Source organism: Rhizocola hellebori (assembly GCF_016862955.1).
Taxonomy (GTDB): Bacteria; Actinomycetota; Actinomycetes; order Mycobacteriales; family Micromonosporaceae; genus Rhizocola; species Rhizocola hellebori.
In genome coordinates this window covers 1-55,947 of record NZ_BONY01000025.1, presented here as the reverse complement: position 1 = coordinate 55,947, position 55,947 = coordinate 1, and the positions used below count along the sequence as shown (strand labels likewise).

At 66.8% G+C, this 55,947-nt stretch carries 51 protein-coding genes (1 of these 51 only partly in view); 31 read left to right on the top strand and 20 right to left on the bottom strand.

Going from position 1 to position 55,947, the window contains the following annotated elements; all coding sequences use genetic code 11:
- Together Rhe02_RS21215 and Rhe02_RS21210 are read right to left on the bottom strand one after the other, a co-directional pair.
- Nucleotides 1–906, bottom strand: the 5' portion of a protein-coding gene (locus tag Rhe02_RS21215; RefSeq protein ID WP_203910039.1) for an acyl-CoA dehydrogenase family protein. Its footprint begins 135 nt before the window's first position; 906 of the gene's 1,041 nt are visible here — the first part of the coding sequence; it begins with the start codon at nucleotides 904–906; its stop codon lies beyond the left edge, outside the window.
- A 10-nt stretch (nucleotides 907–916) separates the two neighbouring features.
- On the bottom strand, nucleotides 917–2,080 hold the full coding sequence (locus Rhe02_RS21210; protein WP_203910038.1) for an acyl-CoA dehydrogenase family protein: 1,164 nt from the start codon (nucleotides 2,078–2,080) through the stop codon (nucleotides 917–919).
- 43 nt (nucleotides 2,081–2,123) lie between these two features.
- Here Rhe02_RS21210 and Rhe02_RS21205 point away from each other — a divergent pair, with 43 nt between their 5' ends.
- Together Rhe02_RS21205 and Rhe02_RS21200 are read left to right on the top strand one after the other, a co-directional pair.
- Nucleotides 2,124–3,242 (top strand): acetyl-CoA C-acetyltransferase, encoded by a 1,119-nt coding sequence (locus tag Rhe02_RS21205; RefSeq protein WP_203910037.1) that lies wholly within the window; start codon nucleotides 2,124–2,126, stop codon nucleotides 3,240–3,242.
- Nucleotides 3,242–4,297 carry an NAD(P)H-dependent flavin oxidoreductase gene (locus Rhe02_RS21200; protein WP_203910036.1) on the top strand — a complete coding sequence of 352 codons (1,056 nt, stop codon included), beginning with the start codon at nucleotides 3,242–3,244 and terminating at the stop codon, nucleotides 4,295–4,297. Before Rhe02_RS21205 ends, Rhe02_RS21200 begins: the two co-directional genes overlap by 1 nt.
- Here the strand turns inward: Rhe02_RS21200 and Rhe02_RS21195 are convergent.
- From Rhe02_RS21195 to Rhe02_RS21185, 3 genes are read right to left on the bottom strand one after another with little or no spacing between them, the layout of a single operon-like run.
- Entirely contained in the window at nucleotides 4,242–4,937 is a 696-nt protein-coding gene (locus Rhe02_RS21195; RefSeq protein WP_203910035.1) for a CoA-transferase subunit beta, read from the bottom strand. The two genes, Rhe02_RS21200 and Rhe02_RS21195, sit on opposite strands and share 56 nt — an antisense overlap.
- Entirely contained in the window at nucleotides 4,934–5,755 is an 822-nt protein-coding gene (locus Rhe02_RS21190) for a CoA transferase subunit A (RefSeq protein WP_203910034.1), read from the bottom strand. The genes Rhe02_RS21195 and Rhe02_RS21190 overlap by 4 nt, the downstream gene beginning before the upstream one ends.
- On the bottom strand, nucleotides 5,755–6,489 hold the full coding sequence (locus tag Rhe02_RS21185) for an enoyl-CoA hydratase family protein (protein WP_203910033.1): 735 nt from the start codon (nucleotides 6,487–6,489) through the stop codon (nucleotides 5,755–5,757). The genes Rhe02_RS21190 and Rhe02_RS21185 overlap by 1 nt, the downstream gene beginning before the upstream one ends.
- 44 nt (nucleotides 6,490–6,533) lie before the next feature.
- Here Rhe02_RS21185 and Rhe02_RS21180 point away from each other — a divergent pair, with 44 nt between their 5' ends.
- Together Rhe02_RS21180 and Rhe02_RS21175 are read left to right on the top strand one after the other, a co-directional pair.
- Complete coding sequence (locus Rhe02_RS21180) at nucleotides 6,534–7,295, top strand: SDR family oxidoreductase (RefSeq protein ID WP_203910032.1); 762 nt, start codon at nucleotides 6,534–6,536, stop codon at nucleotides 7,293–7,295.
- Nucleotides 7,296–7,321: 26 nt separating this feature from the next.
- Complete coding sequence (locus Rhe02_RS21175) at nucleotides 7,322–8,821, top strand: aldehyde dehydrogenase family protein (protein WP_203910031.1); 1,500 nt, start codon at nucleotides 7,322–7,324, stop codon at nucleotides 8,819–8,821.
- Here Rhe02_RS21175 and Rhe02_RS21170 read toward each other — a convergent pair.
- From Rhe02_RS21170 to Rhe02_RS21160, 3 genes are read right to left on the bottom strand one after another with little or no spacing between them, the layout of a single operon-like run.
- Nucleotides 8,814–9,266, bottom strand: a complete 453-nt coding sequence (locus tag Rhe02_RS21170; protein ID WP_203910030.1) for a pyridoxamine 5'-phosphate oxidase family protein — start codon at nucleotides 9,264–9,266, stop codon at nucleotides 8,814–8,816. The two genes, Rhe02_RS21175 and Rhe02_RS21170, sit on opposite strands and share 8 nt — an antisense overlap.
- On the bottom strand, nucleotides 9,259–10,164 hold the full coding sequence (locus Rhe02_RS21165) for an SDR family NAD(P)-dependent oxidoreductase (RefSeq protein WP_203910029.1): 906 nt from the start codon (nucleotides 10,162–10,164) through the stop codon (nucleotides 9,259–9,261). The genes Rhe02_RS21170 and Rhe02_RS21165 overlap by 8 nt, the downstream gene beginning before the upstream one ends.
- A gap of 1 nt (nucleotide 10,165) precedes the next feature.
- Entirely contained in the window at nucleotides 10,166–10,927 is a 762-nt protein-coding gene (locus Rhe02_RS21160) for a glucose 1-dehydrogenase (RefSeq protein WP_203910028.1), read from the bottom strand.
- Nucleotides 10,928–11,000: 73 nt separating this feature from the next.
- Between Rhe02_RS21160 and Rhe02_RS21155 the strand changes: the two genes are divergently transcribed.
- Nucleotides 11,001–11,531, top strand: coding sequence for an NUDIX hydrolase (locus tag Rhe02_RS21155; RefSeq protein ID WP_239123953.1), 531 nt, complete (start codon nucleotides 11,001–11,003; stop codon nucleotides 11,529–11,531).
- Here the strand turns inward: Rhe02_RS21155 and Rhe02_RS21150 are convergent.
- Nucleotides 11,515–12,099: a TetR/AcrR family transcriptional regulator gene (locus Rhe02_RS21150; protein ID WP_203910026.1), complete on the bottom strand. Its 585-nt coding sequence runs from the start codon at nucleotides 12,097–12,099 to the stop codon at nucleotides 11,515–11,517. The two genes, Rhe02_RS21155 and Rhe02_RS21150, sit on opposite strands and share 17 nt — an antisense overlap.
- A gap of 71 nt (nucleotides 12,100–12,170) precedes the next feature.
- On the opposite strand from Rhe02_RS21150, the gene Rhe02_RS21145 reads away from it, so the two are divergent.
- A complete protein-coding gene (locus tag Rhe02_RS21145; RefSeq protein WP_203910025.1) occupies nucleotides 12,171–13,253 on the top strand; it encodes a Zn-dependent alcohol dehydrogenase in 1,083 nt (360 codons plus the stop codon).
- Here the strand turns inward: Rhe02_RS21145 and Rhe02_RS21140 are convergent.
- Complete coding sequence (locus Rhe02_RS21140) at nucleotides 13,244–14,050, bottom strand: Fpg/Nei family DNA glycosylase (RefSeq protein WP_203910024.1); 807 nt, start codon at nucleotides 14,048–14,050, stop codon at nucleotides 13,244–13,246. The two genes, Rhe02_RS21145 and Rhe02_RS21140, sit on opposite strands and share 10 nt — an antisense overlap.
- 25 nt (nucleotides 14,051–14,075) lie before the next feature.
- Here Rhe02_RS21140 and Rhe02_RS21135 point away from each other — a divergent pair, with 25 nt between their 5' ends.
- Complete coding sequence (locus Rhe02_RS21135) at nucleotides 14,076–15,113, top strand: 1-phosphofructokinase family hexose kinase (protein ID WP_373320666.1); 1,038 nt, start codon at nucleotides 14,076–14,078, stop codon at nucleotides 15,111–15,113.
- Complete coding sequence (surE, locus tag Rhe02_RS21130; RefSeq protein ID WP_203910023.1) at nucleotides 15,110–15,856, top strand: 5'/3'-nucleotidase SurE; 747 nt, start codon at nucleotides 15,110–15,112, stop codon at nucleotides 15,854–15,856. The genes Rhe02_RS21135 and surE overlap by 4 nt, the downstream gene beginning before the upstream one ends.
- On the opposite strand, the gene Rhe02_RS21125 is transcribed toward surE, so the two are convergent.
- Complete coding sequence (locus Rhe02_RS21125) at nucleotides 15,853–17,319, bottom strand: saccharopine dehydrogenase NADP-binding domain-containing protein (protein ID WP_203910022.1); 1,467 nt, start codon at nucleotides 17,317–17,319, stop codon at nucleotides 15,853–15,855. The two genes, surE and Rhe02_RS21125, sit on opposite strands and share 4 nt — an antisense overlap.
- Entirely contained in the window at nucleotides 17,316–18,482 is a 1,167-nt protein-coding gene (locus Rhe02_RS21120) for a type III PLP-dependent enzyme (protein ID WP_203910021.1), read from the bottom strand. The genes Rhe02_RS21125 and Rhe02_RS21120 overlap by 4 nt, the downstream gene beginning before the upstream one ends.
- Nucleotides 18,483–18,634: 152 nt before the next feature.
- Here Rhe02_RS21120 and Rhe02_RS21115 point away from each other — a divergent pair, with 152 nt between their 5' ends.
- Nucleotides 18,635–19,954, top strand: a complete 1,320-nt coding sequence (locus Rhe02_RS21115; RefSeq protein WP_203910020.1) for an MATE family efflux transporter — start codon at nucleotides 18,635–18,637, stop codon at nucleotides 19,952–19,954.
- Here Rhe02_RS21115 and Rhe02_RS21110 read toward each other — a convergent pair.
- Nucleotides 19,944–20,432, bottom strand: coding sequence for a hemerythrin domain-containing protein (locus Rhe02_RS21110; protein ID WP_203910019.1), 489 nt, complete (start codon nucleotides 20,430–20,432; stop codon nucleotides 19,944–19,946). The two genes, Rhe02_RS21115 and Rhe02_RS21110, sit on opposite strands and share 11 nt — an antisense overlap.
- A 58-nt stretch (nucleotides 20,433–20,490) precedes the next feature.
- Here Rhe02_RS21110 and Rhe02_RS21105 point away from each other — a divergent pair, with 58 nt between their 5' ends.
- Complete coding sequence (locus Rhe02_RS21105) at nucleotides 20,491–21,225, top strand: ZIP family metal transporter (protein WP_203910018.1); 735 nt, start codon at nucleotides 20,491–20,493, stop codon at nucleotides 21,223–21,225.
- Here Rhe02_RS21105 and Rhe02_RS21100 read toward each other — a convergent pair.
- A complete protein-coding gene (locus Rhe02_RS21100) occupies nucleotides 21,209–23,287 on the bottom strand; it encodes a terpene synthase family protein (RefSeq protein ID WP_203910017.1) in 2,079 nt (692 codons plus the stop codon). The two genes, Rhe02_RS21105 and Rhe02_RS21100, sit on opposite strands and share 17 nt — an antisense overlap.
- A 100-nt stretch (nucleotides 23,288–23,387) precedes the next feature.
- Between Rhe02_RS21100 and Rhe02_RS21095 the strand changes: the two genes are divergently transcribed.
- Genes Rhe02_RS21095 through Rhe02_RS21080 form a run of 4 tightly spaced genes read left to right on the top strand, consistent with a single transcriptional unit; the run spans nucleotide 23,388 to nucleotide 27,963 of the window.
- Nucleotides 23,388–24,794 carry a family 2B encapsulin nanocompartment shell protein gene (locus tag Rhe02_RS21095; RefSeq protein ID WP_203910016.1) on the top strand — a complete coding sequence of 469 codons (1,407 nt, stop codon included), beginning with the start codon at nucleotides 23,388–23,390 and terminating at the stop codon, nucleotides 24,792–24,794.
- Nucleotides 24,791–25,828 carry a polyprenyl synthetase family protein gene (locus Rhe02_RS21090; RefSeq protein WP_203910015.1) on the top strand — a complete coding sequence of 346 codons (1,038 nt, stop codon included), beginning with the start codon at nucleotides 24,791–24,793 and terminating at the stop codon, nucleotides 25,826–25,828. The genes Rhe02_RS21095 and Rhe02_RS21090 overlap by 4 nt, the downstream gene beginning before the upstream one ends.
- Nucleotides 25,829–25,831: 3 nt before the next feature.
- Nucleotides 25,832–27,184, top strand: coding sequence for a DUF6923 family protein (locus Rhe02_RS21085; protein ID WP_203910014.1), 1,353 nt, complete (start codon nucleotides 25,832–25,834; stop codon nucleotides 27,182–27,184).
- Between the two features lie 2 nt (nucleotides 27,185–27,186).
- Nucleotides 27,187–27,963 (top strand): bestrophin-like domain, encoded by a 777-nt coding sequence (locus Rhe02_RS21080; RefSeq protein WP_239123965.1) that lies wholly within the window; start codon nucleotides 27,187–27,189, stop codon nucleotides 27,961–27,963.
- Here the strand turns inward: Rhe02_RS21080 and Rhe02_RS21075 are convergent.
- Nucleotides 27,960–29,948, bottom strand: a complete 1,989-nt coding sequence (locus Rhe02_RS21075) for an N-acetylmuramoyl-L-alanine amidase (protein WP_203910012.1) — start codon at nucleotides 29,946–29,948, stop codon at nucleotides 27,960–27,962. The genes Rhe02_RS21080 and Rhe02_RS21075 overlap by 4 nt on opposite strands.
- A gap of 82 nt (nucleotides 29,949–30,030) precedes the next feature.
- A complete protein-coding gene (locus Rhe02_RS21070) occupies nucleotides 30,031–30,525 on the bottom strand; it encodes a MarR family winged helix-turn-helix transcriptional regulator (RefSeq protein WP_203910011.1) in 495 nt (164 codons plus the stop codon).
- Between the two features lie 58 nt (nucleotides 30,526–30,583).
- Between Rhe02_RS21070 and Rhe02_RS21065 the strand changes: the two genes are divergently transcribed.
- Nucleotides 30,584–31,306 carry an alpha/beta hydrolase gene (locus tag Rhe02_RS21065; protein ID WP_203910010.1) on the top strand — a complete coding sequence of 241 codons (723 nt, stop codon included), beginning with the start codon at nucleotides 30,584–30,586 and terminating at the stop codon, nucleotides 31,304–31,306.
- Here Rhe02_RS21065 and Rhe02_RS21060 read toward each other — a convergent pair.
- A complete protein-coding gene (locus Rhe02_RS21060; RefSeq protein ID WP_203910009.1) occupies nucleotides 31,295–31,975 on the bottom strand; it encodes an alpha/beta fold hydrolase in 681 nt (226 codons plus the stop codon). The two genes, Rhe02_RS21065 and Rhe02_RS21060, sit on opposite strands and share 12 nt — an antisense overlap.
- A 448-nt stretch (nucleotides 31,976–32,423) precedes the next feature.
- On the opposite strand from Rhe02_RS21060, the gene Rhe02_RS21055 reads away from it, so the two are divergent.
- The 7 genes from Rhe02_RS21055 (at nucleotide 32,424) to Rhe02_RS21025 (ending at nucleotide 43,707) form a co-directional block, all read left to right on the top strand.
- Nucleotides 32,424–33,413 carry a hypothetical protein gene (locus Rhe02_RS21055; RefSeq protein WP_203910008.1) on the top strand — a complete coding sequence of 330 codons (990 nt, stop codon included), beginning with the start codon at nucleotides 32,424–32,426 and terminating at the stop codon, nucleotides 33,411–33,413.
- A gap of 1 nt (nucleotide 33,414) precedes the next feature.
- On the top strand, nucleotides 33,415–34,572 hold the full coding sequence (locus tag Rhe02_RS21050; RefSeq protein WP_239123952.1) for a cytochrome P450: 1,158 nt from the start codon (nucleotides 33,415–33,417) through the stop codon (nucleotides 34,570–34,572).
- Nucleotides 34,569–35,777 (top strand): condensation domain-containing protein, encoded by a 1,209-nt coding sequence (locus tag Rhe02_RS21045; RefSeq protein ID WP_203910007.1) that lies wholly within the window; start codon nucleotides 34,569–34,571, stop codon nucleotides 35,775–35,777. Before Rhe02_RS21050 ends, Rhe02_RS21045 begins: the two co-directional genes overlap by 4 nt.
- Nucleotides 35,774–36,979: a macrolide family glycosyltransferase gene (locus Rhe02_RS21040; RefSeq protein ID WP_203910006.1), complete on the top strand. Its 1,206-nt coding sequence runs from the start codon at nucleotides 35,774–35,776 to the stop codon at nucleotides 36,977–36,979. The genes Rhe02_RS21045 and Rhe02_RS21040 overlap by 4 nt, the downstream gene beginning before the upstream one ends.
- A 64-nt stretch (nucleotides 36,980–37,043) precedes the next feature.
- Nucleotides 37,044–38,273 carry a GDSL-type esterase/lipase family protein gene (locus Rhe02_RS21035; protein ID WP_203910005.1) on the top strand — a complete coding sequence of 410 codons (1,230 nt, stop codon included), beginning with the start codon at nucleotides 37,044–37,046 and terminating at the stop codon, nucleotides 38,271–38,273.
- Nucleotides 38,274–38,284: 11 nt separating this feature from the next.
- Nucleotides 38,285–41,074: a class I adenylate-forming enzyme family protein gene (locus Rhe02_RS21030; protein WP_203910004.1), complete on the top strand. Its 2,790-nt coding sequence runs from the start codon at nucleotides 38,285–38,287 to the stop codon at nucleotides 41,072–41,074.
- Complete coding sequence (locus Rhe02_RS21025; protein ID WP_203910003.1) at nucleotides 41,071–43,707, top strand: amino acid adenylation domain-containing protein; 2,637 nt, start codon at nucleotides 41,071–41,073, stop codon at nucleotides 43,705–43,707. The genes Rhe02_RS21030 and Rhe02_RS21025 overlap by 4 nt, the downstream gene beginning before the upstream one ends.
- Here Rhe02_RS21025 and Rhe02_RS21020 read toward each other — a convergent pair.
- Nucleotides 43,675–44,340, bottom strand: a complete 666-nt coding sequence (locus Rhe02_RS21020; protein WP_203910002.1) for a 4'-phosphopantetheinyl transferase family protein — start codon at nucleotides 44,338–44,340, stop codon at nucleotides 43,675–43,677. The two genes, Rhe02_RS21025 and Rhe02_RS21020, sit on opposite strands and share 33 nt — an antisense overlap.
- A gap of 9 nt (nucleotides 44,341–44,349) precedes the next feature.
- On the bottom strand, nucleotides 44,350–45,666 hold the full coding sequence (locus Rhe02_RS21015) for a C39 family peptidase (protein ID WP_203910001.1): 1,317 nt from the start codon (nucleotides 45,664–45,666) through the stop codon (nucleotides 44,350–44,352).
- A gap of 78 nt (nucleotides 45,667–45,744) precedes the next feature.
- On the opposite strand from Rhe02_RS21015, the gene Rhe02_RS21010 reads away from it, so the two are divergent.
- The 8 genes from Rhe02_RS21010 to Rhe02_RS20975 all read left to right on the top strand — a co-directional run bounded on the left by Rhe02_RS21010 (nucleotide 45,745) and on the right by Rhe02_RS20975 (nucleotide 54,293).
- Nucleotides 45,745–47,673: a family 10 glycosylhydrolase gene (locus Rhe02_RS21010; protein WP_203910000.1), complete on the top strand. Its 1,929-nt coding sequence runs from the start codon at nucleotides 45,745–45,747 to the stop codon at nucleotides 47,671–47,673.
- Nucleotides 47,674–47,741: 68 nt separating this feature from the next.
- Nucleotides 47,742–49,361 (top strand): vWA domain-containing protein, encoded by a 1,620-nt coding sequence (locus Rhe02_RS21005; RefSeq protein ID WP_239123951.1) that lies wholly within the window; start codon nucleotides 47,742–47,744, stop codon nucleotides 49,359–49,361.
- A complete protein-coding gene (locus tag Rhe02_RS21000) occupies nucleotides 49,361–49,966 on the top strand; it encodes a 5-bromo-4-chloroindolyl phosphate hydrolysis family protein (protein ID WP_203909999.1) in 606 nt (201 codons plus the stop codon). The genes Rhe02_RS21005 and Rhe02_RS21000 overlap by 1 nt, the downstream gene beginning before the upstream one ends.
- A complete protein-coding gene (locus Rhe02_RS20995) occupies nucleotides 49,963–51,090 on the top strand; it encodes a hypothetical protein (RefSeq protein WP_203909998.1) in 1,128 nt (375 codons plus the stop codon). The genes Rhe02_RS21000 and Rhe02_RS20995 overlap by 4 nt, the downstream gene beginning before the upstream one ends.
- The gene (locus tag Rhe02_RS20990) at nucleotides 51,087–52,391 is read left to right on the top strand and encodes a toxic anion resistance protein (protein ID WP_203909997.1); all 1,305 of its coding nucleotides are present in this window, start codon (nucleotides 51,087–51,089) and stop codon (nucleotides 52,389–52,391) included. Before Rhe02_RS20995 ends, Rhe02_RS20990 begins: the two co-directional genes overlap by 4 nt.
- A 90-nt stretch (nucleotides 52,392–52,481) precedes the next feature.
- Nucleotides 52,482–53,186 carry a PP2C family protein-serine/threonine phosphatase gene (locus tag Rhe02_RS20985; RefSeq protein ID WP_203909996.1) on the top strand — a complete coding sequence of 235 codons (705 nt, stop codon included), beginning with the start codon at nucleotides 52,482–52,484 and terminating at the stop codon, nucleotides 53,184–53,186.
- Between the two features lie 4 nt (nucleotides 53,187–53,190).
- Nucleotides 53,191–53,607: a VOC family protein gene (locus Rhe02_RS20980; protein WP_203909995.1), complete on the top strand. Its 417-nt coding sequence runs from the start codon at nucleotides 53,191–53,193 to the stop codon at nucleotides 53,605–53,607.
- A complete protein-coding gene (locus Rhe02_RS20975) occupies nucleotides 53,604–54,293 on the top strand; it encodes an SDR family NAD(P)-dependent oxidoreductase (protein ID WP_203909994.1) in 690 nt (229 codons plus the stop codon). The genes Rhe02_RS20980 and Rhe02_RS20975 overlap by 4 nt, the downstream gene beginning before the upstream one ends.
- On the opposite strand, the gene Rhe02_RS20970 is transcribed toward Rhe02_RS20975, so the two are convergent.
- Nucleotides 54,255–55,046 carry an SDR family oxidoreductase gene (locus Rhe02_RS20970; RefSeq protein ID WP_203909993.1) on the bottom strand — a complete coding sequence of 264 codons (792 nt, stop codon included), beginning with the start codon at nucleotides 55,044–55,046 and terminating at the stop codon, nucleotides 54,255–54,257. The two genes, Rhe02_RS20975 and Rhe02_RS20970, sit on opposite strands and share 39 nt — an antisense overlap.
- 72 nt (nucleotides 55,047–55,118) lie before the next feature.
- Between Rhe02_RS20970 and Rhe02_RS20965 the strand changes: the two genes are divergently transcribed.
- On the top strand, nucleotides 55,119–55,847 hold the full coding sequence (locus tag Rhe02_RS20965) for a sulfite exporter TauE/SafE family protein (protein WP_203909992.1): 729 nt from the start codon (nucleotides 55,119–55,121) through the stop codon (nucleotides 55,845–55,847).
- The last annotated feature ends 100 nt before the right edge of the window (nucleotides 55,848–55,947 follow it).

Genomic DNA, 55,947 nt, shown 5'->3' with positions numbered 1-55,947 from the left:
GTGCACTGCGGTGTGCGCAACCCGGTGTCCGCCATCGGCTGCCCAGAATTTCGCCGTGGCGATCTCGGTTTCGCACGGAAGCCCTTCGGCCAGCCGCCATGCCGCCTGCCACATGGTGAGCCGGATCGCCTCCACGTCGATGTAGGCGTCGGCGAGCCGTTGCGCCACCGCCTGGAAAGTGCCGATCGCTCGTCCAAATTGGACTCGCGAGGTCGCGTAGGAGGCGGTCATCTCCAGCGCCTTCTCCACGACGCCCAGCTGCAGCGCGCAAAGCCCCACGGTCAGCCGGTCGGTCATCCAGCCGATGACCGCGGCGCCTTCGAGGAATCTGTCGCCGCTCACCCACACATTGTTCAGTTCCAGCAGTGCCTCGGTGTCGCCGTCGACCAGCTCCTGGCGCAATACGGTGACTCCGGCGTCGTCATCGAAGACCAAAAAGACATTGTCCTCGACGGGTACCAGAAACAGCCGCGCATAGTTTCCCGCCGGAACCGTGGTGAAGGTGCCGTTGACGACCCACCCGTCTCCGCTCTTCTCCGCCCGTGGCCTGCCCTCCGTGGTGAGCGCCGCAGTGATCACGAGCTCGCCCGCCATCGCCTGCCGGGCCCACATGCCATGCAGGTCGTTGGCGCCGAAGCGAAGCAGGGTGGAAGCACCCACCACAATGGAGCTCAGGTAGGGCACGGGCGCGACGGCCCGGCCAAACTCGACGAGGATCGAGCAATGGTCAAGCAGCCCGAGCTCGGCGGCGTCCAGCAGCCCCGCGCCCGCCAGCTCGCGCCACAGCGACGGATCGAAGCGATCCTCGCTGAGCCCACGCAACCGTTGCGGCGTCACGCGATCGGCCAGGATCCGGCGCGCCAGTCCGGAGAGTTCCTGCTGCGCTTCAGTGAAGGTGAAGTCCACGGTTAAATCCCTATCGCTTGGCGGCCGGGAGGCCGAGTCCGGCGGCGGCGATGATGTCTCGTTGCACCTCGTTGGTGCCTCCACCAAAGGTGAGGATCAACGCGGCTCGGTGTGCCCGCTCCAGGCGGCCATGAAGCACCGCTCCCGGCGAGCCGCCTTTGACTTGGGCGTTCGGGCCTAGCACCTCCATCAGGAGGCGGTATGCCTCGGTGGCGAACTCGGTGCCGAACACCTTGGTCGCCGACGCGGCGGCCGGGTTGGGCGAGCTCTGCGCGGCCGAGGCGATGCGCCAGTTGATGAGCTTCAGAAACTCCACCTTCGCGTGCACGCGGGCGAGATTGATCCGCACCCACTCGTGCTCGATGGCGCCGGTCTTGATCGCCCACTCGCGCACCTGCGCCAGCGCGGACCGGATCGGCGCTGAGGAGGTGAGCGCGACGCGCTCATGGTTGAGCTGGTTGGTGATCAGCGGCCAGCCCTCGTTCTCCTTGCCCACCACAGCGGTCACCGGCACGCGAACGTCGGCGTAGTAGGTGGCGCTGGTACTCGGGCCGGCCATGGTGCGCACCGGCGTCCACGAGAAACCCGGCGCCGAAGTGGGAACGATGATGATGGACAAACCCTTGTGCCGTGGGGCTTCCGGATCGGTGCGGCAGGCGAGCCAGACGTAGTCGGCGTATTGGATCAGGCTCGTCCACATCTTCTGTCCATTGATAACGTAGTCGTCTCCATCGCGTACGGCGCGGGTGCGCAGCCCGGCGAGGTCGGTCCCGGCCTCGGGCTCGGAGTAGCCGATGGAGAAATGCAGCTCGCCGGCAGCTATCCGGGGCAGGTAGAAGTCTTTTTGCTCCTGGGTGCCATAGCGCATGATGGTCGGGCCGACCGTGTTGATCGTCAGGAACGGCACCGGGACACCGGCCGCGGCGGCCTCGTCCATGAAGATGAGCTGTTCCATCATGGAACGGCCCTTGCCGCCGTATTCGGTTGGCCAGCCGAGGGTCAGCCAGCCGTCGCGCCCGAGCCTTCTGACGACCTGTTTGTAGGCCTCCGGATCGCCGTACTCACCGTCGACGGACTCCAAAGCGGCGCGCAGCGCGGGCGTCATCAGCTCGGCGAAGTAGCCACGTAGCTCCCGGGCGAGCCGGTCCTGTTCGGGGGTGAAAGCCAGGTGCATCGGCACTCCGATCCGAGAACTGTAACGTGTTCTAATATTACACATGACCGAGGCCTATATCGTGGACGCGATCCGCACCCCCGTCGGCCGCAAGAACGGTGGCCTCGCCAGCGTGCATCCAGCCGACCTGGGAGCGCAAGTCATTGCCGCACTCATCCGTCGCACCGGCATCGACCCGGCTGCCGTCGACGACGTCATCTTCGGCTGCGTCGACACCCTGGGGCCGCAGGCCGGGGACATCGCCCGCACCTGCTGGCTCGCGGCGGGGCTGCCCGACACCGTTCCCGGGGTCACCGTCGATCGGCAATGTGGCTCCTCGCAGCAGGCGGTCCACTTCGGTGCGCAAGCCGTGATGAGTGGGACGGCGGAGCTGATTGTGGCCGGGGGAGTGCAGAATATGAACCTCGTCCCGATCGCCAGCGCGATGCAGGGCGTGTCCCCGTTCGCCGGTTCCCAGGGCTGGGTTGCCCGCTACGGAGAGCAGGAGGTTTCCCAGTTCCGGAGCGCTGACATGATCGCTGAGAGGTGGCAGATCTCCCGGGAGGAGATGGAGGTCTACGCGCTGAGCAGTCACGAGCGCGCGCTGGCGGCAGACTTTTCCGCCGAGATCGTGGCGGTGGCGGGGGTGGACCGCGATGAGTGCCCGCGCGAGACCAGCCTGGAGAAGATGGCCTCGCTGAAGCCCTTGCGCGACAACGGGAGGATCACTGCCGCGCTGGCCAGCCAGAACGCCGATGGCGCGAGCGCGCTGCTCATCGCTTCGGCGGCCGCGGTGCGCGACCACGGTTTGCGGCCGAGGGCAAGAATCCATCACCTGAGCGCCCGGGGCGATGACCCGGTGATGATGCTGACCGCGCCGATTCCTGCGACCATCCACGCGTTGCGCAAGAGCGGGCTGACCATCGATGACATCGACCTGGTCGAGATCAACGAGGCTTTCGCCAGCGTGGTCCTGGCCTGGCTGAAGGAGACGGGAGCGGACCCGGCGCGGGTCAACGTCAACGGTGGGGCGATCGCGCTCGGGCATCCGCTGGGGGCCACCGGGACCCGCCTGATGACCTCGCTGCTCTACGAGCTGGAACGCCGGGGCGGGCGATATGGGCTGCAGACCATGTGCGAGGGCGGCGGGCAGGCGAACGTGACCATCATCGAGCGGCTCTGATGCGGACACGTTTGACGGACCTGGTCGGGGTGCGCTATCCGATCGTCCAAACCGGAATGGGATATGTGGCCGGGGCCCGGCTGACCGCGGCCACGGCGAATGCGGGTGGTTTGGGAATCATCGCGTCGGCAACCCTTGACCTGCCAAGGCTCGGCGACGCCATCGATGAGGTGCAGCGCCGGACCGACCGGCCCTTCGGGGTCAACCTTCGCGCCGACGCCGAGGACGCCGGTGAGCGGATAGACATGATCATCGGGAAGGGGGTGCGGGTCGCTTCCTTTGCGCTGGCGCCCAAACCGGAGCTGATCACGAAACTGAAGGACGCCGGAGTGGTCGTCATTCCGAGCGTGGGCGCGAGGCGGCACGCCGAGAAGGTCGCCAAGTGGGGCGCGGACGCGGTCATCGTCCAGGGCGGCGAGGGCGGCGGGCACACCGGCCCCGTCCCCACCACTCTGTTGCTGCCGCAGGTCGTTGACGCCGTTGACATTCCTGTGATCGCGGCCGGTGGATTCTTCGACGGGCGAGGTCTGGTCGCGGCTCTCGCCTATGGCGCGGCCGGGATCGCCATGGGCACTCGTTTCCTGCTGACCAGCGACAGCCCGGTCGGCGATGCCGTGAAGGAGGTGTATCTCGGCAAAGGGCTCACTGACACTCTTGTCACTACGCGCGTGGACGGGGTACCACATAGAGTCTTGAAAACACCATTCGTCGACACTCTGGAACGCTCCGGTCGGGTTGCCGGATTGGCGCGAGCGCTTCGAAACGCGATGGCCTTCCGCAAACTCGCCGGTCTGTCGGTGGCAAGAATGCTTCGCGAGGGGCAGGCGATGAAACACGGGCGCGATCTCACGTGGAGTCAAATGCTGATGGCCGCCAACACCCCAATGCTCCTGAAGGCCGCGATGGTTGACGGCAGGCCCGATCTGGGCGTGATGTCGGCCGGTCAGGTGGTGGGTTTGCTCGACGACCTGCCAAGCTGTGCCGAGCTGATCGAACGCATCATGGGCGAGGCAGCTGAGACTCTCGCTGCTTTGACGGGTCTAGCCGATCGATGATCGCAAGCTCGGACTCGGTGGGCTCTCTGGTGATGGGCACACTGTCGGGAATGGACAGTTTGAAGCCGGTCGCCTCGACCACGGCTTCCACGGCCACCCCGGGATGCACCGACCGCAGTCGCATCTCGTGGGAGGGCGTGTCGAAATCCAGGACCGCCAGGTTGGTCACCACCACCCGAATTTCGAACGCGCCACGGTCGTAACCTATCCCGCACACCATGTCCACGTTTTCGACGAACACCTTCGGCGAGTGGTTGGGCACGAAATAGCTAGTTGGGTGATTGATGGTATTTCCCGGAGCGCCGCGCACACCGAGCAACTGGGATTTGGGTCGCGCCCAATCGCCGATGCACGAGATGTTTTGGTTGCCGTAGCGGTCGATTTGGCTCGCACCCATCATGACGTGCCGGCGTCCGCTGGCCACCACCGTGAAGACCTGGCGATACGGCATCCAGCCTTCGATGCCGTTCTCGTGCATCAGAAACGCTTCGCCATCACTGAGCAGCAGGCCTGGCGAGAACGTGGCGCGGGCCAGTTTCGCGCCCAGGGTGGGAATGACCCCCATGGGGCTGGCGAGCACCTCGCCATCGCCGCGCCAAGCCTCCGCACATGCGACGACACAGACATCAGCGATGCTCATGCGATCGCCGCCTGATAGTCGGCCTCGGAACCGGCCAGGTATTTGGCATGAAACTCCGGCCACGGGGTCTGCGTGTATTCGCGCTGGAAGTCTTCGTCCCGGCCGTAATCGGGGACGCAGCTGGTGAAATGGGCACCGTTGGGGGTGTGCACGACGGCGTCGACCATCATCCGGTTGACCAGAAGGCTCTGCGGCGGCCCGGTCAGCTCCTCGGTCGGCACCAGCCTTTCACAGGAGAGGTAACGCTTCTCCGCGGCAAGGCAGAACAGGTCGTCGAAATACGGGTCGGGGCCTAGATACTGGCCGTTGCCGCGAGCGTCGGCCCGATTCAGGTGAATCAGCGCCGCATCAAGCTTGAGGGCGGGCATCGCCACAAATTCTTCATCATCCGGGTACGGCGACCGCACCGTTCTCAGCTCCGGATTGACCCGCATCACGTCGGAGCGGAGGCCAGCCCGGATCGGCAGGAAAGGCAACCGATGCGCGGCGGCCAGCAGACCCCAATACAGCATTCCCTCGTCGAGCTCGGTCAGCTCGATCGTTCCCTCCTGGCGGCCGCGCCGGAAATGCGGCTCGAGCGGGATGCTGTCCAGGGAGACGAAGCCGCAGACCACACGTTTGACGCGGCCAGCGGCCATCAGCAGGCCGACATCGGGCCCGCCGTAGGACACCAGGGTGAGGTCCTTGAGATCGGAGCGCAGGATCGCGCGCACCAGGGCCATCGGCTTGCGCCGGGAGCCCCAGCCGCCGATGCCGATGGTCATGCCGTCGCTCAGCTCGCCGACCACCTCGTCGGCGGTGAGCACCTTGTCGTCCATCAACGACCGTCCACAAAAGACTGCCGGGCCTCGTCGGAGACGCCGGTGAGGTTGAGTTCGAAGGTGAAGCCTTGCTCGAACCGGTACGACCTTTTCACGTCCACCGGATCGATTCCGTTGAGGGCCTGCTTGGCCGCGCGGATGATGGCCGGGTGCTTGCCCGCGATCTGCCGCGCCACCGCCCAGGCGGCTTCGCGCAGTCGCTCGGGGGCAACGACTTCGAGCACCGAGCCGTGGTGATGCAGCTGCTGCGCGGTCACCGTCGCACAGGTGTAGACCATGGCGCGCATCAGATGCTGCGGCACGAGCCGGGCCAGGTGGGTGGCCGCGCCAAGCGCGCCGCGATCGACCTCGGGCAGGCCGAAGGTCGCGTCGTCGGAGGCGATGACGATGTCGGCGTTGCCGACCAGGCCCACGCCACCGCCCAGGCAGAAGCCGTGAACCGCCGCGATGACGGGCACTTCGCATTCGTACACCGCGGCGAAGGCTTCGTAACAGCCTTTGTTCGCACCGAGCAGCGCCTGGTGCCCCGGGGTTCGCTGCATTTCCTTGATGTCTACGCCCGCACAAAAGCCACGGCCGTTGGCCGCCAGCACCACCGCCCGGTTCTGGCGGCCCGCCTTCGATATCGCCTGGGCCAGGTCGAGCCAGCCCTGCGCGGGAAGTGCATTAACGGGTGGAAAGTCGATGACGACCTCGGCGATGTCGGCATCCGACCGGACATGGATCCCCATCGCGGTCCCTTCAACCTAGCGTTTGCTTGGTACCGTACTATGCCATGGAGGCCCTTGATTTCACAGACCGCGTCGTGATCGTCACGGGTGGGACGCGCGGCATCGGGGCCGGGATAGCGCGGCGCTTCCGGGCCGCGGGTGCGACTGTCTACGTGTGTGGGCGGACTGACCCAGGGCAATCCCCGCCCGGCATTCGGTTCGCCGAAGCCGACGTGCGCGATCCGGCCCAAGTGGATCGTCTCTTCACCGAGGTCGGCCGGGTCGACATCGTGGTCAACAACGCCGGTGGTTCCCCCTACGCCGACGCGGCCACGGCCTCTCCGCGCTTTCATGCCAAGGTGATTGAGCTGAACCTGGTCGCGCCGCTGCACGTCGCGCAGCGGGCCAACGCGACGATGCAGGCGCAGCCGGAGGGCGGCTCGATCATCATGATCGGGAGCGTCAGCGGGTCCCGTCCGTCACCCGGGACAGCGGCCTATGGCGCCGCCAAGGCCGGGCTGAACCATCTGGCCACCAGCCTCGCGGTCGAATGGGCGCCCAAGGTGCGGCTCAACACCGTCGTGGTTGGACTGGCCGACAGCGGCTCCTCGGCCGGCAGCGAGCACTACGGCTCGATGGCCGCGATCGCCGAAACCGTCCCGCTGAGCAGGCTGGCGACGCCCGACGACATTGCGGGCGCGTGCCTGTACCTGGCCTCGCCGCTGGCCGCTTACATCACCGGCGCCTCGCTTTTGCTGCACGGCGGAGGAGAGCGCTCGGCATATCTGGCGGCGATGGCTCGCGAGGCGTACCCTCCCAAAAAGTAGAACGTGTTTCAAAAGAGGGAGTGGCGATGATTACCTCGATGAAGCCGTACCGCGACGCATTAGGGCTGGTCAATGGCCAGCTTTTGGTCGACGGTGCGTGGTCGGACTCCCAGTCGGGCGAAACATGGACTCACCTGCATCCGGCGACCGGGGAGGACGTCGCGCAGTTCGCGGTCGCTGGAGCCGACGACGTCGACCGGGCCGTACGCGCGGCGCGGAAGGCCTTCGACGAAGGGCCATGGCCGAGGTCGCGGGCGAAGGACCGCATCAAGGTGCTGCGGCGCACGGCCGATCTGGTGCGAGAACACGGCGACGAGCTGCTGCGGCTGCAGGCGCTGGACAACAGCGTGCCGCTCACCTTCTCCACGACCTACGCGATGTCGATGGAGTGCGTCGCGGACATCTTCGATCACCACGCCGGCTGGATAGACAAGCTCGGTGGCGAGACGCTGCCCGGCTTCCAAGGCGGCGACCACATGGTGCTGACGCTGCGCGAGCCGATCGGTGTCGTGGCCGCGATCGTGGCCTGGAACGCGCCGCTGCTGCTCGCCGCGCAGAAGCTGGCGCCCGCGCTGGCCGCCGGCTGCACTGTCGTGCTCAAGCCTTCCGAGCTGGCGACCTTCGCCGTGCTGCGGCTGGTGCGGTTGCTCGAAGAGGCGGGCCTGCCCGAGGGGGTTCTCAACGTCGTTACCGGGCCGGGTAATCCAACCGGTGACGCGCTGATCAACCACCCAATGGTCGACAAGATCTCCTTCACCGGGAGCCGGGAGACCGGGCGCCGGGTGCTGGCGGCGGCCAATGCCGGGTTCAAGCGGGTCAGCCTCGAGCTGGGTGGGAAGAGCCCGGCCATCGTGTTCGCCGACGCCGACGTCTACACCGCGGGTGCGGTCACCATGGGCACGGTCGCGCTCGGCGTCTCGGGTCAGGCTTGCATCGCGCAGACGCGAGCCATCGTCCATCGCGATGTCTATGAGGAATTCCTCATGGTGGCGATGGGGATGACGTCGATGATCAATTATGGTGACCCCTTCGACGAGGAGACCACGGCGTCGCCCCTGATCAGCGCCAAGCAGGTGGAGCGGGTGCTGAACTACGTTGACCTCGGCCATCAGGAAGGGGCGCGCCTCGTGTGTGGCGGGGCCAAACCCGACGGGCCTGGAAACTTTGTGCTGCCAACGATTTTCGCGGACGTCAACAACGACATGCGAGTGGCGCGGGAAGAGATCTTCGGCCCGATCCTGTGTGTGGTGCCGTTCTCCGATGAGGAGGAGGCGATCCGGCTCGCGAACGACACCGAATACGGGCTCGGGGCGACGGTCTACACCAACGACGTCAAGCGGGCCATGCGGATGGCGCGCGGCATCCGGGCCGGAACGATTGGCGTGAACGGGTATCAGCTCGAACCGCATGCGCCGTTTGGCGGGTACGGGCAGTCGGGGATGGGCCGCGAGGGCGGGCGGACCGCGATCGAGGCCTACACCGAGGTGAAGACGGTGCTGATTCCCACCACCGACGAGCTTATGTGAGCAACTTGCGGTGATCCCATGAGGTGACCTTGGTGGGCTGGACGAAGTAGCCGAACCGCTTGCGGCCGGTGTAGGCGACGTAATCCTCCAGCCCATCGGCCGGTACGCCGGCGATGCCCGCGGCTATCCGCCTGCCGATCTCCAGCACGCCCGCCTGCTCCTCGATGATGCGCACCGCCCCGTTGACCTGAACCCCTTGCAGGTCAAAGTATTCGTCGCCGGTCTCGACCAGGCAGGTCACACGGGGATCGCGGGCCATGTTGAGGGCCTTCTGGGACGTGCGGTAAGTCCAGAAGGCGATCTGGCCCTCCAACACGGCGTAGTACATGGCCACCAGGTGCGGGGTGCCGTCGCGGCCGATCGTCGCGAGCGTCATCTTGCGGTGCGAGGTAAGGAACTCAGTTACCTCGTCAGCGGACATTGCCGCCTTGGCCCGCTCACTCACCGAAAGTCGATTCGGCCAGCGGCAAGGTGGCCTCGCAGACGAAACCGGGGACCGGCGGCTCGGCGGTGAACAGCCCGCCGAGGGCGTCGTGAATGGACTCTGCGGACCAGAGGTTGGTGAAGGATGCCCGTAGCGTGGGCGGCGCCATGACTGCCACCACACCACTATGGACTATGAATACCTCTCCGGTGATCCGGGAGGCGGCGGGACTGGCCAAGTAGGTGACGAGAGGAGCCACGTGGTCGGGGGAGAGCGGATCGCTGGTGCCCGTGTCGGGGGCGGTGCCCATCAGGGCCGCTGTCATTTCCGTCCGGGCCCGTGGGCAGATCGCGTTGGCGAGGACGCCGTAGCGTGCGCAGCTGCGGGCGATGGACAGGGTCAGCGCGGTGATGCCGCCCTTGGCCGCGGCATAGTTCGGCTGGCCGGCCGAGCCGAGCAGGAACGCCTCTGACGAGGTGTTGATGACGCGGGCGTAGACCGGTGCGCCGGTCTGCTTGCTACGGTCGCGCCAATAGGCGGTGGCCAGGCGTGAGGTCACGAAGTGGCCGCGCAGGTGGACGCGAATGACCAGGTCCCACTCCTCGGGCGACATCGTGAAGATCATGCGGTCGCGCAGCACACCGGCGTTGTTGACCAGAATGTCAAGGCCGCCAAACGAATCCAGCGCCATAGCGACCATGGCCTCGGCGGTGGACCAGTCGGCGACATCACCCGCGCACACCGCGGCCTCGCCGCCGAGGGTCTTGATTTCCTCCGCCACGCCTTGGACGGCATCACCGGGCAGGTCGTTGAGGACCACCCGGGCACCGGCTTGGGCCAGGGCGAGCGCTTCGGATCGGCCAAGGCCCTGCCCGGCTCCGGTGACCAGGGCGACTTTCCCGTCGAGTGCGAGCGTCATCTCAGTACCCCGGACCACTCAAAATTCCGCCATCGGCAATGAATTCGCTGCCGGTGGAGTAGGACGACTCGTCGGAGGCGAGGAAGGCCACCAGCCGGGACACTTCGACCGGCTCGCCGAATCGGGGGATCGGCATGGCTTTGAGGAAGCTCGCGCCATCGACATCGGTCATGGTCTGCGCGGCCTCCATCGCCATCGGTGTCATGATGCCGCCGGGGTGGATCGAGTTCACCCGAATGCCATGCTGGCCAAGCTCTTGGGCGGCGGATTTGGTGATGCCGCGGATGGCGAACTTGCTTGCGCTGTAGGCCGACAGCCCGGCGGCGCCGGTGAAGCCCTCGATCGAGGAGATGTTGATGATGGAGCCGCCGCCGGCCGCGATCATCGGATCGATGACGGCCCTTATGCCAAGCCAGCTCCCCACCACATTGATCTCGAGCACCCGACGGAACTCGGCCGGTGACATATCGGCGATCTTCGCATGGCGCAGCACGCCCGCGTTGTTGACGAGCACATCGAGCCTGCCGAACGTCTCCAGGGTGGTGGCGACGGCGGCGGCCCAATCGTCCTCACTGGTCACGTCCTGGTGCACGTATCGGGCTGATTCGCTGCTCAGCTTGGCGGCGACCGCGTTCCCCGCGTCGTCGAGCACGTCACCGAAAACGACTCGTGCCCCCTGCGCCACGAGGTGTCGCACATGGGACTTGCCCATGCCGCGGGCACCGCCGGTGATGAGAGCGACCTTGCCTTCGAGCTTTCCCATCGGGCCTCCCGGCCTAGTCGACTCGCGGAAACCAAACGCTTGCTTGGTCGAGCATAGGGCAAGATTGGTACCTGTGGGAGATCTCTATGACGACGCAGTGGCCCAGCTATCCGCTTGGCGTGCCGACGATCCCGTGCGTCAGCGCTTTCTCGATCTGCTGGCTTCCTCGCCGGAGGTGATGTGGGCTGGGTATCCGGAGGCACACGTCACAGCGAGCGCGATGATCGTTCATCCCGACCTCGAGCGGGTGCTGCTCTGCCTGCACGGGCGGATGAACAAGTGGGTTCAGGTGGGCGGGCATTGCGAGCCTGGCGATAACAGCCTGCTTGAGGCCGCCATGCGTGAGGCGCGCGAGGAGTCGGGATTGCAGGATTTCCTGGCGCAACCCGTCCCGATCGACCTCGACATCCATCAGGTCAACTGCCGCCACGGGGCGTCATATCACTATGACGTGCGATTTGCGCTGCTGGCCCAGGCAGGTCAGGTGGAGCAGGTCAGCGATGAGTCCCATGAGCTCGGCTGGTTTGCCGCGGACTCGCTGCCGACGCCGATGGCGCACGCCACCGAGCACCTGGTGCCTTTGGCGCTCAAGGCTTTTCGTTGATCCCGTGGAACAGCAGGCTGAGGAAGGCGTCGACGATCTGCGGGGTCGACCACTGATTGCCGGGCTGCCAGTGCACCGGGATCCAGAGGATGTCGCGTAGCAGGCGGTAGGTGAGCTTGGCGTCGAGGTCGGCACGGAACACACCCGCCCGCTTGCCCTCCTCGAACTGGGTGATCCAGATTTTTTCTATTTCCTGCAAGGCTTTTCGCAGGTACCCGAATCGGGGTTGCCCGCTGAAATAGGTCCAGTCGTTCTGCAGCATGGCGAGGGCGGCCCGGTGCCGGGCCAGGGTGCCCGTGCTGGTGCGCACGATGGTTTCGAGCACGGCGCGCGGATCGTCGCCGGTGTCGACCGCCGCCCGATAGTCGGCCAGCACGTCGTTGAGGAACCCCTGCAGGATCTCGTCACCGATCGACTCCTTCGAGTCGAAGTGGTGATAGAGGCTTCCCGACAGAATCCCGGCGGCGTCGGCGATTTCGCGCACGGTGGTGGCCCGGAAGCCCTTCTCGGCGAACAGCTCCCCGGCGAGCACCACCAGATGAGCCCGGCGCTCCGATGTTGCGGTCACGGCGCCATTATGCCTGCACCCGTCCACGAGCTGCTCTTGCGGGCAATTTTGTCACCTGTTCTAATTTCTCGATGCGGGCAGCGGTGCTTCGTTCCATTGATGATAATGAGATCGTAATTCGCGATGATGTTGAGCTGCTGGCACCGGGGCCTGGCCAGGTTCGAGTCAAGATCAAGGCGGCTGGGATCTGCCACTCGGATCTGTCGGCACGCCGAGGCGACCTGCCGCAGCCGGTCCCGGCGATCCTCGGCCACGAGGCCGCGGGCGAAGTGATCGAGGTGGGTGAGGACATCGCGGATCTGTCCGTGGGCGATCGGGTCATCCTCAACTGGATGTCCAGCTGCGGAAGGTGCGCCAGCTGCCGGCGAGGTGAACCGCACCTGTGTCTGAACCATCTGATGCGCGCCTACTCGCGGCCTCAGTTCCGGCTCGATGGCGCACCGGTCTTCGGGCTGTCCGGGATCGGCGGATTCGCCGAGGAGACGGTCCTGTCCCGCGGGGGCGTGGTGAAGATCGATGATGACGTGCCCTACGAAATCGCGGCGCTCATCGGGTGCGGGGTGATGACCGGGGTGGGCGCGGTCCTCAACACCGCCAAGGTGACGCCGGGCTCCACCGTTGTCGTCATCGGCTGCGGAGGGGTGGGGCTTTCGGCCGTACAGGGGGCGCGGATCGCGGGGGCCGGCGCCATCGTCGCGGTCGACACGGTCCCGGCCAAACTTGAGACAGCGAAGCGATTCGGGGCCACCCACGCGGCCGGCCCGGCGGGGCTGAGCGACATCGCCGAGGCGGTCACCGGCGGGGAGGGGTTCGACTATGCCTTCGAGGCGGCCGGATCGCCGCAAGCCATCAGGAGCGCTTGGGGTGCCGCCCGGCGCGGTGGGACGGTCGTGGTGGTCGGGGCGGGCCGGATGGACGAGGTGGTGGAGTTCTCGCCCTTTGAGCTTATGTTCGATGCCAAGACGCTCGTCGGATCGCTTTTCGGGTCGGCCAATCCCAAGCTGGATTACCCACGGCTGCTTGAGCTGTGGCGGGAGGGGCGGCTGGACCTGGTCGGCATGATCAGTCATCGGATCCGGCTGGAGGACGTGAACGCGGCGCTCGGGGCGCTTGGGCGCGGCGACGTCATCCGCCAAGTGATCATTTATGACTGACAGGCCGGGCACCAATAGGTGTTGCGGCCGTTGAGTTCTCCGCGCGCGATCGGGGTGCCGCAGACGAGGCAGGGCTGGCCCGCGCGGCGGTAGACGTAAACCTCACCACCGTGCCGGTCGACGCGGGGCGCACGGCCCATCGCCTCGGGCATGTGCTTGGGGCGCACGGTGTCTATCCGTCCACTTACGACTGCCGCGGCCATGAGCGCGACCAGGTCACCCCAGATCTGCTTCCAGCCCTTGGGGGTGAGCGCCGTCCCGGGAGTGCTGGGATGCAGACCGGCTCGGTAGAGGCACTCCATGACGAAAATGAGGCCCGCGCCGGCGATGATGGACTGGTCGAGCAGGAGAGCGCCTAGCGGAGCGGCGCGTTTCTTCAGGCGGGCGAAGGCGAGCTTGGGATCGGCATCGGGGCGAAGCGGGTCGATGCCGAGACGATCCAGCAGGGCCTTTTCTGAAGCGCCGTCGAGCAGCTCGCAAGCCGAGGGGCCGCGCAGATCGATCCAATGGTGATCGTTGGAAAGCCGCATCCGCAGCTCCCCGATGGGAGGCGGCGCGGGAAGAGCGCCATCGCTGAACTTGCCGTAGAGGCCGAGGTGCACGTGCAGGGTCAGGCCGAAGTCGTAATGGTGCAGCAGGTGTTTGCCGTAGGCCTCGGCGAACTCCAGCTTCGACCCGGACAGCAGGGCCGCTCCGGCCGAAAACCGCCCTTGCGGGCTCGTCGCGTTCACCACCTCACCGCGCAGCAGCTCGTTGTGGCGTGCGGCGAGGCGATGAATGGTGTGACCCTCCGGCATGAAATGACGATATCCGGGGTACCCGATGAGGGTGACAGGACAGGTCATGGTCTTCGCGCCTGCGCCCGAGCTGACGATCACGATCGAGCAGGCGGGCGACGACACCCATATCCATCTGCATGCGGGCGGCCAGGGCATCTGGCAGGCCCGGATGATCGCGACCCTCGGCGTACCGGTGGCGCTGTGCACCGCGTTCGGCGGCGAAACCGGCCGGGTGCTGGAGCCGCTGACGGCGGCCGAGGGGGTCTGGCTGCGCACAGTCACCAGCGGCGGCCGCAGCGCCGCCTACGTGCACGACCGGCGCGACGGCGAGCGCGTGGAGCTGGCGCGCTCCCCGGCCGAGCCAATGCCGCGGCACGAGCTGGACGAGCTCTACGGGCTCGCGCTCACCGAGGGTTTGCGGGCAACGGTTTCGGTGCTCAGCGGCACCCGCGACCCGCATGTCATCGAGCCCGACGTCTATCGCCGTCTCGCCGGTGATCTGCGGCGCAACGACGGCTTGGTGGTGGCCGACCTGACCGGGGACTACCTGGACGCGGTCCTCGAAAGCGGGCTCGACTTCCTCAAGGTGAGCCATGAGGAGCTGGTGGAGTCGGGCCGCGCGCCCGACGACAGCCAGGAGGCCCTCGTCAAAGCGCTGCGCGAGCTGCACGAGGAAGGCGCGCAGACGGTGGCGGTCAGCCGCGCGGAAAAGCCCGCGCTGGTCTACCTCGATGGCGAGATCCACGAGGTGCGGCTCCCGTCGCTGGAGCCGGCTGACCATCGCGGCGCCGGCGACTCGATGACGGCCGGGGTCGCAGCGACCATGGCACAGGGCGGCGACATGCGCACCGCGATCCGCATCGGCGGCGCGGCGGGCGCGGTGAACGTCACCCGGCACGGGCTGGGAACCGGCCGGGCCAGCGTCATCAGCAAGCTGATGGAAGAGGTGGAGCTGGTGCCCCTCAGCCAGCAGCAGACCCGAAAAGCTTCCAGCGCCGCAAGGAATGACGGCGCTGGTCGTGCGGCGCGGAAGCGGGGAGCGGGCGCGGCCGGGAAGCAGGAGGCTGGGCGGTCGGCGTGAGGGGGCGGGTTCTGATCACCAACGACGACGGCATCGATTCGCCCGGTCTGCAGGCGCTCGCGAAGATGGCGCACCGGCAAGGCTTTGAGGTCGTGGTGGCGGCTCCGATGGTCGAGTCGAGCGGGTCGAGCGCGGGGATCGTGGCGACGCAGAGCGATGGGCGGGTCGTGGTGGAGAAGCGGAGCCTGCCGGAGCTGGCGGAGGTGGAGAGCTATGCGGTCGCGGCGACGCCTGCCTACATCGTGCTGATCGCCAGCCGGGGCGCCTTCGGAGAACCGTTTCAGCTGGTGCTGTCCGGGGTCAACCACGGTGCCAACTTCGGTTACGCGATCATCCATTCTGGAACGGTGGGGGCTGCGCTGACGGCGGTGACCTATGGGTGCCCCGCGATGGCGGTCTCCCTTGACGTCGGGCTGAACGTGCGCGGGGATCTACATTGGACAACCGCGGCTCACATAGCGTCGACCATGCTCGACGAGGCGTTGGGCGCGCCGCCGCGGGTGGCGATAAACGTCAACGTTCCCAACGTGGAGCGGGAAAAGGTGCTGGGCGTGAAACGGGCCAGGCTGGCGGCATTTGGTGCGGTGCAAACCAATCTGGAGGTCGGCGACGGATATGTGCGCACCACGATCGTCGATCACAGCGACGAATTCGAGCCCGGCACCGACGCGGCGCTGCTAGCCGACGGATACGCCTCGGTGACCCCCTTGCAGGCGGTCACCGAGGCGCTGGAGGTGCTTTAGGAGACGCGGAAGTTGCTGAAAGCCCAGGGCTCGTCGCCTTCAACCGCCGCCGGGCGGAAGTTGGCGAAGGGCTCGTAGGCGGCGCTGCGCGGGTTCCAGTCCGTCTGGACCGAGGGAACCTTGCCCAGGTAAGGGTTGGCGACCTCGAGGACCGCGGTGTGGTCGAGATCGTCTGGCACGCACAGACCCTTGTTCGGGTTGTTGACGATCCAGAAGACCGCGCCCAGCACCGATGCGGCAACCTGGAGGGTTGTCGCGTTCTGATGCGGTACCAAGGAACGGGATTCATGAATGTCGAGTTGTGAACCGACCCACCAGCCGTTGAGGTCGTGTCCTAGGAGAAGGACACCGAGCTCATCCATTCCTTCGGTGATCTCGTCATTCATGATGCGCTGGTTGGTCTGCAGCTCGTAACCGGTCATCCGGCACTCGTAGAGCGAGTTCATCGCCGCGTCGGTGGGCAGGTAGGCGTAGTGCACGGTCGGCCGGTAGGCCGCCTCGCCGTTTTCCCACACCGTCAGGTGATCGGAGATGGTGAACGCTTCGCCGTGCCGGACCACCATGCCGATGATGGGGCCGCCGATGGGCACCCAGGAACGAACGTAGGTGGTGATTCCGGTCTGCGCCAAGCAGATCTGGTTACGCGGGCCCTCGGCGTGGGTGTACGCGTGCTCCGGCAGCGCCGGTTCGTGCGTGCCCCAGCCCATCTCGGCCGGCGCGATGCCCTCCTCGTAGAAGCCCTCGACCGACCAGGTGTTGACGAATTCGCCTACCTGCTTGGGCTTGTCGGAGATCTGGGTGTCGCGCTCGGAGATGTGAATGACCTTGGTGCCGGTCAGCTGGCCGAGCTTGGCGTAATCGCGGTTGGCCAGAGCGGTTTCGAGCGCCTCGCGGCGCTCGGGCGCTGGCGACGACTGCTGCAGGATCGCGCCGGTGATGTCCTCGAGCGCCACCTTGGTCCAGTGCGAGACCAGACCGGGGTTGGCGCCGTGCTCGACCACCGCGGTCGGGCCGTCGGCCCGCCACGTCTTGGCGCGTTCACGCAACTTCATGTGCCGGGCGTAGAGCGTGCGGTCCTGCGGCGTGGTGGTGAGCTGGTCCTCGTAGGGGTCCCAAAGCTCGACCGACGTGTCGACGTAGAGCACCCCGTGGTCTTGGCACCACTGGATGATCTCCACTGTGTCGATGTTCCAAGCGAGGTTGATCAGCAGATCGCCCTCTCCCAGGTGCGCGCTCAGCTCGGCGGAGATGTTCTCCGGAGTGATCCGGGTCCTCGCGTAGTTGGCCCCCGCCGCCAGCGTCTCAGGGATGGCCTCGGCCAGATCCTCGAAGTCCATCACCGTCAGGTTGGCGAAGTCCATGTCGAGGTGGCGCAGCAGCAACGGCTGCAGGCACTGCGAGACCGAGCCGCAGCCCAGCAGCAGCACCTTGCCGTTAAAGCGAAGGCGGGGAAGTCCAGTCACGCGTTGTCTCCGATACAGAAAGTTGCCAGTGGTGCGAAGCCGTTGAATGCAACGGACGAATAGGTTGTGGTGTAAGCACCGGTGTTAAGAATATCCACGTAGTCGCCGGTGCGAAGTGCCAACGGCAGCTCATAGGGTGTGTCCTTGTACATGACATCGACGCTGTCGCAAGTCGGGCCCGCGATTGCGGTGGGTCCGGTTGCTTCGCCGTCATGCGCGGTCACTATTCGGTACCGGATAGCCTCGCCCTCGGTCTCGGCGAGCCCGCCGAATCGACCGATATCAAGGTAGACCCACCGCAGATCCTCCTCATAGGACTTTCGGGAGACGAGCACCACTTCGGCCCGAATCACCCCGGCTTCGGCCGCCACGTAGCGGCCGGGCTCGATAGCCAAGCGGGGCTTGGCTTCGCCGAAGTGCCGGCTTACCGATTGCTGGATCGCCTGGCCGTAGTCGTCGATGGGCAGCACCGGACTCAGATATCCCACCGGGAAACCACCCCCTACGTCCAGGAAGTCCAGCTCGATGCCCACCTTTTGCAGAGCCTGGAAAACCTGGGCGGCCTCGGCGATGCTCGGATCCCACCGGCTCGGATCGAGCTGCTGGGAACCGACATGGAAAGAGATCCCGATCGGGTCGAGCCCGAGACTCGGGGCTAGTGCCAGCAGATCCACCGCCATATCCGGGGAGCAGCCGAACTTTCGGCTCAGCGGCCACTGCGCTCCCGCGCTGCTGGCCAGGAGCCGGCAGAAGACCTGGGCACCCGGTGCGTTCTCAGCCAGCTTGCGCAGCTCGTCTTCGCAGTCGAACACGAACATGCGCACGCCGCGTTGGTACGCGTAGCGGATGTCTTTGGCCTTCTTGATGGTGTTGCCATAGGACAGCATTTGCGGATCGGCGCCTTGGGAAAGGCAGATATCGATCTCTGCGGTGCTGGCAACGTCGAACGATGAGCCCGCTTCGGCGAGTCGCCGGATCAGCCGTGGCTCTGGATTCGCCTTGACGGCGTAGTAGATCTTGGTGTCCGGGAAGGCTCTCGCTAACCGGTGGTACTGGGTCGCGGCTACCTTCGGGTCGAGGAGGAGATAGGGGGTCGTAGGGAAGTCTGGGATGCTGGGTGGGTCTGTGCCAGTGAGGCCATCGACATTGGTGTCGTTAATCATCTCTCGCTAGAACCTCCACAAGAGTTTGCGGATTGGGACGTAGAAGAGTAACCGGTAAGGGGCCTCGAGTGCTATCTCCCCTTCGGACGAGTGAAACCGGTAAGTAGTTGACGCGGATTGCGTTCCTTACCTCCATCGGGCAATATAGGGTCGTGCCTCCCTCCTTGCGCCAAATAGCCGGTCTGGCCCTTCCCGCGCTGGTCGTGCTTGCGGCGGAGCCCTTATACGTGCTGGTGGACACCGCCGTGGTGGGGCATCTCGGCAGCGTCCCGCTCGCCGCGCTTGCGGTAGGCGGCACCGTTCTCACCCTGGTCGCGTGGCTCGGAACGATTCTCGCGTATGGCACCACGGGAAGAGCTGCGCGCCGCTTCGGAGCGGGCGATCGAGCCGCCGCGGTTGCCGAGGGGGTGCAGGCCTCCTGGCTGGCGCTCGGGGTCGGTGTGCTGGTGGCGGTCGGGGCGCAGGTGCTGGCCGAGCCGCTGGCGCGGATGCTGGCTGGCGGGGAGTCGGCCACCTGGCAGGACGCCGCGTCATGGCTGCGGGTCGCCGCGCTGGGCGCGCCGGGGCTCATGCTCTCCGTCGCGGGCAACGGGTGGCTCCGCGGAATACAGGACACCCGGCGTCCACTGTCCTATGTGGTCGCAGCTTTCGCGCTGTCGGCCGTGCTCTGTCCAATTCTGGTCTACCCAGCGGGTTTCGGGCTTATCGGATCGGCCATCGCCAATGCGACAGCGCAAACCCTGGCCGGGTTGCTGTTTGTGCGGGCATTGTTGGCCGAACGGGTGGATTTAAGGCCGCATCCGGCTGTCATGACAGAACAATTGGTGGTTGGACGGGACCTGCTCCTGCGTGGGCTGGCGTTTCAGGCGTGCTTCCTTTCCGCCACCGCGGTAGCCGCCCGCTTCGGCACCGCGACGCTGGCCGCACATCAGATCGCCCTGCAACTCTGGTTCTTCACCGCGCTGATCCTTGACGCGGTGGCGATAGCCGCCCAATCGCTCATCGGCGCGGAGCTGGGGGCCGGCCGCGCCGCCGAGGCGCGCTGGCTCGCGAAGCGAATCACGGTGATCGGGGCGGTGTCGGGCCTCTTCTTCGCCTTGGTGATCGGGGTCGGGGCGCGATGGGTACCCGGCTGGTTCAGCTCTGATCCCGCTGTGCACGCCAAGGCGCTCGTGGCATGGCCCTGGTTCGTCGCGATGCAGCCGTTGGCGGGCATAGTGTTCGCGCTCGATGGGGTGCTGATCGGGGCGGGTGATGTGCGCTACATGCGCAACCTCACCCTGGTGGCCACGCTGTGCGGCTTCCTGCCCGCGGTGTGGCTGGCCTACGGGCTGAACCTGGGACTGGGCGGGATCTGGGCCGGGCTGAGCCTTTTCATTCTTATCCGCCTGGTCGCCCTGCTGGCCCGGCTCCGCTCGGGCAAGTGGGCTGTGGTGGGCGCGCAGCTCTCGCGCGCCCACGCTACTTCTTGACTTCGTCGCGAGCGCTGCGCATCGCCAGCGGGTCGCTCGGCGCCTTGGACTTGGCGGCTTCCATCTGCTTGCCCAGCTCGGTCAAGCGGTTGCGGCCCAGGCTCTTGCGGACCTCGGGGAACCACTCCTTCTCTTCCTCCTCGACGTGGTGGCGGACGTTTTCCATCAGCACCGTCACCTTCGCGTCGAAGGTTTCCTCGGTGGGTTCGAGGTCCATCAGCTCGGAGAGCATCCAGACCACCACGTGGTGTTCCTCGACGCTTTCGAGCACGTGCTCCTTGGTCTCCTCGGCGGCGCGCCAGGCGGCCGGATAGAAGATCTCTTCTTCGATATAGGCGTGCTGAGTCAGGGCCACAATTATCTGGTCGACAAGTTTGCGCTTCTTCGCGGGCGCGGCCGACTGCTTCGTCTTCTCGAATTCTTTGAAGAGTTTCTCTACCGTCTTGTGGTCTTCCTTGAGCAGAACAATGGCATCCATGCTCCGCGGCATACCCGGCTCTGGTTGCGGGCAAACGGCATAGCGGCATGATGTAAGCATGACCGCGGCAATCTGGTGGGGAGTCCTGGCATCGGCGACCCTCTTTGCCGGCCAGGCTTTGGCCCGTCCGCTGGCGCGGTCGCCCCGGGTCACCGGGCTCATCATGGGATTCGGCGCGGGCACGCTGCTGAGCGCGATCGCCTACGAGCTGGTGCCCGAGTCGAATATTGGGAACGGCACCACGGACGCCATCAAGATCGCCGCCTGGCTGCTCGTCGGGGCGCTGGCCTACTACTTGGGAGATCAGCTGCTCGACGGCCGCGGCGGATCGGTTCGCGGTCAGATCCGGCCCAGCACCGGGGCCGGCTCGGGCAAGGCCATGTTCCTCGGCGCGCTGCTCGACGGGATCCCCGAAGCGTTCATCATCGGCCTCGGGCTGGCCGCCGGCGGTTCCATCAGCTGGGCATTCCTCCTCGCGGTGGCGCTGTCGAACATCCCGCAGGGAGTGGCCGGCACGACCGGGCTCAAGTCGGCCGGGGTGCGCGATCTTCGCATCTTCGCCATGTGGACGTCGCTGACGATAGCCTCGGGGCTGGCGGCCGGGCTCGGGTTCTGGGTGGCCGACAAGGCGCCGGGCGCGGGCTTGGGCGCCAACGCGTTCGCGGCCGGGGCTTTGCTCATGATGCTGGCGGACTCGATGATTCCCGAGGCCTACGAGCACGGTGGCCGGGCCGTCGGCCTGCTCACCGTGCTCGGCTTCCTCACCGCCGCCGCGCTCAGCGTGGCGCAGTGAGGGTAAGACCCGGCATGCGGTAGCGGTGTGTCTCACGGTGCCAGTGCAGGATCCCGGCCATCCAGTCGCGTAGATGTTCGACGTAGCCGACGACCCCTTGCCGGGCCGGCGGGTCGAGGTCTTCCAGCACGTAGGGCAGCTCGCCGGCGGCGAGGTGCTCGAACTGTTGCAGGCGCCGGGTCATCAAGTCGTTAGTGATGGCCACCGCAGCGGGCGTGTCGATGTCGAGGAAGCGCTGGATGATGAGGACCCCGTTGTGGAACTCGCCGTCGAACTGAATCTCCTTCTGATAGCTGAAGATGTCATTGGCGAGGCAGGCGTAGTCGGCGGCCGCGTTGTCGAGGCTGCGCAACGTCCGGGTGCGATAGACCTCGGGCGGGACGAGCTGGCCGTGGCTGAGCCGAGCCAGGCTCATCGTGAGGTCCGAGCCGAAGGTCAGGCGCCGCATCTCCAGATAGTCGATCGGGTCGGGCACGCGGTGCTGAATTGCGTTCGCCAGCTCCCACAGCCAGCTCGACGTCATCTCGTGTACCGATTCCCGGAACCGCCGGCGCACGTCGAGGGGCATGGCCACGGTGGTTCGCGCCCACAGGTCGGCCAGGCCGCGTTCGATGGCATTGGTCGCGGCCGGGGTGGCTGAGCCGTCCAGCGGCATGAAGGTGGTGAGCCGTTCGTTGAACAGTCTCGCTCCCACCATGTCCCGGGCACGCCCGAAGACGGCCGGGAAGTAGTCGTCGGCGTAGGTGCCCCAGGTCAGCCAGCCGGTGCTGACATCGAGGTCGGCGGCGGTGGCTCGCCAATGGATGGTGGCCGCGCAGAGGGCGAAGTCGAATCCGGCCAGGGCGCGCTCGTTCCAGAGCCAGCCGTCGAGCATGCCCATCCTGGTTGCCCAGGCGATGGCGTTGGCGCGGGCGCTTTCCAGATGCGGACTGATCCTGAGGCGGTAGGGCATGTGAAAGGCGGGCAGCCCGGTGACGCCGACGTGGTGATGGGGCAAGTGGGTGTGAGCCGACAGGCGAACGCGCGCGGCCGAGGTGCCCAGCCCGCGCGGGCCGCCCGCCACCATGACGCCGCCGCCGTTCATGTACCGGCTGGAGCGCATGTGCCACTCGTGCCCGCCGCTCTGCCAGTCCTGCAGTCCGCGCACATAGGCCATCACGTCGGCGCATTGCGAGGAATCGAGCCGGTGCTCGATGGCCAGCGGCGCCAGCTCGGTCAGCACGGTGTTCTCGAACTGCTGCAGGCGCGAGGTGAGCAGCTGGTTCACCGTGTCGGCGGCACGCTGCGGGGCGTAACCCAGGAAGCGTTCCACCACCAGCACGCCGTTGTTCACCTCGCCCTCGTGCTCGGTCTCACGCTGGTAGGAGAAGATGTCGTTGCGCAGGTGGACACCGTCGGAGAAGGTGTCCTTGAGCACGCGCATCGGGCGGCTGGCGGCTATCTGCGCGGGCACCTCGGCACCGACCGCGAATTCGACCAGGTCGGCCGACCAGGGCGCGCCGCCTACCTTGCGGCGCATCTCCACGTACTCCACCGGGTTGGGGATCCGCTTGCCATTGATGTTGGTCAGCTCCCACAGCGACTCGACGAGCAATTGGTGGGTGCTCTCGGCGAAGCGGGCCTGCCACGCCGCCGACATGCTCGGAACCGTTCGCTGCCAAAGGTCGGCGAGCCCGGCCTCGACGGGGTTGGTGGGAGTGGCGGTCACCGGCTGCGGGCCGGCCGGCATGAAGGCGGCGAGCCGGTCCAGGTACACCTTGGCGCCCTTGATGTTCCGGGTGCGCTTGAACACGTCCAGGAAGTGGTCGTCGAAGAAGAACACCCAGACGTACCAGTCGGTGACCAGGTCGAGTTTGACGCTGTCGGTTTCCGGGTGGGTATAGGCGCAGAGCAATGCGTAGTCGTGCGAGTCGAAGGTCCGCTCATCCCAGATTCCCGAACCTTCAATCATCTTCATGTCGCGCGCCCACGCCTTGGAGTGGCGGCGCGCCTGCTCCAGGTGCGGGTTGAGGCGGGCCGGATGGGGGACGTAGAAGTCCGGAAGCTGGAACGGTTGGCTCATGTAATACGTCTATACCGTTCTTTGATCGAGAAAAATAGACTATTAACGCGAATGGGTACTAAAGCTAGCGAGTCGCACTAGTTGCTGATCTGATTTGGCCATGACAGTTGACACACGGTCCGAAGTGGACAGCCAGCCCAACTCCAGCCTCAGCACAGCCGCCGCCCGAAATCTCGCCACGACCACCAAGTCCGTGCCGCAGATGCAGGAGATCAGCTCACGTTGGCTGCTCAAGGTGCTGCCCTGGGTCCAGGTCAACGGTGGCGCCTACCGCGTCAACCGAAGGCTCAGCTACGCGATCGGAGACGGGCGGCTCAGCTTCACCAACGTCGGCGACCAGGTGAGAGTGGTCCCGCCCGAGCTGTGCGAGCTGCCACAACTGCGTGGATTCGCCGACTCGGACGCGCTGGAGGCGGTGGCCGCGCGCTTCACCCAGCTCGAGTTCGCGGCCGGTGAGCCGATCGTCCAATCCGGACAGAATGCGGATCACGTTTACCTCCTAGCCCACGGCAAGGCCGACAGATTAGGCGAAGGCCGCTATGGCGGGCAGGCCGTATTAGGCGTGCTGGCCGACGGCGAGTTCTTCGGCGACCGCGTCCTGGTGGAGGGCGAACACGCTTGGGACTACAGCGTTCGGGCCGCCACCAGATGCACCGTGCTGGCCCTGTCCCGAGCCGCCTTCCTTCAGGTGGTCGAGGCGAACGCGGCGCTGTGCGACCACATCACGCGGGTGCGGCAGAGCAAAATCCCCCGGCAGAACAAGCACGGCGAGGCCGAAATCGCGCTGGCATCGGGCCACGACGGCGAGCCTCAGCTGCCGGGAACCTTTGTGGATTACGAACTTTCGCCGCGCGAGTACGAGCTGAGCGTGGCGCAGACGGTGCTGCGGGTGCACAGCCGCGTCGCCGATCTGTACAACGAACCCATGAACCAGATCGAGCAGCAGCTGCGCCTGACCGTCGAGGCGCTGCGGGAACGCCAGGAGTTCGAGATGGTGAACAACCGCCAGATCGGGCTGCTGCACAACGCCGACCTCAAACAGCGCATCCACACCCGAAGCGGCCCACCCACCCCCGACGACCTCGACGAGCTGCTCTGCCGGCGGCGCAGCACGCACGTGTTGCTGGCGCATCCGCGGGCCATCGCCGCCTTTGGTCGCGAGTGTTCCAAGCGCGGCATCTATCCGCCGACCATCGACTACATGGAGCGCAATGTCCCGTCCTGGCGCGGGGTTCCGTTACTGCCATGCGGAAAGATTCCGGTCAGCCCGACCCACACCACCTCGATCATCGCGATGCGCGTGGGCGAGGAGAACCAGGGCGTGATCGGGCTGCACCAGACCGGGATCCCGGACGAGTACCAGCCGAGCCTTTCGGTGAGGTTCATGGGCATCAACGACCAGGCGATCATCTCGTACCTGGTCAGCGCCTACTACTCGGCGGCCGTGCTGGTGCCCGACGCGCTCGGCGTGCTGGAGAATGTCGAGATTGGACACTTCTCCTCATGACCGCCGCCGAAGTGACCTCGCCCAAGGCGATCGCATTACAGGCCCTGGACCGGGCACGCCTGCTCACCGAGCCATCCCTGCGGGAAGCGGTGGACACGCTGCCCGGCTCCATCCGGCACCTGGTGGGCTATCAGTTCGGCTGGTGGAACGCCACCGGCCGAACCGAACGGGTCGCCGCGGGCAAGGCGCTACGGCCGACCATGGTGCTGCTCGCGGCGGAAGCCGCGGGGGCAGACGCGACAGCGGCTATCCCGGCCGCGGTAGCCGTCGAGCTGGTGCACAACTTCTCGCTGGTGCACGACGACGTCATGGACGGCGACGCCATGCGCCGGCACCGGCCGACGGTATGGAAGGTCTTCGGCATCGGCTCGGCGATCCTGGCCGGTGACGCGATGCTGAACCTTGCCCATGAGGTGCTGGCCGACAGCGGGCACCGGCATGCCACCGAAGGATCGCGGATGCTTTCCGCTGCGGTGACCGAGCTGCTCGAAGGCCAGTGTGACGACCTGGCCTTCGAGCAGCGCGACGATGTGCAGCTGGCCGAGTGCCTGCGGATGGCGCGCCGCAAAACGGGTGCGCTGCTGGAGTGCGGAACCGGGCTGGGCGCCCTGTTCGGGGACGGTTCCGCCATCCAGATCGAAAGGCTGCGCTCCTTCGGCGGAGAGCTGGGTCTCGCCTTCCAGTTCGTCGACGACGTGCTGGGCATCTGGGGCCACGAAAGCCGTACCGGCAAGCCGGTTCATTCGGACCTGCGAAGCCGCAAGAAGTCGCTGCCGGTGGTGGCCGTGCTCAGCTCGGGGTCGCCGGCCGGCCGCAAGCTCGCGCAGGCTTACCAGGACGGACGCAAGCTCACCGACGAGGACGTGGCCATGCTGGCCGATCTGATCGACTCCGCGGGCGGCCGCGACTGGTGCCTGACCCAGGCCTCGGCGCTGCTGGAACGCGCGATGGCGAGCCTGCACGCGGCGGCCCCCGCCGCGCGGCTGGAGGAGCTGCGTGCGCTGGCGAGCTTCGTCGCCGACCGGGATCGGTGAGGCGTGTCCGCCTTTGTCGCCTCGCTGCTGGTCGCCGCGCTCGCCTCGGCGGGCGCGGCGGCACCGGCTCCTCCGGCCGGGGTTAGTCCTTTGTGCCGCAATGGCTTTTATCTGGTACCCGAAAAGGAGCTCTTAAGATTTGGCGAACACGCCCTGGATCGGGTCTCGATGGCGAGCCTGCGCGATCACGTCAATGCGCTGGCCTATTCCGACGGCGATGAGTTGCTCTACGGAGTCGCCGAAACGGCCGGCGTCTCGCACGTGGTGACCCTGGACGGCGCCGGCACCATCACCGACCGCGGCCCGGCGCCACTGGCCGGGGCCTACGCGGGCACGGCCGAGGGCGGCCGGTGGATCGTCCACAACGGACAGGAGATGATGACTGTTCAGCTGCCCACCCTGGCCGTGGTCAGTCGCGCGAGCCTTCCGGCCGGAGCCGATGTCGGCGACTGGGATCTCTACGGCGGCATGCTCTATGGCATAGCGGCCGGAGCGGTGCCGCGACTGATCCGGGTCGATCCGAAGACGGGCGAGGCGTCGGCGGTGGCGCAGCTTGCCGGGCTGCCCAAGGGAAGCAGCTATGGCGCAGCCGTGGTGGACCTCTACGGCGTGCTGCACGCGCTGCACAACGCCACCGGCCGGATCTATCACGTGCCGCTGGCCAATCCAGAACGTTTCACCTTCAGCGAGGCCGGGCTGCAAGCCTTTCACGCCGATGCCGCTCGCTGCCCGATCGCTTGGGACACAGCGGAAATGCCGGAAGCCCGGCACACCCTCACCACGATCGGCGAGCTGAGCATCGGTGCCATCCCGGAAATCACGATCGCCGCGGAGGCGACCGCATTAACGTTAAAGATTCCGGTGCGCAACACCACGAGCCGAGACGCGCTGCTGGCGGGCTGGCACGATCTGGATCACGATGGTCAGCTCGCCGCGGCCGACCGGATCACGGTCACCGTGCCGCCGGGAGCGCAGGAAGCGGTGCTTAGCTGGCCGTCGCTGGCGGTGGGCACCGGATCGGATGTGTCGCGACTGCGCTTGCGGCTCTATGGCTTTCCGCCCGGCAGCGTCGTCCCAGAGGGGACGGCGTCGGGCGGGATGGTTCAGGACTATCCAATCCAGATTATCTGGCCGATGCCGCGCCCGGTCGAGCCGCCGCCCGCACCGCCCGTTCCCATAGCCACCCCAACACCGACACCGACGCCGGTACAGATGGTGCTCGCGGCAAGGCCGCCACCGCCGCCCGCCGATCCGCCCACCCGCCGGCTTCCGCTGACGTGGTCGCTTTTCGCGGGGCTGCTCGTGCCCGCCATCACCATCGCCGCCCGCTCGGGCGGCCGGAGAGGAACCGCGTGAACATGTTGGGTGCCTCGATCCTGGTCGTGCTCGCGGCGGCCGCGCTATCGGTCACCGGATTCCTTCTGGTGTCCCGCTTCATCCCGTCGCGGTGGCTGGTGGCAGACGCCGATGCGGCAAGCGCGCTCTACGCCACGATCGGCATGGTCTATGCGATCCTCATCGCGATAGCCGCGATCGCCGTCTGGGAACCCAGAACGGGCGCCGCGCAGAGCACCGATCAGGAGGCCGCCAGCCTGACCGAAGCCTATTGGTCGGCCAACTCGCTGGCGCCCGAGGATCGCAGGGATGTCCAGGTGCTCGTCTCCGGATATCTGCGCGTCGCCGCGGGCACGGAGTGGACCAGCTTGCGCCTGCACCAGACCGGGACGGCAGAAGCGGACCAGCTGTTCACCCGGCTGCGTCAGCGGGTGGATACCGTTGAGCCGCAAACGGATCGGCAGGCCAACGCGAGCCAGCAGCTGTCGGCTCAGATCAGCGAGGCGGCGGGGGCCAGGCGGGCCCGGCTCGCGGCCGCGACCGAGGGCATGCCCGACATCCTTTGGCCCATCCTGCTTCTGGGCGGGTTCATCAGCGTCGCCTTCCTCTACCTGTTCGGGCTCGACCGCACCTTCCCCAACGGGCTCATGATGGCCGTGGTCGGCGGGATGATCGCGCTGCTGCTCCTGGTGATCTATCAGGTGGAGTTCCCCTACAGCCGCGCCTTCGCGGTAGGGCCGGACAGTCTTGAGGCGGCGCTGGACAATTTGAGATCCAGCGCCGCCCCGGGCGGTCGTTAGTGGACGATCGACGGCAGCAGGTCGACGTCATCGAGGTTCACGTACATGATCCGATGGCCGAACTGAATCTGCACATAGATCATGTCGCCTTCGATGACCGTGCCGTCGCCCGGCGACGTCCACGCGAATGTGGTCGAGCGGTAGTACTCGCCACGCATCAGGTTGCCGACCACGTAACGCTGGCCGGCGGCGAAGGTGTACTGCAGTGGCGCGAGCGCCTGATAGGGCACCTCCGCCGGGTAAGCGGCCGCCTCCGGATAGGCACGGCCGTAGACCGGGATGGTGGCCTTGCCCGCCTTGGGCTGCACCACGAAACCGAAGCCCCACAACGCATTACGCGCTGTGGACGGGTTGTGGAACCAGGCCTTGCGGCCCAGGTACCAGATCGCGGTCCAGTCGCCCTGGACCTCAGCGATCGCGAACTGCTGACCCGCCGAAGCGCGGGCACCGTGATCGGAGACGCGCATCGTGTTCGGGGTGCCGTCCGGGCGCAGGCCCAGATCGTTGATGAGAGGAGCATCGAAAGACGGGGCCTGGCGCAGGATCACCGACGACGACCCGCGCGACGGGCACGGGCCGGGGACGGCCGGGCCGCCCGGGTTGGACTGCGGCGGGCAGTTGGTGAATTCGGGGCGGTTGCTGGCGAAGTCCGGGTTGATGGTGACCAGACCGGTGCGGTAGGTCCCGGTTCCCCGCAGCGGCGCCCTGAGCAGGTCGAAATAGTGAGTCCAGTCCCAGTACGGGCCTGGATCCCAGTGCATGGCCGACACCCGGGCCGGGGTGATGCCCGGCACGTTGTCGTGGCCGAGGATGTGCTGGCGGTCCAGCGGGATGCCCAGCGCGCCGGCGAGGTGGCGGACCAGTTTGGCCGAGGTGCGGTACATGGTCTCGGTGTACCAGGTGCCCTGTGCCGCAAAGCCTTCGTGCTCAATGCCGACCGACTTCGCGTTGACGTACCAGTTGCCCGCCTGCCAGCCGACGTCCTTGACCTTCAGGTGCTGTGCGGTCTGACCGTCGACTGAGCGCATGGTGTAGTGCCAGCTCGCGGCGTAGGAGGCGGTGGTGCCGAGCCGGGTGGTGCCGGCGTAGTAGCCCTCAGAGTCGTGAATAACGATATATTCGATCTTCTGCTGCTGGGGCCGGTTGCCCTTGTCGTACTGGCCGTAGTTGCTCGGAACGGTGCCGTTGCCCAGCAACGCGTAACCGGCTGGCATGTACTCGCAGGCGATGTCGATCGGGCACTCGAGCCCGTCCGGCCTTTCCAACCGGCGCAGCCGCAAGCGGTTGAGCCAGTCGAGGATCGGCTGGATGCCACCGAGGCCGGTCAGTCGCACCTGCTGGCCGTCGTCGGTGGTGCGGGCCGCGCCCTGGCGGATCGTGGCGAAGACCTCGTCGGCGAAGACCTTGGCGGCGTCCTCGGTGTCCGAACCGGAATACTTTGCCACAGCGCCATACCAGGCGGCCGGGTCACTGGTGGCGCCGGTCGGTCCGCCGATTTCCGTCTGGTACCGGGAAAGCAGCGCAGCACCACCCCGGATGTTGGCCTCGACGTCGGTGCGCAACGTCTCCTTGGCTATCCCGGTCAGCTCACTGGCCCGGTCGATGGTCTGCAGGGACTCGGCAGGAATGTCCTCGGCCGGCCCGCCATGACCGGCAGGCAGCTCCTCGCGGGAGTCGTCGCCCCGCCGGTCCTCGCCCACCGGCTCGGCAAGGCCGGGCAGTGAGGCGACATAGTCGGCGTCGGTCAGGTGCATCGGGCCGTAGCCACCGCCTGTGCTGGGGGTTCCCGCGTTGACGTCCCATCGGGACTCCAGATAGGAGACCCCGAGCAGCACGCTTTCCGGAACCCCGAACTCGGCTGCTGCCTGCGCATATTGCGCCTGGCGGCTTTCCGGCACCGGGCTGGCCGGGGCCGGGCTAACCACCACCAGCGAGGTGACACCGGCCAGCGCGGCGCTGAAGAAAATGGTTATAGGTCGCGACATTGGCCTACCCTGCAACGAACCGCCATCTATGTCAATGGTTTACGCACTCCAACATCATGCCGTAAATAATTAACCATCGCTTTTAGAGCTCCAGCGTTGCTGTGGCTCGGGTTGCGCAGGTGGCGAGGTGGTGGAGGAGCTCTCGGGCGGCGGCTTCGCGTTGGGGTGGTAGCTCGCGGATGAAGGCCTGGTAGGCGCGGTCGAAGGCGGCGCTGGCACGGCGGTGGGCGCGTTTGCCGGCGGGGGTGAGGGCCAGCAGGTAGGAGCGGGCGTCGCCGGGATTGGGCGCTTTGCGCACGTGATCGCGCGCCAGCATGGCCCGGACGTAGTCGGCCGCGGTGGTCACGGGCATGCCGAGGGTGCGGGCCATTTCGGTCATGGTGATCTGTTCGGCTTCGAAGATGACGCTGTACGCGGCGTATTCGTCTGGGCGCAGGCCGGAGTCGTGCAGCGCGGTGGCGAGCAGGGTGCGCACCCGCTGGCCGAGCTCGAAGACGTCGAACAGGATCGACAGGTGCTGGCCCGGCTGCGGTTGCCACTGCGTCTCGGGGCGGGTCTTGGTGCTCGTCGCGCGCATGGTTGCAGCCTAGTAACAGGCCTCGACAGATAGTACGGGCCCGTAGTAGTTGTTACGGATGCGTACTATCTTGGTGAGCATCGCGCTGGCACTGAGCATCACAGCCTGCGCGGCGGAGAAGGTGCCAGCACCGCAGCCGTCGGCCGGTGCCCGTGATGCGGGCTTCGCGGCGGCGGACGGGGTGGCGCTCCACGGCCGGATCTACGGCCAGGGGACGACAGCGGTGGTGCTGTCCAACATGGGCGACAACAACATCGCGGGGTGGGAAGGCTTTGCCCCGCTTCTGGCCTCGCGCGGCTATACCGTGTTGACCTACAGCTACCGCTATTCCACGGGTGCGCGAGCTTTCACCGCGGCCGACGCCAAGGCGAGCGTCACCGACCTTCAGGGCGCTATCGCCTATCTGAAGCAGACCGGCGCCACCAGGATCGTCCTCATTGGAGCGAGCCTGGGCGCCATGGCCACCGCGAAGGTCGCCGGTGGCGCCGGGGTGGCGGCGGCTGTGCTCATGGCCGGCCGCCTCGATCTCAGCGACTACGATTTCCGCGTCACCGAGCAGGAGCTGGCGTCGATGACGATGCCCAAGCTCGTGCTGACCTCCGACCGGGACAGCGTCACCGCACCGGAGCTGACCCGCGAGGTCTTCGATCGGGCGCCGGAACCCAAGTCGTTTCACAGTTTTCCGGGTACCGCCCACGGCGTGAACCTCTTCCAGACCGAGCACAAAGCCGATCTGGAGAAGCGGCTGCTCGACTTCGTGGAGATGAACTCACGAAGCTAGGAACGGGACCACCTCAGCAAGAAACTCGTCGCGGGCGAGCCGATGGATCTGGTGGCCGACCGGGATCTCCACGAGACGGCCGCTGGGCAGCATAGCGAGCGCATCGGGATAGAAGTGCTGCGGCGCAGGGCTGGACGGGCCGCCGGCGAGCAGGAGAGTGGGTGCGGTGACCCGGTCGAGGCGGTCGAACACGGCCGGGTCCGGAGAGTTGATCTGATCGACGACCTGGACGAAAGCCTCCCAGTCGTAACCGGGGTCGTCCTGCGGCGGGGCACCGATGGCGATCGGCGGCAGGCCGGGCCGGCTCGGCGGCGTGTCCTCGATGACCAGGTGGGCGACGCGCGATGGCTCCTTCTGGGCGATGAGCCAGGCGACCATGGCGCCCATCGAGTGGCCGATGATGTCGACGCGGTCGGCGCCGATCTGGTCCAGCAGGCCGAGCAGGTCGTCGCGCATGGCTTCCAGCGCATAGGAACCCGGCCGGTCGCTGTCACCGAAGCCGCGGCAGTCGACCGCGTAGACGCGGTGGGTCGCGGCGAAGGCGGGCGCGACCTCGTCCCAGGTGGACTTGTCACGCGGGCAGGAGTGAAGCAGGAGCAGGGGCATCGCGCCGTCGGCACCGGTGACGTTCGCCGCGAGGCGCACGCCAAATACGTCATAGAATTCCACTGATCGTCACCTAACTCCGGGCACGGAAAGCCACGGCAGGATCGAGGGGGATGCGGGCAGCTGGCCTCGCCCATCCAGCCTAGCCGCCGCGGCCCAGCCCCGCTGCCCCGCTCACCGAACCGGCGTGAATGCCGTATACGTATATCAATTTCGCCGCTATCGACTGCGCCCGATAAGGCAGTAGGCTCATCCACGCCAGGGGAGACGATGGGCAGTGCGCCGAGGGCAAGGTTGGCCGCCACCGGCGCCGGTCAGCAGCCCAGGAGCCGGCTTGGGGCAGCAGCCGGATCAGCGCCAGTCAGCGCACGCTCGACCTGCTACGGCGGCAGCGGTTGACGCCTTCCACGCAACAGTTAGGACTCTTAACTGCAGTCCGATCGGTGGATGCCTTATCCATTGATCCAAAAGTTAGGGTTTATGAATGGATGTTGTCCTGCATACGGTCGTTATGACGCATCCGCGTCGGCTCTCGTCTGCGCAGGCTCTGCGCGAGCGGCATCCGGAACTCGACCCGGTCATCGTGTTCGATCCGGAGCCGGAGGCGACGCCGAGCGCCCTGCGTGGCGCGCGGCTGGCGTGGGCCAACGCCCCCGCCGATGCTACGCATCTGCTTGTAGTGCAAGACGACATGATACTCGGGCAGGACATCGCCAGGCACGTCATGAGCGCGGCCAGGGCGATGCCCGACGCGGTCCTCAGCTTCTTCACCGAGTGGGGCTCTCGCACGGCGCATGCGCTGCGGCTGGCCGCGGTCGTGGGTGGCAGCTGGGTCGAGGTGATCGACCCCTATGTGCCCACATCGGTTCACCTGATGCCGACCGCGATCGGGCGCCGGGTGGCCGAGTATCCGGGAGATGAGGCCGACGATGTGCTGCTGCTGCGCTTTGTCAAGGAGTTCGGCATCCCGGCCTATGCCAGCGTGCCCAACCTCGCCCAGCACGTGCCGATCGCCAGCCTGATGGGCAACGACATCATCCAGGGGCCTCGGCCCGCCGCGTGGTGGGCATCGCCCCCCGGCGACCTGGACGCCACCGTGGCCGAGCTGCCGGTGGTTCCCGTCCTGCCCATTTTCGAGTCCTACTCGATCTGCCGCATCGACGGTCGTAACATCAAGACCCACGACTATCTCACCGAGCACCTGGGTGTCCCGGTCAAACAACAGCTCGACCTCTTTGTCGAGGCGATGGCCGAGGTCGATCCCGGTTACGCGATAAGGGAAGTGGTGGCCGAGCCGTTGCTGCTGCAGTTCTGGCTGACAGCGATGATCTACGGCGTGGTGGCCGGCACCCCGCCGCCGGAGGAGGCGCTGCGCACCCTGGCGCCCGGGTCGCTGCGCCGATTCGTGCCGTTCCCGAGCTTGGAGAAGCTGCCCGAGCTGTTGAACCCGGTGGTCCATCAAGCGATCAAGCTCGGGTCGTCTATCGGAAAGAGCGCCTGACGTGGATCTCAAGATGCTGCTGTCGGACCAGGGGCGCGCCGATCCCTTCTCCATCTACGCCCACCTGCATTCCAGCGGGCAGGCGGTGGCGCTCGACGCCACCAAGGACGGCTACGCCGCGGCGGTCTACGGCTATGAGGCGGTGAGTCGGGTGCTGCGTGACCCGCGCTTCCGGCAGCTCGGCGGGGAATACATGGAGGCCAACCACAGTGGATGGCGCCGGCATCGGGCCCTGGTCGTGCTGCGTGACTCCATGTTCTTCAGCGACGGACCCGTACACGATCGGATGCGTCAGCGGATCGGCCGCTATTTCACGCCGCGGCGGATGGCCATCCTGGAGCCGAGCGTGGCGGAGCTGACCAAGGTCACCCTTGAGCGGCTGGCCACCCTGCCCGAACCGATCGACTTCATGGGCGAGTTCGCCTTCCTCCTGCCCAGCAGCGTGATGGCGGAGGTGCTCGGAGTGCCGCAGGAGGATCTGGGCTGGTTCCGGCCGCGGGTGCTCGCGATCGGCGCGATCCTCGAGCTGGACGGGGCGACCTGGCGAAACATGGTGCGCGCCAACACCGCCGCCGACGAGCTGACCGAATACTTCACCGCGCTGGTGGCGGCGCGCCGGGCCGAACCGCGCGACGATCTGATCAGCATTTTGTCCGATGTGGACGATGCCGAGCTCATCCCGAACCTGATCACGACCTTCAACGCCGGTTTCGTCACCACCACCCATCTGCTCGGCAACGGGCTGATGCTGCTGCTCGACGACCCGTCGCTGCGTGGGAAGACCATTACCGACGAGATCCTGCGGTACGAGCCACCGGTGCAGATCGTGCTGCGCTACGCCATCGAGGACTGCGCGGTGGATGGGGTGCCGGTCCAGGCCGGCCAGGCGATCCTGGTCATGCTCGGGGCGGCCAACCGCGATCCCAAGCGGTTTCCAGACCCCGACCGGTTCGATCCGGCCCGGCCGGACAATGTCTCGCTCAGCTTCAGCCTCGGGCCGCACTACTGTCTGGGCGCCGCGCTGAGCAAGCTGGAAGCCGAGATCGCCTTCCCCGCGTTGTTCGAAAGGTTCCCCGGGCTCGCGCTCGCGCAACGGCCGCCCGAGGCCAAACCCCTGATCCTGCGCGGACACGACCAGCTCCTCGTCACGGTGCGATGAAACCGCTCTCCGCCCTGCAGCGGCGCATGTGGCACCTGTGCACCTCGTATTCGGGGACGTCGTCGCCGATAGTGGTGACCGCACGGCGTTTTCGCGGACCGCTTGACGTGGCGCGGTTCACGAGCGCGGTGGCGCAGGTGGTCGACCGGCACGATAGCCTGCGGACAGTTTTTGCCGTTCACGGCGACCAGCCGGTACAGATCGTTGGCCCGCCCGGAAGTTTCGCTACCGAGCTGGTGGAGACCGACGACCCACAATCGGTGGTGGAGGAACAGAGCACGGCTTTGCTCGACCTGTTCGCCGGGCCGCTGGTGCGCAGCAGGCTGCTGCGGCTGGCACCCGACGACCACGTCTGGTGTTTCACCGTGCACCATCTGCTCGCCGACGGCGGGTCGGCCACCATCATCGAGAACGAGGTCGCGGCGCTGTACAGCGGCGAGTCCTTGCCGCCCGTGCAGCCGGTGACCTGGGACGAGGACCCGCAGGATCTCGATTGGTGGGTCGAGCAGCTGACCGGGGCGCCCGTGCTCTGGCTGCCCACGGACATGCCGCGCCCGGAGCACAAGGGCACCCGCGCCGTGAACCACGACGAATTCCTCGACCTCCAGCTCGCCCGCGACATCGAAGAGCTGGCGCGGCGCAGCCACAGCACGCCCTTCATGGTGCTGCTGACCGCTTTCCAGCTCACCCTGGCCCAGCGCAGCGGGCAGCGCGACTTCTGCATCGGGGTTCCCGCTGACGGCCGGGACAGCGTGGAAGCCGAACAGGCGGTTGGTCTTTTCGCCAACATGCTTGCCCTGCGCCTGCGCGCCGACCAGCTCAGCTTCGCCGCCCAGATGAGGCAGACGCGGTCGACCTTCATCGAGGCATTGAGCCGGCAAGCGGTGCCCTTTGGCCAGATCGTGGCTACTCTGAAGCTCGCCGATGCCCCGAACCAAACGCAGGTATTTCAATCCATCTTCTGTTTGCACACCGAGGCGACGCCGCGGGACGATCTGCCCGGCCTTGCCGTAGAGCCGTTTAGCGCCGGCCACCCCCAGGCGCTGCACGACCTGGTGCTTGATCTCTGGCGCAACGAAGCCGGCATCGTTGCCGCGTTTCGCTACGACTCGTGTCTGTTCAAACCGGACACCATCGCCGATCTGGCCCGCGGGTACATCGACGTGCTTCGGGCAGCGGCTGCCGACCCGGAAGGTGCGCTATGACCGGGCAAAAGCACATCGCCTTCTTCAACATTCCCGCCCTGGGCCACATCTACCCGACACTTCCGGTGGTCTCCGAGCTGGTCCGGCGCGGGCACCGCGTGAGTTACGCCGCGGTGAAGGACAGACAGACGCTCATCGAAAAAACCGGCGCACGGCTGATCCCTTACGGATCCACGCGGCCCGGCGATGCCGATCCCACCTACGCGGCGCCCGCGGGCGAGGAGTACATCGCGGGCACGCTGCTCAGTTTCCTGATCGAAGCCGAACGGACCCTGCCCCAGCTGGAGTCGGCCTTCGCCGCTGACCGCCCGGACCTGGTCGTCTTCGACCGGATGGCCTTCGCCGGCTCGGTCTTCGCGCGCAAACACGACCTGCCCGCGGTGCAGCTGTGGCCGATGATGGTCTCCGGACCACAGTGGTCATGGGTTCGCCAAGAGGACCTGGCCCATCCAACGATGGCCGGATATCTCGCCTACCTCGACCTGTTCCTGGCCGGCGAGGGCCTGCAGATCGACCCGGCCAGCTTCCTGGCCCCGCAGGTGCGCCGCCACGTGTCGTTCTACCCGCGAGCCTTCCAGTGTCACGGCGAGCTTTTCGACGACTCCTACTGTTTTGTCGGGCCGTGTGTGGGCCAGCGGTCTGATCATCAGCGGTGGGCGCCACCGGCGGATGGCTCCGACGTTGTCCTGATCACGATGGGGACGCAGGGCAACCTGCTACCCGACTTCTACCGCGGCTGCTTCGACGCCTTCGCCGACGGCCGCTGGCACGTGGTGCTCGTGGTGGGAAAGCGCTTCGACCCGGCCGGGCTGGGCCCGGCCCCGGCGAATTTCGAGGTCCTCGCCACCGCGCCGCAGGTCGACATCCTTCGGCAGGCCAAGGTTCTGGTCTCGCACGGCGGCATGGGCGGGGTGATGGAGGCGGTCCAGGCGGGTGTGCCCCATGTGGCATTTCCCGGTACCCGAGAACAGGAAACGAATGCGGCGCGCCTCGCTGAGCTGGGGCTGGGCGTGGTGCTGTCGGACGTCGCGGCGCTGCGCTCGGCGGTCGACTACGTCTGCGCCGACGCCCCGATGCGTTCGCGTATCAGGGCCATGCAAGAGGAGGTGGCAGCCGCGGGTGGAGTGCGCCGAGCCGCGGATGTCATCGAGGAGTGTCTGGCCAGTCGATCGTCTGTGGACGAAAGTACGGCACGGACTTAGTCATTAGCTGACATTGTGATTGATCGAAAGCGGGGGCCATTTCGATATTCGGAGGTTTCACGCTGTGTTCAAACCGATGCGAGTACTAGCCGTCTTGGCGGTGACCGCTACCACGCTGGTCGCCACCGCGGCGGCCACTCCAGCGACCGGCTTCCTCCCCCCGAGGTGGACGGGCAGCTGGGGGACAGCGCTGACCGCCGCAAGCGCAACCAACACCAGCGGCTCGCTGGTCGGCTTCACCGACCAGTCGGTCCGCATGATCGTGCGCACCTCGGTCGCGGGCGAGAAAATGCGCATCCGGCTCTCCAACGCGTTTGGTGTGCAAGCGATTACGGTCGGGCACGCCACCGTCGGGACCCCGTCGGCTTCCGGCTCGCCGGAGCTGGTCGCCGGCTCGATCAAAGAGCTGACCTTCAACGGCGGCAGCGAGTCGGTCACCATCTACAAGGGTTCTGAGGTGCTCAGCGATCCTCTCGACTTCGCCGTGCCGGCGCTGTCGGAGCTTGCCGTGACCCTCTACTTCCCGACCGCCACCGGGGCGACGTCGTTCCACTGGACGGCGCGGCAGACCTCGTACATCTACGCCGGTGACCAGGCGGAGAACCCGGCCGGGGCGGGCAATACGGCCGCCTTCAACTCCTTCTACTTCCTTGCGGGAGTAGACGTGACCAGCCGGACAGCGCTTGGCACCGTCGTGGTGCTCGGCGACTCCATCTCCGACGGCTTCAACACCACGCTCAACGGCAACAAGCGCTGGCCAGATGCGCTGGCCAGCCGGATCGTGGGGACGGCGCCACACCTCGGAGACCCGGGCGTGCTGAACGAAGGCTTGTCCGGCAACCAGATCACCGACGCCGGGGCGTTCATCCCGGTGGGCACCAATGCGCTGTCCCGCCTCGACTCGGACGTTTACGGCCAGACCGGGGTGCGTTCGGTCATCATCGAGCTGGGGATCAACGACCTCCAGATCGCCGGCCACCCGGCCGACCGGATCATTGGCGGGCTGCGCCAGCTGGTGGCTCAGCTGGAGGCGAAGGGGTTGCGGGTCCTGGTATGCACGCTCGGCCCGTTCGAGGGGTTCCCCTCGTGGACCGCTGACCGGGAGGTCATCCGCAATACCGTGAACGCCTACATCCGCGGCGAAATCGACCACGTCGTGGACATGGACGCCGTGTTGCGCGATCCGGCCGCACCTTCCAAGGTGAAGGCCGAATTCGACAGCGGCGACCACATCCACCCCAACGATGTGGGCTCCGCGGCCGTGGCGGCGGCCGTGCCGTTGTGGCTGTTGTAACACCGGATACGGTGCCGGCTCTGCTGTCCGCCCGCGCGGCGGCAGAGCCGGACCATGTCGCGCTCCTGGTGGACGGCGAGCACCGCCTTACCGCGGCACAGTGGCAGGCTCGCGCCAGTGCGGCCGCACAGGACCTGACGGCGCAAGGGGTGCACCATGGCGACCGTGTCGGGCTGGTCTTCTCCTCCTGGATCGACTATGCGATCGCCTTCGTGGCGGTGACTTCCATTGGCGCCGTGGCGGTTCCGCTTTCCGCGTCGTTGCCCCCGGCCCGTGTCCGCGAGGCGCTTGCGCATTGTGGTGCCCGGCTGACGCTGCGCTCGGTGCCCGCCACCGGTTCGAGCCGTCCGCTCGGCCTGGCGGTTTCTCCCGGCGAGCTGGCTCAGATCATCTATACGTCTGGTACCACCGGCACCCCCAAGGGCGTCAGCGCCACCCACGCCAACCTCACCTTCGGGCTGGGCCGGCTGGAGCACTCCCGCTATTTCTTACATGCCTTTCCGTTGGGTACCAACGCAGCGCAGACCATGCTCATGACCGCACTGGTGGCCCGGCCCACGTCGATTGTCCAATCACGATTTGATGCGCCCGGTTTCGCCCGGCTGGTGTCCGGGTTCGGGGTCTCCTCGATCTTCCTGGTTCCGGCGATGGCGGTCGCGTTGCTCGACGGTGGGCATCCGCTCGACGAGGTCGAGCTGATCGCCTCCTCGGCCGCTCCGCTGCCTCCGGCTGTGGCGCAACGGCTTTCGGCGGCGTATCCAGAAGCCACCCTGATCAACACCTACACCTCGACCGAGGCCGCGCCGGCCTTCACCACGATGATCTATGACCCGTCGCGGCCTGACGCGATCGGCCGTCCCTCGGGCGACATCCGCGTGGACCCGACCGGTCAGGTGTGGCTACGTTCGCCCACCAAGCCCCGGTCCTACTACGGCGACGCGATGGCCACCGAGGCGACGTTTCAGGACGGCTGGGTGCGGATGGGAGATGTCGGCTATCTCGACCCCGACGGGTACCTCTACCTGACCGATCGCGACGCAGACGTAGTCAAGTCCGGGGCGCACAAGGTGTCCACCTTGCGCATCGAACACGCTCTCTACGAGCATCCCTCGGTGGTCGAGGCGGCGGTGGTGGGCCTGCCCCATCCGGTCATGGGCGCCACCCTGGGCGCGGCCGTGGTGACTCGGGCGTCCTTCGACGTGCGCGCCTTCCTCGCGCTCAGGCTCGCTCCGCACGAGCTGCCGACCCGGGTTCTCACGCTGGACAGCTTGCCCCGCAACGACTCCGGCAAGATCCTGAAGCGGTCATTGCGGGCCTTGTTCGAGGCCCGCCCCCGCTCACTGCCTCCGCAGACCCCCGCCGAGCTGGCCGTAGCCGCCGCGTGGCAACAGCTCCTCAACGTCTCCGAGATAGGCCTAGCCGACGACTTCTTCGCCCTCGGCGGCGACTCGCTCTCCGCCACCCGCCTCGCCGCCCTACTCGATGTGCCCGTCTCCCAAATCTTCGCCACCCCAACCCTCGCCTCCCTCGCAACGGCCCTGCCCACCCCCGCCTCCGCGCCCGCCCCCTCCGCGCGCGGGGTGGGTGCGGCGGGCGGGGTGGAGTTGACGGCGACGCAGGAGAGTTTGCTTGCGTGGATGTATGCGGGGGAGCAGACCCGGGACGCGGGACCGATCAGTGTGGGGATCAGGGTGCGCGATGGGTTTGACGCGGACCGGTTCGGGTGGGCGCTGGGCGAGGTGGTGCGCGGGCACGAGGCGCTGCGGATGGTGTTCGACGGGCGGACCCCTCGGATCCTGGAACACTGTCCGCCCGAGGTCACCGTCACCGAGGCCGGCGGCGTGCAGGAGGGGGCGCAGCTGCTGCGCAGCGATCGCGAGGGGCGCTTCGATCTGAGGAACGGCCCGCTGGTGCGCTCGGCCGTGGTGCGGCTGGGCGAGGAGGATCACCTGATCGGGCTGGCCGTGCACCACCTGGTTTTCGACGGCGCTTCGATGGGCGTGCTGCTGCACGAGCTGGGGTTGGCGTATTCGGGTTCGCCGTTGCGGCCGCGAGGGGACTACCGCGAATACGTGACGTGGACGAGGCAGCAGTGGCGGGGCAACCTGCCCTATTGGGAGTCCACTTTGGACGGGGCACCCAGCCACCTCGACCCGTTCCGCGGGCGGCAGGTGGCGAAGCGGATGCGCAGCGCACAGCTCGAACTCGACCTGGGTGAGGCAAAACCGTTGCGGGACAAGGCCGCCCGGCACGGGGCGACCATGTTCATGGCACTGGCCGCGGCCTGGTCGGCGGTGCTCACGCGGGCGAGCGGGCTGACCGACATCGTGCTGCTGACCCCGGTACCCGGAAGAGCAAAACCGGGCTCGGAAGCGCTCATCGGCTGTCTGGTGCAGTCGATGCTGCTGCGCGTGGACACCGGTGACGATCCGGGTTTCCCCGATCTGCTGGCCCGGGTGCGACGAGCGGCCCTCGGTGGGCTGGACCACCAGTTCCACCCTTTCGCCACGTTCTACGACCGCCACCCCGGGGCCTCCTTCCTGCGCGTGGAGAACTGGGCCGGGCAGGCGCACCTGCCGGGCCTGGTTTCGGAACAGTTCGACCTGCCCAGGGCGCTGGACGCGGAGTGGCCGACCCCCGACGGCGGGCCGGATCTGCAGGCGCCGGAGCTGGCCGTGGTGGAGCAGCCCGACGGGCGCTTGACGGCCTGGTTGCTTTGGAATGACTACGCATTCGACCGGTCGACGATGGAGTCGATCGCCCGGATGCTCACCGATTACGTTGGCAAGGAGCTGAGATGATTGAGGCCTCCCCGTTCCAGCATGGGATGTGGCTGACCGAAAGGCTGGGGATCGCCGGGTCGGCCTATCGCATGCCGCTGCCGGTCGTCTTCGACGGCCCACTGGACCGCGCGGCCATGCTGCGGGCATGTGCGGCCATGCTGATCCGGCATCCGATCCTGGGCTGCGACTTTGATGAGGTCGACGGCGTGCTGCAGCTGCGGCCAGACGGCGGTGGGCATTTCGACTACAGCCTGGTGGAGCTGGCACCGCAGCGGCATCTGCTGCGCTTTGAGGCGCATCATCTCGTCTTCGACGGGACATCGAAGGATATTCTCCTGCGCGATCTGGCCAAGGCCTATGCCGGGGAGCAGCTGGCGCCGCTGGGGTTCAGTGAGCCCGAGCCGGGCGATGTCGCGTTGGCGAAGCATTATTGGGCGGCGCGCTGGCGGGAGCCGCAGGAGGTGGTGCTGCCGGGGCTGTCCGGGCAGGTGCGCACCGCGCGGGCGGGCGAGTGCTTCGACTTCGAGCTGGCGCACGTCAAGTTCGACGTGCTTTTCGCTGCGCTGCAAGCACTCCTGACCCGGTACGGAAACGCCGAGCCGGTCATCGCGATAGATCTGGGCACCCGTACCCCGGCCACCCAGGACGCGATCGGGCTCTACGTCAACGAGTTGCCGGTGTTCCCCGGCGACGATCTGCGCGAGCTCTATCAGGTGCGGCGGGTGCCGATTTCGCAAGCGGTGAGCGGCCTGAGCCCGCGGCTGGCGATGGCCCCGGTTTCGATCAGCTACCGGCGGCGCGCCCCCGACGTCACGTTTCACGGCCTGTCCGCGGCGGTGGACTGGATGGCCTTCCACGGCACGGCCCGCAACGCTCTGCACGTGCAGATGGTCGACGATGGGACAACTATCCAAGCCCGCCTTCACTTCGACCCGGAAGCCATCGCCCGGCCATATGTCGAGCAGATCGCCCAGGAGTATCTGGGCGAGATCAGCGCGCTGGCCGACGGCGTGCCTTACGCGGGCAAGGTTTCGCACCTCGCCGGCCCGCGGCGGGAGTATCCCGGGCCGCAAACTGTGCACGAGCTGGTGACACAGCAGGCGGCACGCACCCCCGAAACCGTTGCCGTGACCGGCACGACTGGGACATTGACCTACGCCGAACTCGTGGCTTCAGCCGGGGAGACCGCGGCGGCGTTGCGGGAACGCGGAATCAGGCCCGGCGACCGGGTCGCGGTGCGCATGCACCGCAGCCCTGACCTGGTGGCCAAGCTGCTAGGCGTGTGGCTGGCCGGAGCCGCTTATGTGCCAATCGATCCGGACTACCCGGCGTCGCGACAGTCATTGCTCCTTTCCGATGCCGCACCCGCGGCGCTGCTGACCGAAGCCGGCATCGTGCAGTTGCCCGGCGGCGCAAGGAATCCGGAGGATCTGGCCTACGTCATCTACACCTCGGGCTCGACCGGGCGTCCCAAGGGGGTGCAGGTGGGCCACGGCTCAGTGGTCAACCTGCTGCATTGCCTGCGCGATGCCCTCGGCGCGGGGGTCTGGCTCGCCACGGCGTCGTATTCGTTCGACATGTCGGTCCCGGAGCTGTGGCTGCCGCTGATCAGCGGAGGCACCGTGGTGCTGGCCGGTGAGCAGGAGACCCGCGACGCGGAGAAGCTGCTCAAACTCATCCGAGGCTGTGCCGTGACACACGTTCACGTGACGCCGTCGACCTGGCAGCGTTTGCTGGAGGCCGGTTTCGACGAGCCCGGCGTGATCGCCATCGCCGGGGCGGAGGCGTTGCCGCAGCCGCTGGCCAAGCGGCTGCGCGGGTGTTCGGCCCAACTCTGGAACCTCTACGGCCCAACCGAAACCACGGTCTGGTCGACGATGGCACGGCTCGACGGGGCCACCGTGACAATCGGCCGTCCGCTGCCCAACACCGACCTGCACGTGCTCGACGGCCAGTTGCGTGCGGTGCCGATCGGGATCGCGGGCGAGCTGTGTATCGGCGGGCGCGGGCTGGCCCACGGCTACCTCGACCGGCCCGCCCTCAACGAGGAACGCTTCGTGCCAACCGAATGGGGAAGGCTCTACCGCACTGGAGACCGGGTGCGCCTGCTCGCCGACGGCCAGCTCGAATGGATAGGGCGTTTTGACGATCAGATCAAGCTTCGTGGGTACCGGATAGAGCTAGGCGAAATCCAGAGCCAGCTGCTGGACTATCCCGGCGTGCGAGCGGCCGCGGTGGTGGCCGACCCCGAGCTCACGGCCTACGTGGTCGGGCCGGTCGAGGGGCTCAAAGAGCATCTGGCGCAGGCGCTTCCGGCCTACATGGTGCCGTCGAGGTTCCTCTCCCTGGCCGCGCTTCCGTTGACCCCCAACGGCAAGCTCGACCGATCGGCGCTGGCGGCCGCTCCCGTCGAGCAGCCGGCCGGGACAGCCTTCACCGGCCTGGCCGAGCAGGTCTACCAGGTGTGGTCGGAGGTGCTGGGGCGCAGCGACATCGGGGCCGACGACAGTCTCTTCGATCTCGGCGGTCATTCGCTGACCGTCACCAGGATCTCGTCACGGCTGCGCAAACGCGGATTAGCCGTGCCGCTGCACGTCTTCTTCGATCACCCAACAATTTCAGGCATCGTCGCCGCGATCGAGCAGCCATGATCCGTCGCGTTCGTCGATCTCGATCGGCGCGTCGGTGAGCACCGCCACCGCGGCGCAATAACCCGGGCCGGGTTGCAGGTCGCGCAGCACGCAGGGGCGGTCGAAACCGATCAGCCCCTGCGGGCCGAGGGTGAGCTTGGACATCGGCATCCGCAGGCCAAGGCCGGTGGCTTTGAGCACGGCTTCTTTTCGCGCCCAGCGCGTGAAGAAGTCCATGTCGGTGGCGATCTCGTCGGGGGAAAGGATGTTGGCCAGCAGCTCGTTCACGTGAACCCGCGGGTCGACCTGCTCCACATCGATGCCGACCTGTGCCACCCGGGTCAGCGCCACGGCGACCCGGTTGCCCGAGTGGGACACCGAGACGTGCAGGTCATGTCCGACCACCGTCGGCTTGCCATGTGGCTTTTCGCAATCGGGGCAGCTGCGATCGATGACGACCTCGCCGACCGGGCAACCCGCGGCCTGAGCGATCGTCAATCGCAGCAGGGCGTTGCCGATCATGAGCCGCTGCTTGTCCTCGTGGCGGCGCAGGCGCACCATGCGCTCCCGCTCAGGCGGGGTGAGCAGGTCTTCGTGCCAAGAACGTGCCAGGCCGGGGGCAGCCCACCAGACCTGGCACGTCGACTTTTCCACGAGTCCTTTTTACCAGTTGCTGGATCCCGGGACACGCGGCCATGGCTTCCACCACGGCTTGATCAGGTAGGCGACGCCGCCCGGACCGCCCGAGACACCGCCGCTCGCGTTGATCCGCTTGGTTCGCTGCCAAGCGGTTTCGACCTGGTGACGCGGGTAGACGTTGCGTACCACGTCATTTGACGACGACGCCGGGTCGTTGATGATGACATCACCGGTATCGGTGAAACCGATGATGACGAACAGGTGACCGCTGGTGCTGTAGTTGGCGCCGTCCATCTCCAAGGAGAGGAACGAGATGCTGACCACGATCGGGATGCCCGCCTTGACGAAACGTTCTACTTCGTCGAGGGAGTGCAGCCGGGTCACCTTGGCGTCCAGCCCCGGGAACGACGCCGCGTAGGCGGTGTTGAAGGGCCAGTTGCCCGCGCCGTCGTACTGGTAGTCGTAAACCATGCGCGCGGCATGGTTCACGGTGTGGTCCGGGTACTCCGGAACCACCCACGAGGTGTCCTCTTCGGACGGTCCCCGGCCCCAGTACTCGACCACCATCTCCGTTGACGTTGGCGAGCACCAGGCCGCGCCACCGCCGTCGTACTCGGGGTAGTGGCCGGAGTGGATGTTCTGGGAGTAGCGCGGGACGGCCAGCTCGGTGCCCCAGGCGATGTGGCCGGCGCTCGGCGCGACCGTGAACCTGTCCGGGACGTACGAACTCATCGCACCGAGCATCCAGACCCGCGGCGACTGCCACTGGCCCGGAGCGCGATACAGCGTGAGCTTGAGCTGGTACTTCTCCAGCATCACGCCGTTGGCCACGTCGTCGATCGAGAACGTATCGGTCCAGATCGTCGACCACGGGTCACCCTGGCGGTTCTTGCTGGTCCGCATGATGTCCTGATCGCCTTCGGCCCAGCGGCCCATGACGTACCAGGGGGTGAGCCCGCCCGTGTTGTAGGTGCCCTGGAGCTCGATCTGGATCCACGTGCCCGCCGGTGTGTTGGCGTTCCACGACGCGACCAGCTCGCTGGCCTGGAAGCCCACGCTGGTAACCGGGGACGTCCAGGTGGAGTAGTTCCAGGTCTTGCTGACACCCGTGTGGGGGTCGAGATATTCGGTGGTGCCCTGCGGCCGCAGCATCGTGATGCCGGTTCGAACGCCCGGGATCGCGAAGGTCCCCTCGTGCGTGCCGCCGCGCCAGTCCTGATAAGACTCCCAGGACTGGTAGGTGATCTGTTCATCGTGCACCGGGGTGCTTGCGCCCGCCGGGGCAGGGATGGTCACCACGGCCAGCGCAGTGGCCGCGATGACTAAGCGTGAAATCTTCACGTCGGCACGATAACAAATGTCAAAGAATCACTGAAGACCCATTGCGCTTCGATGTCTGGACGTTGAAACTTTCTTTCCATGAAGCTCTTGAGGTTGTCTATGGCGGCGGGGCTGATCGCCAGCGTCCTTTTGGTACCGTCGGGCGCTGTTCAAGCGGCCGTGTGCACGCCCGCCCCGGCCACCCCCAAGCAGCAGTTCCGGGCGATGTGGGTGGCAAGCGTCGCGAACATCGACTGGCCGAGCCAGACCGGCTTGAGCGTGGCGACCCAGCAGGCCGAATTCCGGTCCTGGCTCGACCTCGCGGTGGCCAAGCGGATGAACGCCGTCGTGGTGCAGGTCCGGCCGACCGCGGACGCGTTCTGGCCCTCGCCCTTTGAGCCGTGGTCCAACTGGCTCACCGGTTCCCAGGGCACCAACCCCGGTTACGACCCGATGGCGTTCATGGTGGCCGAGGCCCATTCGCGCAACCTTGAGTTCCATGCTTGGTTCAACCCGTACCGGATAGCCAACCACGACGATCCAGCACAGCTGGTGGCGAGCCATCCCGCGCGGCAGAACCCGAGCTGGCGCTTTGCATACGGCGGCAAGCTCTACTACAACCCGGGCATCCCGGCGGTGCGGGATTTTGTCGAGGACGCCATGATGGACGCGGTGACCCGCTACGACGTCGACGGAGTTCACTTCGACGACTACTTCTATCCCTACCCGGTCAGCGGGCAGACCATCCCGGACTCGGCCACCTATGCCACCTACGGCGCGGGCTTCAGCACCGTCCATGACTGGCGACGCAACAACGTCAACCTCATGGTGCAGGAGATGGGACAGCGCATCCACACCGCCAAGCCATGGGTGAAATTCGGCATCAGCCCCTTCGGCATCTGGCGCAACGCGAGCACCGATGCGGCAGGCTCGCAGACCAGCGGGCTGCAGTCCTATGACGCTATATACGCCGACAGCCGCAAATGGGTGCAGCAGGGCTGGATCGACTACATCAACCCGCAGATCTATTGGCACATCGGCTTTTCCACGGCCGACTACGCGACCCTGATCGACTGGTGGGCCGGCGTGGTCGCCCCGACCAACGTGCACCTTTATGTGGGGCAAGCCGCCTACCGCTCGGGCGCGTCCGGACAGGACGCCGCCTGGCAGGACCCGGCCGAGCTCACCGATCACCTTTTCTACAACCGCAACCGGCCGGAGGTGAAAGGCGACGTCTTCTTCAGCGCGAAGGACATCGAGGCCAACCGGATAGGTGCGGTCAACCGGATGGTGACCGACCACTATTCGAAGCCGGCCCTGGTCCCCGCCTACGGCCCCGGCTCGGCCCCGGCCGCGCCGAGCATCACCGCCGCGACCCGGGTGGCCAATGGAGTTTCGCTCACCTGGTCGGGCAGCGGGACCGAATTCGCCGTCTATCGCCTCACCGGCGCGGTGGACGAGTGTTCCTTCGCCGATGCGCGCAACCTCATCAAAACCACCCGGAGCAAGAGCTATACCGATACCACGGCCGCGGCCGGGACCACGTATACCTACTATGTGACCGCATTGGACCGGCTGCACTACGAAAGCCCGGTCAGCGTCGGCCGCGTTTCCGCGCCGGGCACCGGCCCGTTCCAAGTGACCATCGATGGACCCACCACCGCAAGCGCCAATTGGGGCTCGTCGTCCTTCTCGGCGCAGCGGTTCGGGGTCGACTATCGCTTCGCCAACCCTGTAGCCGCAAGCGATCCCGCCTGGTTCCGGACGGCGATCCCAAGCACGGGCAGCTATCGCGTCGAGGTGTGGTACCCGGCCAACTCCGGCTACAACAGCGCGGCCCCCCACGTCATTGTCACCAGTGGCGGCAACCAGAGCGTCAGTGTGGACCAGCGGGTCAATGGCGGGCAGTGGCGCAGTCTAGGCACCTTCACCCTCGCGGCCGGGGACTATAACGTAGTAGGCGTCAGCCGGTGGACCTCCACCACCGGATACGTGATAGCGGACGCTGTGCGCATCACCAAGCTGTAGTTGTTCACCTTCCGTTTGACTGACGTTTGCCTATTAGTTGGTGGCATGCGGCTGCTACCAACGAGTGTGTGACGATCAGAGCGCTACTCGCGGCGACAGCGACGATTGCCGTAATGCTTACGTCGGCCTGCACCGACGACGGGGAGAAGCCGATCTCAGGATCGACGCTTCGCCTCGTCGCCGGTTCCGAGCAGGAGGCCGTGCTCAACACCGTGGTCAAACCCTGGTGTGAAGCCAAAAAATACGACTGCCGGTTCACCCTCAAGGGCTCGGTCGACCAGGCGCGGCTGCTGAGCGCGGGCAGTGCCGACTATGACGCTTATTGGTTCGCCAGTAGCGTTTTCCTTCAGCTGGGCGACAAAGGCGGTGCGCTGCAGGACGTCAAGTCCATGTTCCTCACGCCCATCGTCTACGCGGGCTGGCGCAGTGAGATGCAGCGCCTTGACTTCGTCGGCCGCGATAACGTGTCGATCGCGGACATCCTCACCGCTGTGGAGTCGGGCAAGACCACGGTGCGCGTGGCCAATCCCACCCAGTCGAACTCGGGCGCGACTGTCCTGTTTGGATTCATGAACCATTTCGCCGGCAACGGTCCGGGCCAGCCGCTGACCCAGCAACAGCTCGACTCGCCCGCCGTCGAGGAGGGCACGCAGCGCTTTGTGCGGGCCATGGCGGAGACACCGCCCTCCACCGGCACGCTGATGAACGAGTGCATCGCCACGCCAGCGCGCTGTAAAACGTTCTTCACCTACGAGGACCTGGTCATCGAGAAGAACCATGAGCTGGTCAAAGCCGGGCGTGAGCCGCTCTACGCCGTCTACCCGCGCGGGTCACTGGCGATCAGCGATGCGCCGCTTGGCTTCCGGGCCTCCGGCGGCGAGTTCGACGCGAACCGGCGCAAGATGCTCAACGAGCTTCAGGCACACCTGCTGGGCGACGCGGGCGCGAAATCGGCTCTGCTGCGGCTGGGCCGGCGTCCCGCCACCAGCATCGGGCTGAGCATGGACAACCCCGACCTGACCGTGTTCAACCCGGAGTGGGGCATCCAGGCCAACCTGAAGGAGCAGGGGATCCAGTATCCGTCGGCAACGGTGATCCAGGCCGCGCTTGACCGATACCAGACCAGCTACCGCAAGCCGGTGACCGTCTACTACTGCCTCGACTCGAGCGGCTCGATGAACGAGAACGGCGGCTGGGACGGGATCAAAGCCGCGGCCACCCAGGTCTTCGACCAGGACCAGGCACGGCTGAACCTGTTGCAGACCGGGCCGAAGGACCGCACCACGGTCACGCTCTTCAACAGCACGGTCACCGGCGGCAGCCCGTGGACGGTGGACGGCGCCGATTCGGCGCAGATGCACGGCCTCACCCAGAAGATCCAGGCTCACGCGGCCGGGGGCGGCACGAACATGTACCAATGTCTGATCGGTGCGGCGACCGCGCTGCGCGGCCTCGAATCCGGCCGCAAGGGTTTGGTCATCGTGATGAGCGACGGCCAGTCCGACCGCGCCGGCCGCGATCGCGCCTTGGCCGACCTCAAGTCGTTGGGGGTACCAGTGATCGCCCTGGCCTTCGGCGACGACGCGGACCCGGACCAGCTGGAAGAGGTGGCCAAGGCGACCGGCGGCAGCTTCTTCCGGCAGGACGATCTGGTCGCCGCGCTGCGCAACGCCGCCGGGTACCGCTGATGCGCGCAAAGCTGGCCGCGCCGGCGTCGCTGGCGACCGCGGTCGGGGTCTTCGCAGTGCTGTTCCTGATGACCCATAGCCTGCTGTGGTCGCCGCTGCTCGCTGCGCTCGCCGCGCTCGGCCTCTACCTGATGCTCGACGACCGCACCCCGGCCCAGGTCCGCGACGGCGAATACGCGGAGGACGCCAACCGCAAGGTCGAGGAGGCGCTGCGAACCGTGCGCCAGATCCGCGGCATCACCGCTCAGGTGCTCTCGCCCAGCGTCAAGCACTCGCTGCAGCAGGCTTGCGAATACGTGCCAGAACTGCTGACCCGGGTCCGCAAGACGTCGCCGAACAACCTCTACTCCAGCGCCAGCTCGCTCGGCGGGCATCTGACGAGCCTGGCCGGAGTCGTCGAGCAGTACTTGGACATCCAGCGCAAGCCCGACTTCTACAAGAACCCGGCCGAGCTGATGCGCGGCGGGGAGATTGCCATCCAGCGGTTCACCGAGTTCACCGTCGACAGTTTGCGTCTGGTCAACTCCGGGGAGCTGGCCCAGTACCAGGCAAACCTTGAAACCGTTGCTCCGCCACAACTTCCCGACTTAGGAGCCGAAAAGTGAGAATGCCCAGTCCACGATTCCTCATCGGGCTCGGCCTGGTGCTGGCGGTGTCGGTGGGGACGGCCTACTTCCTCACTAAGCCGCAGGAGGCCAAGCCCGCCGAGCCGATCTCGGTCGCCTGTGTCGGCGGGTCGGAGAAGAGCGAGCTGATGGCGGACGAGTCGGTGCGCCGGGTGCTCAAGGAGAAGTTCGGCATCACCGTGACGTTCAGCCCGCTGGGCTCCTACGACCAGGTGCAGCTGAGCGCCGACGAGTTGCGCAAGCGCAAACTCAACTGCCTGTGGCCCGGCAGCGCCAGCGCCCAGAGCGTTTTCGAGAGCCTGCACCGCGGAGAGTTCCCGCAATATCGTGCCGAAACCGTGCTGCAGTCGCCGGAGGTCATCTACGCCGGGCCCAACGGGACCGACGCGCTGGTGCGCGAGGGAATCGTGGCACAGCGCGACGGCAAGCACTACGTGGTGGACATGAAGCGCCTCCTGCTCGAATTCATCCTCAAGGGCAAGGCGTGGGATTCGGTGAAGGCCAAGGGTCTCAGCGGGCCGATCAAGGTGGCCAGCACCGACCCGGCCAAGTCCAACAGCGGCTTCACCATGACCCAGCTGGAGCTAACCATCGTGGCGACCGCGGACGTGTTCAAGGCCCCCAACCTGGCCGAGGCCAAGGCGGCGCTGCCCACGTTGCGGGCTCTCTATGACGCGCAAGGACTTCAGGCAGCGAGCTCCGACTTCGGTTTCCGGCAATGGCTCACCCAGGGCGCGGAGCTCAGCTCGCCGCTCTACGCCGGCTACGAGAACCAGATCATCCAGCTCGTGGCCCAGCAGGGGCCGGCCGCGCTCAAGGAGGTGCGGGTGCTCTATCCCGAGCCGACCATCTACAACGATCATCCGATCCTCGCCCTCGACGGCAACGGAGAACGCTTCCTACAGGCCATGAAGGATCGCGAGATCCAGACGATCGCGTGGAAGAAATACGGGATGCGATCCAGCGTCCACCTCGACCTCAACAACGTGACCGATTTCAAGGATCTGCCGCTGGCCGTGCAGTTCCGCACCACCCCACCGCCCAACGCCGAGGTGACGCTGGCGCTGCTCGGCTGCCTCAACGACGCGAGGAAGTGCTCATGACCACCGAGTTGCAAATCGACTTCACTTCGCTGACCGGCGGCAGCGCCCAGCCCGCCATCGGCACCGCGGACAGCGCCCTCGCCACGGCCCTGCGCAGCGGGCCTCCCGCCCAGCTCGTCTGCGCCGACATGCTCAGCCCCGCGCAGCGCGCGCAGGCGGCGACGGTGGCCGAGCAGATGTATCCGGTTCTGCTCGCCAGCGCCGACCAGCTGGCCACCTTCGGCTCGCAAGCCATCGATCAGGTCAATGCCCAGGTGCAGCGGATCTTCCGTGAGGTCGGGCCGGTCAAGATCCCAGAGCTGACAGCGATCATGCACGAGATCAACGATCGGATGCGAAACTTTCGCCGTAAATACGATCCGAGCGATCCGAAGGTGCGGGAGACCTTCGACAAGTTCATGGACGCGGTCAAGGGCGTCTTCCGCAAGGGCCGTGACCTGGTCGAAATGCTCTTCGAGGAGGCCCGCACGGTCGAGCAGCAGCTCGATCGCATCGGCGGCACGCTGACCGAGAAGCAGCACCAGCTTCGCCGCAACGTGGTGCTCTGCGACGAGCTTTACAAGGCCAACGAGGTCGCCATCGGCCAGCTCATCGGGGTCATCGCGGTGATGGAGCTGGTCCGCGACCAGGCCCTGGCCGAAGCGCGCTCGATCGTGATCCGTCCCGATGACGTCGACAAGCGGGACAAAGAGGAGCGGCTCTCCCGGATCACGGAGTTCGTTCAGGCCCTCGAGGTGCGCATCAACGAGTACCAACAGCGCCTCTTCGTCGCCTGGTCGACCTCGCCCCAGGTCCGCAACATCCGCACGCTCCACTATGGACTCGGCCAGCGGCTGGCGCTGCTGGTCAACCTCACCATCCCCACCATGAAGCTGACGATCGCGCAGTGGGGGCTGCTGCTGCAGGCCAACCAGGCGGCCGAAATGCAGCAGGCGGTGGCCGACGGGGCCAACGACGTGCTCTCTGCCTACGCCAGCGCGTCGGGCAAAGCCGTGCCGCAGCTGGCCCGCATCATCCAGACGCCGACCATCCGGCCGGAGACGATCATGGAGGTGGCCGCCTCCCTCGACGAGCAGGCCAAGGGGATTGAAGAGGCGGTGCGCTTCGGCCAGCAGGCCCGCGCGGAGGTGGTTTCGGCGATCGTCACCGCACAGGAATCGATGTCGGCGACGTCGCAGCGGCTCAGCAATACCGTAGTTGAGCTGGTAACTAAGGCGCGTGACCCGATCGCGCTGCCGGCCGGGCCACAGCTACCCGCCGCGATAATGGACCATGCCGCCGAGCTGATGCCGACCAAATAGCGCTGAGCTGGTGCTTCGCGTTGCGCTTCCGCTTGGAGCGCCCCGGCCCTAAGATCTCCGCATGGATCCTAGGGGCCGGGAAGGAGGGTCGTGACCCTACAAGCCGTGGTCGTAACCGACCTGGGTCTACTCCGCCCCAACAACGAGGATGCGGCATTTGCCGGTAATAGGGTGATAGCCGTGGCCGATGGCATAGGCGGCGGCCCGGCCGGTGAGGTCGCCAGCCGGATAGCCATTCGCGCCCTCGCTCAGCTCGACGAGGAGCCTCAAGCCGAGGCCTCCGCCGCGCTGCGCCACGCGATCGAAACCGCCAACAGCGAGATCGGGGACGTCGTCGACGCCGACCCGACTTCCGAAGGCATGGGCACCACGATCACCGCGATCCTCTTCGGTGAAGACGAAACGTCCCTTCTCCACATTGGAGATTCTCGTGGGTACCTGTTGCGCGACGGCCAATTGCGCCAGCTGACCCGCGACGACACCTACGTCCAGTCGCTGGTCGACGATGGCCTGATCACGGCGGAAGCTGCCCGCCACCACCCGCACAAGTCGCTGATCACGGCGTCGGTGCAGGGCCGCGCCTTCTCGGCGAGCCTGACCAGTCTGGAGACCCGCGCCGGCGATCGGCTGCTGCTGTGCTCCGACGGCCTGTCCGACATCGTCACCGACGAAAACATCGCCGAGGTGCTGCGCCACGTGACCGAGCGGCAAGCCTGCGCCGAGCGGCTGGTCAAACTCGCGCTTCAAGCCGGGGCCCCCGACAACGTCACGGTGGTTCTTGCCGACCTAAGCTAGGCCGATGACTACGTGGTTTCATCTGGCAATTCCGGTGGACGACCTGGAAGCGGCGCGCTCCTTTTACGGCGGGGTGCTGGGGCTGGAAGAGGGCCGGTCGGACAAGGAATGGGTGGACTGGAACTTCTACGGCCATCAACTGGTGACCCACGCCGTCGACCGCGCCCCCGGCGTCGGGGCCCGCAACCCGGTGGACGGGCATGACGTGCCCGTGCCGCATTTCGGTCTGCTGCTGAGCATCCCCGACTTTCACGCGCTGGCTTCGCGGCTGCGCGAAGCAGATATAACGTTCGTCATCGAGCCCTATCTCCGCTTCGAGGGCCTGGCCGGTGAGCAGTGGACCATGTTCCTGCTCGACCCCGCCGGAAACGCTTTGGAGTTCAAGGCTTTCCGCGACGAGAGCCAGGTCTTCGCCAGATGAGCCGTGGCGTTCTCGTGACCGGGGCATCCCGGGGAATCGGCCGTGCCATCGTCACCGCCTTCGAAGAGCTGGGCGATCGGGTCTTCGCCCACTCCACCGCGCAGGCCGACCTTCGCGACCCGGAAGCCGCACAGGCACTCGTGGAGCGTGCCGTCGGCGAGCTGGGCGAGATCGATGTGCTCGTCAACAACGCCGCGATCAGCGTGGCCAACCCGCCGGTGACGTCGACCTATGAGCAGTGGGTCGCCGCGTGGCAGGAAACCTTCGCCGTCAACATCTTCGGCGCGGCCAACGTGAGCCATTGCGTCGTCAAGCACATGGTGGCCCGGGGCGAGGGCGGGCGGATAGTCAACGTCGGGTCGCGCGGTGCTTTCCGTGGCGAGCCGGAGAACCCGGCCTACGGCGCGAGCAAGGCGGCGCTGCACTCGTTCGGCCAGTCGCTCGCCGCAGCCGTTGCCCCCTACGGAATCGGGGTGGCGTCGGTGGCACCCGGCTACATCCTCACCGAGCGGCAGGCCGACCGCCTCGGCGGGCCCGACGGCGAGAAGATCCGTGCACAGAGCCCCTTCGCGAGGGTCGGCACGCCGCAGGAGGTTGCCGCGGCGGTCGTGTATCTCGCGTCGCCGCAAGGGATCTGGGCGTCAGGCTCAGTCCTGGACCTCAACGGGGCGTCCTACCTTCATTAGCTTGCGCACCCCGGCCAGCCACCGGTCGGGATCGCTGGCCTTGCGCTGCTGGAAGGTCGCCACCTCGGGATGCGGCAGGATGAGGAACCGCTCTGCGTCGAGCCCGTCGATGACCGAGTCGGCCACCTCCTCGGGCTCAATCACCTTGCCCGCGGCCACGACGGCGAGGGCGGCCGGGTCACCGGCGTCCACGCCTCTGGTGAGCATCGGGGTCCTTACCCCCTGCGGGCAAAGCACGCTGACACCTATGCCGCGATCGCCGTAGGTCGCCGCGAGCCACTCGGCGAAGGCCACCGCGCCGTGTTTGGTCACCGCGTAGGGCGCGTCGCCCAGCGAGGTGAGCAGTCCTGCCGCGGAACACGTGTGCAGCAGGTAGCCGTGGCCGCGTTCGAGCATCCCGGGAACGACCGCGCGGGCGGAGTAAACGTGCGACATGACGTTGACCGACCAGGCCACCGCCCAGTCTTCGTCGGTCGCGTTGAGCCCGTGGCCGATGGCGACTCCGGCGTTCGCACAGAACAGGTCGATCGGACCCAGCTCGGCTTCCGCCGCCGCCACCAGGTTCTGCACATCGGTCTCGATGCTCACGTCGGCGGCTACCGCGAAGGCGCCAAGCTCGGCGGCCAGTTCGGTCGGGGCTTGCCGGTCGGAGAGGCAGAGCCGGCCACCTTCAGCGTGGAAGCGGCGGGCGAGCGCCGTGCCGATCCCCCCGGCCGCGCCGGTGATCACGATCGTCTTTCCAGCCACCCGCATGATGCGCTACCTTCCCTGAGCCCCAGGACGTACCGACCGGTCGGTCTGTACCACGATAGGTGCGAGGAACACTTGAGTACATACCTGATCGCTTCCGGGATTATCTGCGTCGCGGCCTTCGCCCAGTCGATCTCCGGCTTCGGCTTCGCGCTCGTGGCAGTCCCGCTGCTGGCGGTAACCCTCGACCCGCAGACCGCCGTGGTCACCGCCTCCATGATCAGTCTCGCGATGACCCTGGTGACCGCGACCGGCGAGCGCAAGCACATCCAGTGGCCGCCGACCCGCGACCTCACCATCTCAGCCATCTTCGGCATGCCGTTCGGGCTTGTCGCCCTGAAACTGCTCCCCAGCAGCTTCCTGACCGGTGTCATCGCCGTGGTAACCCTCGCCTGCACCGCCCTGGTCTGGAAACGCTGGCGGATGTCGCCCACCCCCGGGAAAGTCCTGCTCGCAGGCGCAGCCTCAGGCGTACTGCTCACCGCCACCGCCACCAACGGCCCCCCGCTGGTCGCGGTGCTCCAAGCGATGGGCCTCAACCCCCGCCAATTCCGAGCCACCATATCGGCAGTCTTCGCCCTGGGCGGACTAGTTGGGGCCGTTGGCTTCGCCCTCACCGGCGAGCTCGACGCCCACGCCGCCACCTACATCGGCATAGGCCTGGTCGCCGCCGCCCTCGGCGGCTGGGCCGGCAACCACGCCTTCGGCCGCATAGACGCCACCCAATTCCGCCGCATCCTCCTAGCCGCCCTGGTCGTCAGCTCCACCATCGCCCTCCTCCACGCCCTCGCCCCCTCCACCTAACCGCCCTCCGCCCTACCCTGATGCCTCATGCGGCCCGTCTCCGCCTGCCTTGCTGCCGTGCCACCTTGATGCTTGATGCGGCCGCCCCGCCTGCCCTGCC

Excerpts from the sequence above, each read along its gene's own strand:
- Rhe02_RS21140 (WP_203910024.1), bottom strand. The coding sequence starts at position 14,050 with ATGCCGGAGGGTCACACCATTCATCGCCTCGCCGCACGCCACAACGAG.
- Rhe02_RS21205 (WP_203910037.1), top strand. The coding sequence starts at position 2,124 with ATGACCGAGGCCTATATCGTGGACGCGATCCGCACCCCCGTCGGCCGC.
- Rhe02_RS20970 (WP_203909993.1), bottom strand. The coding sequence starts at position 55,046 with ATGCGGGTGGCTGGAAAGACGATCGTGATCACCGGCGCGGCCGGGGGG.
- Rhe02_RS21040 (WP_203910006.1), top strand. The coding sequence starts at position 35,774 with ATGACCGGGCAAAAGCACATCGCCTTCTTCAACATTCCCGCCCTGGGC.
- Rhe02_RS21175 (WP_203910031.1), top strand. The coding sequence starts at position 7,322 with ATGATTACCTCGATGAAGCCGTACCGCGACGCATTAGGGCTGGTCAAT.
- Rhe02_RS21095 (WP_203910016.1), top strand. The coding sequence starts at position 23,388 with ATGACAGTTGACACACGGTCCGAAGTGGACAGCCAGCCCAACTCCAGC.
- Rhe02_RS21105 (WP_203910018.1), top strand. The coding sequence starts at position 20,491 with ATGACCGCGGCAATCTGGTGGGGAGTCCTGGCATCGGCGACCCTCTTT.
- Rhe02_RS20990 (WP_203909997.1), top strand. The coding sequence starts at position 51,087 with ATGACCACCGAGTTGCAAATCGACTTCACTTCGCTGACCGGCGGCAGC.
- Rhe02_RS21070 (WP_203910011.1), bottom strand. The coding sequence starts at position 30,525 with ATGCGCGCGACGAGCACCAAGACCCGCCCCGAGACGCAGTGGCAACCG.
- Rhe02_RS21100 (WP_203910017.1), bottom strand. The coding sequence starts at position 23,287 with ATGAGCCAACCGTTCCAGCTTCCGGACTTCTACGTCCCCCATCCGGCC.
- Rhe02_RS21160 (WP_203910028.1), bottom strand. The coding sequence starts at position 10,927 with ATGGGAAAGCTCGAAGGCAAGGTCGCTCTCATCACCGGCGGTGCCCGC.
- Rhe02_RS21075 (WP_203910012.1), bottom strand. The coding sequence starts at position 29,948 with ATGTCGCGACCTATAACCATTTTCTTCAGCGCCGCGCTGGCCGGTGTC.
- Rhe02_RS21185 (WP_203910033.1), bottom strand. The coding sequence starts at position 6,489 with ATGGGGATCCATGTCCGGTCGGATGCCGACATCGCCGAGGTCGTCATC.
- Rhe02_RS21080 (WP_239123965.1), top strand. The coding sequence starts at position 27,187 with ATGTTGGGTGCCTCGATCCTGGTCGTGCTCGCGGCGGCCGCGCTATCG.
- Rhe02_RS21195 (WP_203910035.1), bottom strand. The coding sequence starts at position 4,937 with ATGAGCATCGCTGATGTCTGTGTCGTCGCATGTGCGGAGGCTTGGCGC.
- Rhe02_RS21110 (WP_203910019.1), bottom strand. The coding sequence starts at position 20,432 with ATGGATGCCATTGTTCTGCTCAAGGAAGACCACAAGACGGTAGAGAAA.
- Rhe02_RS21120 (WP_203910021.1), bottom strand. The coding sequence starts at position 18,482 with ATGATTAACGACACCAATGTCGATGGCCTCACTGGCACAGACCCACCC.
- Rhe02_RS21210 (WP_203910038.1), bottom strand. The coding sequence starts at position 2,080 with ATGCACCTGGCTTTCACCCCCGAACAGGACCGGCTCGCCCGGGAGCTA.
- Rhe02_RS21190 (WP_203910034.1), bottom strand. The coding sequence starts at position 5,755 with ATGGACGACAAGGTGCTCACCGCCGACGAGGTGGTCGGCGAGCTGAGC.
- Rhe02_RS20980 (WP_203909995.1), top strand. The coding sequence starts at position 53,191 with ATGACTACGTGGTTTCATCTGGCAATTCCGGTGGACGACCTGGAAGCG.
- Rhe02_RS21090 (WP_203910015.1), top strand. The coding sequence starts at position 24,791 with ATGACCGCCGCCGAAGTGACCTCGCCCAAGGCGATCGCATTACAGGCC.
- Rhe02_RS21055 (WP_203910008.1), top strand. The coding sequence starts at position 32,424 with ATGACGCATCCGCGTCGGCTCTCGTCTGCGCAGGCTCTGCGCGAGCGG.
- Rhe02_RS21145 (WP_203910025.1), top strand. The coding sequence starts at position 12,171 with ATGCGGGCAGCGGTGCTTCGTTCCATTGATGATAATGAGATCGTAATT.
- Rhe02_RS21010 (WP_203910000.1), top strand. The coding sequence starts at position 45,745 with ATGAAGCTCTTGAGGTTGTCTATGGCGGCGGGGCTGATCGCCAGCGTC.
- Rhe02_RS20975 (WP_203909994.1), top strand. The coding sequence starts at position 53,604 with ATGAGCCGTGGCGTTCTCGTGACCGGGGCATCCCGGGGAATCGGCCGT.
- Rhe02_RS21200 (WP_203910036.1), top strand. The coding sequence starts at position 3,242 with ATGCGGACACGTTTGACGGACCTGGTCGGGGTGCGCTATCCGATCGTC.
- Rhe02_RS21045 (WP_203910007.1), top strand. The coding sequence starts at position 34,569 with ATGAAACCGCTCTCCGCCCTGCAGCGGCGCATGTGGCACCTGTGCACC.
- Rhe02_RS21180 (WP_203910032.1), top strand. The coding sequence starts at position 6,534 with ATGGAGGCCCTTGATTTCACAGACCGCGTCGTGATCGTCACGGGTGGG.
- Rhe02_RS21000 (WP_203909999.1), top strand. The coding sequence starts at position 49,361 with ATGCGCGCAAAGCTGGCCGCGCCGGCGTCGCTGGCGACCGCGGTCGGG.
- Rhe02_RS21025 (WP_203910003.1), top strand. The coding sequence starts at position 41,071 with ATGATTGAGGCCTCCCCGTTCCAGCATGGGATGTGGCTGACCGAAAGG.
- Rhe02_RS21065 (WP_203910010.1), top strand. The coding sequence starts at position 30,584 with ATGCGTACTATCTTGGTGAGCATCGCGCTGGCACTGAGCATCACAGCC.
- Rhe02_RS21135 (WP_373320666.1), top strand. The coding sequence starts at position 14,076 with ATGAGGGTGACAGGACAGGTCATGGTCTTCGCGCCTGCGCCCGAGCTG.
- Rhe02_RS21165 (WP_203910029.1), bottom strand. The coding sequence starts at position 10,164 with ATGACGCTCGCACTCGACGGGAAAGTCGCCCTGGTCACCGGAGCCGGG.